The sequence below is a fragment of the Ligilactobacillus sp. LYQ135 genome, assembly GCF_053711055.1.
Genome location: NZ_JBSJYT010000001.1, coordinates 288,358 through 346,028 on the forward strand (window position 1 = coordinate 288,358; position 57,671 = coordinate 346,028).

General features: G+C 33.3%; 48 protein-coding genes and 1 pseudogene (2 of these 49 only partly in view). 12 read left to right on the forward strand and 37 right to left on the reverse strand.

The features are described from left to right. The 7 genes and pseudogenes from ACWCL1_RS01330 to ACWCL1_RS01360 all read right to left on the reverse strand — a co-directional run. Positions 1 to 714, reverse strand: a pseudogene (locus ACWCL1_RS01330) (UbiD family decarboxylase); it reaches 757 nt to the left of the window's first position. 247 nt (positions 715 to 961) lie between these two features. Next, complete coding sequence (locus tag ACWCL1_RS01335; protein ID WP_454545125.1) at positions 962 to 2,425, reverse strand: glycoside hydrolase family 1 protein; 1,464 nt, start codon at positions 2,423 to 2,425, stop codon at positions 962 to 964. 12 nt (positions 2,426 to 2,437) lie between these two features. Further along, positions 2,438 to 4,408, reverse strand: coding sequence for a beta-glucoside-specific PTS transporter subunit IIABC (locus tag ACWCL1_RS01340; RefSeq protein WP_454545126.1), 1,971 nt, complete (start codon positions 4,406 to 4,408; stop codon positions 2,438 to 2,440). Positions 4,409 to 4,529: 121 nt separating this feature from the next. Then, a complete protein-coding gene (locus ACWCL1_RS01345; RefSeq protein WP_454545127.1) occupies positions 4,530 to 5,375 on the reverse strand; it encodes a PRD domain-containing protein in 846 nt (281 codons plus the stop codon). Between the two features lie 171 nt (positions 5,376 to 5,546). Beyond that, positions 5,547 to 6,323: a CPBP family intramembrane glutamic endopeptidase gene (locus tag ACWCL1_RS01350; RefSeq protein WP_454545128.1), complete on the reverse strand. Its 777-nt coding sequence runs from the start codon at positions 6,321 to 6,323 to the stop codon at positions 5,547 to 5,549. Between the two features lie 123 nt (positions 6,324 to 6,446). Next, positions 6,447 to 7,025 carry a sugar O-acetyltransferase gene (locus ACWCL1_RS01355; RefSeq protein WP_454545129.1) on the reverse strand — a complete coding sequence of 193 codons (579 nt, stop codon included), beginning with the start codon at positions 7,023 to 7,025 and terminating at the stop codon, positions 6,447 to 6,449. Positions 7,026 to 7,125: 100 nt separating this feature from the next. Continuing rightward, complete coding sequence (locus ACWCL1_RS01360) at positions 7,126 to 8,502, reverse strand: amino acid permease (RefSeq protein WP_454545130.1); 1,377 nt, start codon at positions 8,500 to 8,502, stop codon at positions 7,126 to 7,128. Positions 8,503 to 8,785: 283 nt separating this feature from the next. On the opposite strand from ACWCL1_RS01360, the gene ACWCL1_RS01365 reads away from it, so the two are divergent. Together ACWCL1_RS01365 and ACWCL1_RS01370 are read left to right on the forward strand one after the other, a co-directional pair. After that, positions 8,786 to 9,352, forward strand: coding sequence for a sugar O-acetyltransferase (locus tag ACWCL1_RS01365; protein WP_454545131.1), 567 nt, complete (start codon positions 8,786 to 8,788; stop codon positions 9,350 to 9,352). A 1,073-nt stretch (positions 9,353 to 10,425) separates the two neighbouring features. Next, positions 10,426 to 10,845, forward strand: coding sequence for a hypothetical protein (locus ACWCL1_RS01370; protein ID WP_454545132.1), 420 nt, complete (start codon positions 10,426 to 10,428; stop codon positions 10,843 to 10,845). 37 nt (positions 10,846 to 10,882) lie between these two features. On the opposite strand, the gene ACWCL1_RS01375 is transcribed toward ACWCL1_RS01370, so the two are convergent. Together ACWCL1_RS01375 and ACWCL1_RS01380 are read right to left on the reverse strand one after the other, a co-directional pair. Then, positions 10,883 to 12,766, reverse strand: a complete 1,884-nt coding sequence (locus ACWCL1_RS01375; protein ID WP_454545133.1) for an acyltransferase family protein — start codon at positions 12,764 to 12,766, stop codon at positions 10,883 to 10,885. Positions 12,767 to 13,063: 297 nt separating this feature from the next. Next, a complete protein-coding gene (locus ACWCL1_RS01380) occupies positions 13,064 to 13,774 on the reverse strand; it encodes an MIP/aquaporin family protein (RefSeq protein WP_454545134.1) in 711 nt (236 codons plus the stop codon). A gap of 195 nt (positions 13,775 to 13,969) precedes the next feature. On the opposite strand from ACWCL1_RS01380, the gene ACWCL1_RS01385 reads away from it, so the two are divergent. After that, positions 13,970 to 14,638, forward strand: a complete 669-nt coding sequence (locus ACWCL1_RS01385; protein ID WP_454545135.1) for a histidine phosphatase family protein — start codon at positions 13,970 to 13,972, stop codon at positions 14,636 to 14,638. 31 nt (positions 14,639 to 14,669) lie between these two features. Here ACWCL1_RS01385 and ACWCL1_RS01390 read toward each other — a convergent pair whose 3' ends face one another. From ACWCL1_RS01390 to ribB, 10 genes are all read right to left on the reverse strand, one after another. Beyond that, complete coding sequence (locus ACWCL1_RS01390) at positions 14,670 to 15,488, reverse strand: Cof-type HAD-IIB family hydrolase (RefSeq protein WP_454545136.1); 819 nt, start codon at positions 15,486 to 15,488, stop codon at positions 14,670 to 14,672. Between the two features lie 107 nt (positions 15,489 to 15,595). Further along, positions 15,596 to 18,133, reverse strand: a complete 2,538-nt coding sequence (locus tag ACWCL1_RS01395; RefSeq protein ID WP_454545137.1) for a M1 family metallopeptidase — start codon at positions 18,131 to 18,133, stop codon at positions 15,596 to 15,598. A gap of 228 nt (positions 18,134 to 18,361) precedes the next feature. Continuing rightward, positions 18,362 to 19,774, reverse strand: a complete 1,413-nt coding sequence (gene sufB, locus ACWCL1_RS01400; RefSeq protein ID WP_454545138.1) for a Fe-S cluster assembly protein SufB — start codon at positions 19,772 to 19,774, stop codon at positions 18,362 to 18,364. Continuing rightward, positions 19,758 to 20,210, reverse strand: a complete 453-nt coding sequence (gene sufU, locus ACWCL1_RS01405; protein WP_454545139.1) for a Fe-S cluster assembly sulfur transfer protein SufU — start codon at positions 20,208 to 20,210, stop codon at positions 19,758 to 19,760. Before sufU ends, sufB begins: the two co-directional genes overlap by 17 nt. Continuing rightward, positions 20,203 to 21,426 (reverse strand): aminotransferase class V-fold PLP-dependent enzyme, encoded by a 1,224-nt coding sequence (locus tag ACWCL1_RS01410; RefSeq protein WP_454545140.1) that lies wholly within the window; start codon positions 21,424 to 21,426, stop codon positions 20,203 to 20,205. The genes sufU and ACWCL1_RS01410 overlap by 8 nt, the downstream gene beginning before the upstream one ends. Next, the gene (gene sufD / locus ACWCL1_RS01415) at positions 21,416 to 22,528 is read right to left on the reverse strand and encodes a Fe-S cluster assembly protein SufD (protein WP_454545141.1); all 1,113 of its coding nucleotides are present in this window, start codon (positions 22,526 to 22,528) and stop codon (positions 21,416 to 21,418) included. The genes ACWCL1_RS01410 and sufD overlap by 11 nt, the downstream gene beginning before the upstream one ends. Continuing rightward, the gene (gene sufC / locus ACWCL1_RS01420; protein WP_454545142.1) at positions 22,518 to 23,276 is read right to left on the reverse strand and encodes a Fe-S cluster assembly ATPase SufC; all 759 of its coding nucleotides are present in this window, start codon (positions 23,274 to 23,276) and stop codon (positions 22,518 to 22,520) included. Before sufC ends, sufD begins: the two co-directional genes overlap by 11 nt. An 11-nt stretch (positions 23,277 to 23,287) precedes the next feature. Further along, positions 23,288 to 23,866 carry an anaerobic ribonucleoside-triphosphate reductase activating protein gene (gene nrdG, locus ACWCL1_RS01425; RefSeq protein WP_454545143.1) on the reverse strand — a complete coding sequence of 193 codons (579 nt, stop codon included), beginning with the start codon at positions 23,864 to 23,866 and terminating at the stop codon, positions 23,288 to 23,290. Beyond that, on the reverse strand, positions 23,856 to 26,072 hold the full coding sequence (gene nrdD / locus ACWCL1_RS01430; RefSeq protein ID WP_454545144.1) for an anaerobic ribonucleoside-triphosphate reductase: 2,217 nt from the start codon (positions 26,070 to 26,072) through the stop codon (positions 23,856 to 23,858). Before nrdD ends, nrdG begins: the two co-directional genes overlap by 11 nt. 807 nt (positions 26,073 to 26,879) lie before the next feature. Beyond that, positions 26,880 to 27,524, reverse strand: a complete 645-nt coding sequence (ribB, locus tag ACWCL1_RS01435) for a 3,4-dihydroxy-2-butanone-4-phosphate synthase (protein ID WP_454545145.1) — start codon at positions 27,522 to 27,524, stop codon at positions 26,880 to 26,882. 1,163 nt (positions 27,525 to 28,687) lie between these two features. Here ribB and ACWCL1_RS01440 point away from each other — a divergent pair. The 5 genes from ACWCL1_RS01440 to ACWCL1_RS01460 all read left to right on the forward strand — a co-directional run bounded on the left by ACWCL1_RS01440 (position 28,688) and on the right by ACWCL1_RS01460 (position 33,501). Beyond that, complete coding sequence (locus tag ACWCL1_RS01440) at positions 28,688 to 29,437, forward strand: class A sortase (protein WP_454545146.1); 750 nt, start codon at positions 28,688 to 28,690, stop codon at positions 29,435 to 29,437. A 359-nt stretch (positions 29,438 to 29,796) separates the two neighbouring features. After that, entirely contained in the window at positions 29,797 to 30,996 is a 1,200-nt protein-coding gene (locus ACWCL1_RS01445; protein ID WP_454545147.1) for a glycosyltransferase, read from the forward strand. Between the two features lie 3 nt (positions 30,997 to 30,999). Then, complete coding sequence (locus ACWCL1_RS01450) at positions 31,000 to 31,287, forward strand: hypothetical protein (RefSeq protein ID WP_454545148.1); 288 nt, start codon at positions 31,000 to 31,002, stop codon at positions 31,285 to 31,287. Continuing rightward, positions 31,274 to 32,173, forward strand: coding sequence for a polysaccharide deacetylase family protein (locus ACWCL1_RS01455; protein WP_454545149.1), 900 nt, complete (start codon positions 31,274 to 31,276; stop codon positions 32,171 to 32,173). The genes ACWCL1_RS01450 and ACWCL1_RS01455 overlap by 14 nt, the downstream gene beginning before the upstream one ends. Beyond that, on the forward strand, positions 32,161 to 33,501 hold the full coding sequence (locus tag ACWCL1_RS01460) for a DUF6056 family protein (protein ID WP_454545150.1): 1,341 nt from the start codon (positions 32,161 to 32,163) through the stop codon (positions 33,499 to 33,501). The genes ACWCL1_RS01455 and ACWCL1_RS01460 overlap by 13 nt, the downstream gene beginning before the upstream one ends. Before the next feature lie 465 nt (positions 33,502 to 33,966). On the opposite strand, the gene ACWCL1_RS01465 is transcribed toward ACWCL1_RS01460, so the two are convergent. The 10 genes from ACWCL1_RS01465 to ACWCL1_RS01510 form a co-directional block, all read right to left on the reverse strand. Then, positions 33,967 to 35,403, reverse strand: a complete 1,437-nt coding sequence (locus ACWCL1_RS01465; RefSeq protein WP_454545151.1) for a 6-phospho-beta-glucosidase — start codon at positions 35,401 to 35,403, stop codon at positions 33,967 to 33,969. 175 nt (positions 35,404 to 35,578) lie between these two features. Further along, the gene (locus ACWCL1_RS01470) at positions 35,579 to 37,261 is read right to left on the reverse strand and encodes an alpha-keto acid decarboxylase family protein (protein WP_454545152.1); all 1,683 of its coding nucleotides are present in this window, start codon (positions 37,259 to 37,261) and stop codon (positions 35,579 to 35,581) included. Between the two features lie 45 nt (positions 37,262 to 37,306). Continuing rightward, positions 37,307 to 38,095 carry an alpha/beta fold hydrolase gene (locus ACWCL1_RS01475; RefSeq protein WP_454545153.1) on the reverse strand — a complete coding sequence of 263 codons (789 nt, stop codon included), beginning with the start codon at positions 38,093 to 38,095 and terminating at the stop codon, positions 37,307 to 37,309. Beyond that, positions 38,079 to 39,497, reverse strand: a complete 1,419-nt coding sequence (gene citG / locus ACWCL1_RS01480; protein WP_454545154.1) for a triphosphoribosyl-dephospho-CoA synthase CitG — start codon at positions 39,495 to 39,497, stop codon at positions 38,079 to 38,081. The genes ACWCL1_RS01475 and citG overlap by 17 nt, the downstream gene beginning before the upstream one ends. Before the next feature lie 11 nt (positions 39,498 to 39,508). Next, on the reverse strand, positions 39,509 to 41,047 hold the full coding sequence (gene citF / locus ACWCL1_RS01485) for a citrate lyase subunit alpha (RefSeq protein WP_454545155.1): 1,539 nt from the start codon (positions 41,045 to 41,047) through the stop codon (positions 39,509 to 39,511). Continuing rightward, a complete protein-coding gene (gene citE, locus ACWCL1_RS01490; protein WP_454545156.1) occupies positions 41,037 to 41,942 on the reverse strand; it encodes a citrate (pro-3S)-lyase subunit beta in 906 nt (301 codons plus the stop codon). Before citE ends, citF begins: the two co-directional genes overlap by 11 nt. A 2-nt stretch (positions 41,943 to 41,944) precedes the next feature. Then, the gene (citD, locus tag ACWCL1_RS01495; protein WP_454545157.1) at positions 41,945 to 42,238 is read right to left on the reverse strand and encodes a citrate lyase acyl carrier protein; all 294 of its coding nucleotides are present in this window, start codon (positions 42,236 to 42,238) and stop codon (positions 41,945 to 41,947) included. Then, positions 42,228 to 43,283, reverse strand: a complete 1,056-nt coding sequence (gene citC / locus ACWCL1_RS01500; protein WP_454545158.1) for a [citrate (pro-3S)-lyase] ligase — start codon at positions 43,281 to 43,283, stop codon at positions 42,228 to 42,230. The genes citD and citC overlap by 11 nt, the downstream gene beginning before the upstream one ends. Before the next feature lie 12 nt (positions 43,284 to 43,295). Further along, positions 43,296 to 44,267, reverse strand: a complete 972-nt coding sequence (locus ACWCL1_RS01505) for an AEC family transporter (protein ID WP_454545159.1) — start codon at positions 44,265 to 44,267, stop codon at positions 43,296 to 43,298. A 30-nt stretch (positions 44,268 to 44,297) separates the two neighbouring features. Beyond that, positions 44,298 to 45,419 carry an NAD(P)-dependent malic enzyme gene (locus ACWCL1_RS01510; RefSeq protein ID WP_454545245.1) on the reverse strand — a complete coding sequence of 374 codons (1,122 nt, stop codon included), beginning with the start codon at positions 45,417 to 45,419 and terminating at the stop codon, positions 44,298 to 44,300. A gap of 204 nt (positions 45,420 to 45,623) precedes the next feature. On the opposite strand from ACWCL1_RS01510, the gene ACWCL1_RS01515 reads away from it, so the two are divergent. Both ACWCL1_RS01515 and ACWCL1_RS01520 read left to right on the forward strand, forming a co-directional pair. Then, complete coding sequence (locus tag ACWCL1_RS01515; RefSeq protein WP_454545160.1) at positions 45,624 to 46,595, forward strand: DMT family transporter; 972 nt, start codon at positions 45,624 to 45,626, stop codon at positions 46,593 to 46,595. Next, a complete protein-coding gene (locus tag ACWCL1_RS01520) occupies positions 46,585 to 48,162 on the forward strand; it encodes a malonate decarboxylase subunit alpha (RefSeq protein WP_454545161.1) in 1,578 nt (525 codons plus the stop codon). Before ACWCL1_RS01515 ends, ACWCL1_RS01520 begins: the two co-directional genes overlap by 11 nt. A 41-nt stretch (positions 48,163 to 48,203) precedes the next feature. Here the strand turns inward: ACWCL1_RS01520 and ACWCL1_RS01525 are convergent, their stop codons facing one another. Then, positions 48,204 to 49,079: an Rgg family transcriptional regulator gene (locus tag ACWCL1_RS01525; protein WP_454545162.1), complete on the reverse strand. Its 876-nt coding sequence runs from the start codon at positions 49,077 to 49,079 to the stop codon at positions 48,204 to 48,206. 194 nt (positions 49,080 to 49,273) lie between these two features. Here ACWCL1_RS01525 and ACWCL1_RS01530 point away from each other — a divergent pair, with 194 nt between their 5' ends. Then, positions 49,274 to 50,860 carry a S8 family serine peptidase gene (locus ACWCL1_RS01530; protein ID WP_454545163.1) on the forward strand — a complete coding sequence of 529 codons (1,587 nt, stop codon included), beginning with the start codon at positions 49,274 to 49,276 and terminating at the stop codon, positions 50,858 to 50,860. Between the two features lie 454 nt (positions 50,861 to 51,314). Here the strand turns inward: ACWCL1_RS01530 and ACWCL1_RS01535 are convergent, their stop codons facing one another. Next, complete coding sequence (locus ACWCL1_RS01535) at positions 51,315 to 51,656, reverse strand: helix-turn-helix domain-containing protein (RefSeq protein ID WP_454545164.1); 342 nt, start codon at positions 51,654 to 51,656, stop codon at positions 51,315 to 51,317. A gap of 54 nt (positions 51,657 to 51,710) precedes the next feature. Continuing rightward, positions 51,711 to 51,851 carry a recombinase family protein gene (locus ACWCL1_RS01540; RefSeq protein ID WP_454545165.1) on the reverse strand — a complete coding sequence of 47 codons (141 nt, stop codon included), beginning with the start codon at positions 51,849 to 51,851 and terminating at the stop codon, positions 51,711 to 51,713. Positions 51,852 to 52,122: 271 nt separating this feature from the next. On the opposite strand from ACWCL1_RS01540, the gene ACWCL1_RS01545 reads away from it, so the two are divergent. Continuing rightward, a complete protein-coding gene (locus ACWCL1_RS01545; RefSeq protein ID WP_454545166.1) occupies positions 52,123 to 52,782 on the forward strand; it encodes a class A sortase in 660 nt (219 codons plus the stop codon). A gap of 130 nt (positions 52,783 to 52,912) precedes the next feature. Here ACWCL1_RS01545 and frc read toward each other — a convergent pair whose 3' ends face one another. The 5 genes from frc to pstA form a co-directional block, all read right to left on the reverse strand. Next, entirely contained in the window at positions 52,913 to 54,259 is a 1,347-nt protein-coding gene (gene frc / locus ACWCL1_RS01550; RefSeq protein ID WP_454545167.1) for a formyl-CoA transferase, read from the reverse strand. Positions 54,260 to 54,446: 187 nt separating this feature from the next. Next, on the reverse strand, positions 54,447 to 55,208 hold the full coding sequence (gene phoU / locus ACWCL1_RS01555) for a phosphate signaling complex protein PhoU (RefSeq protein ID WP_454545168.1): 762 nt from the start codon (positions 55,206 to 55,208) through the stop codon (positions 54,447 to 54,449). Positions 55,209 to 55,250: 42 nt separating this feature from the next. Then, on the reverse strand, positions 55,251 to 56,006 hold the full coding sequence (gene pstB / locus ACWCL1_RS01560; protein WP_454545169.1) for a phosphate ABC transporter ATP-binding protein PstB: 756 nt from the start codon (positions 56,004 to 56,006) through the stop codon (positions 55,251 to 55,253). Between the two features lie 12 nt (positions 56,007 to 56,018). Then, a complete protein-coding gene (gene pstB, locus ACWCL1_RS01565) occupies positions 56,019 to 56,798 on the reverse strand; it encodes a phosphate ABC transporter ATP-binding protein PstB (protein WP_454545170.1) in 780 nt (259 codons plus the stop codon). Positions 56,799 to 56,803: 5 nt separating this feature from the next. After that, on the reverse strand, positions 56,804 to 57,671 hold the 3' portion of the coding sequence (gene pstA / locus ACWCL1_RS01570; RefSeq protein WP_454545171.1) for a phosphate ABC transporter permease PstA. 26 nt of this gene lie beyond the right edge of the window; only the last 868 of its 894 coding nucleotides appear in the window; the start codon falls outside the window, past its right edge; it ends in the stop codon at positions 56,804 to 56,806.

Below are 57,671 nucleotides of genomic sequence, written 5' to 3' on the forward strand. Positions count from 1 at the left end.
GCGCCAGCAACATTTAACTCATTATATCCTAATGGCGTAGTTGGTGGTTCAAATGTACATCCAATTGTAATGGCAGGATCAAGTCCAATGCTAATTGTAATTGGCATTGGTTTATTTAATTTTTCATATTCCTTTTGAAAATGCCCAATATGTCTTCCTCCAGGCATAATGTACATGCCAATTGTATCTTTATCTTCTAACACCATTCGATGAATCGTGACATCACTCATTGTTTTATCAGGATTAGACCCCATTACTACTCCCATTGTAATATATGGTCCTGCATCAAGAGGTGTGTTGGTTGGTGCTGGTAATAATTTACGAATATCAAAATCGGGATCACTTGCTTTATGAACAACCTCTTGTACTGGAGCATTTTCACGTGAAACAATCACTGGAGCAACTGGATGTTCAACTGAATCTTTTAAAAAACGTCCTAAAGTTCGATAATCATGATGTAAAATCTTGCCAACGCGTTTCCGACTGGCTTGAATTCCAATTAATACACGTGAATTTGGAAATCCTTTTACATTGTTAAACATCATTGCCGGACCTTCTTTAGTAGGACGTTCCACCTGCACCAATATAGCGATAGACTCCTGCTAATTCTGCATTAGGGTCAACTGCTTTATTAGTTTCATGATATTGCCCGGGTTCATTTTTTAATTCTCTCAATATTTTTCTTAAATCATATGGATCCTTTGGAAGATTCATAAATATCGCCTCTTTTCATTTATGTTTTATTTTATAACAAATCTTCAATTTTTCTCAAAGGTTAACATCAAAAAAAGGCTATGACGTAAGTCCAGCCTCTATTTTTATATCCGTATAATCATATCCTCAAAACAAACGAATATGTCCGTTTATTCAAAACCTTCCGAATCTTTACTGCGTGATTAGTTCGGATTTTCCTTTACAGTATACCCGTTTCTAGTGTTTTGTCACAACTTCTTGAATTAATTTATTCGTTAATGACGCTTTCGCCATTAGTTTCAATGACTTCTTTATACCAATCAAATGAATCTTTTTTCAATCGTTTCATTGAGCCATGCCCTTCATCATCACGATCAACATAAATCATGCCATAACGCTTAGACATTTGACCTGTTCCTGCTGATACTAAATCAATGCAACCCCATGAAGTATATGCTTCTAAGTCCACTCCATTTTCAATTGCTTTATTCATCGCTTTAATATGTGCTTTCATATAGTCAATGCGATATGGATCATGAATTTTACCATCTTCAACTTTATCAATCGCACCTAGTCCATTTTCAACGACCATCATTGGCAATTCATAACGATCATTCATCATTTCTAAATAGTATTGCAAACCAGTTGGATCATCTGCCCATTCCCATTCAGAATAATGTAAGTATGGATTTTTAGCACCACTTGAGAAGTTGCCACCAACCTTTTCTTCAATTTGATGAGTCGTTACTGTACTTGACATGTAATATGAGAAAGTATACATATCGACTTTTCCGTTTTTCAAAACTTCAAGATCTTCATCCGTAATATCTAATTTAACATCGTGTGCTTGCCATAAACGCTCAGCATAAGTTGGATACTTTCCTTTACATTGAACATCTCCACAATAGAAGATGTCTTCTTCCCAAGTATGTCGATTTAATAAAATGTCCTTTGGATCACATGTAAGAGGATAATTTGTAATCCCACAAATCATGCAACCAACTTTATTTTCAGGATCAATTTCATGAGCTGCTTGCACTGCTTTGGCACTTGCTAAAAATTGATAATGAAGTTTTTGATAAGTATGTTGGTATTGCTCATCTGTAACATGCTCATTTTCCCACTTGAGAAACATTATAGTATTATTAATTTCATTGAAAGTTAACCAATAATGAACTAACCCTTTGTATTCTTTGAAAAGAGTCTTTGCAAATTTCATATATAAATCGACTACTTTCCGATCTTGCCAATCATTATATTTTTCTTCCATTGCAAGTGGATCATCAAAGTGCGAAATTGTTACTAATGGTTCAATGTTATATTTATGCAGTTCTTCTAAAACATCCCGGTAAAAATCTAAACCAGCTTGATTAGGTTGATCTTCTTCACCTGTTGGAAAAATACGTGACCATGAAATTGACATTCGAAACATTTTAAAGCCCATTTCAGCAAAAAGTTTAATGTCTTCTTTGTAATGATGATAAAAATCAATTGCTTCATGGTTAGGGTAATATTCATCTGGTAAAACTGCTCCAACTGCATCTTGCGGAATTGTTAATCCTTTGCCTGTTTTACCGTCTTTAAATTTATATGTTACTTGTCGAGGTGTATTTAAAGTTCCTGCAGTTGTAACATCAATTCGAGTTAAACCACGTCCATCAACATTATATGCCCCTTCGATTTGATTAGCGGCTGTTGCGCCACCCCAGTAAAAATTCTTTGGAAAAGCCATTGTTCATTCCTCCTAATTTAATTGTAATAATTCATCGCCAGCTTTAATGGCACCTTCTTTAACTTGGTTAATTTCGTGATAATTCTTAGAATTAGTTACGACCATTGGAACTGTGGTCTCATAGCCTGCATCTTTAATTGATTGCAAGTCAAATTTGATTAATGATTGTCCACTTGTCACCTTGTCACCTTTTTTAACCAAAGTTTCAAATCCTTTACCTTGAAGTTCAACTGTGTCCATTCCAATGTGAATCAACACTTCAGCACCATCTTTAGTTTTAAGACCAATTGCATGTCCTGTAGGGAAAGTCATTAATACTTCACCATCAGCAGGTGCTACAATCGTATTATCACTTGGTTCAATGGCAGCGCCTTTTCCCATTGCACCAGATGCAAATACTTCATCTTTAATACTTGCTAATGCAACTGCATTTCCACTTACAGGCGCCTTTAATTCAGTTGCTTTGTTATAGTCAATCTTTGTTTGTTGTGGTTGTGCACCTTTTTCTTCATCATCGTCATAAATTTCATCTACAACTGGAGCAGGTGCCGCTGCAGTAGCAACTTCTGGTCCATCAACTGCGTTTTTACCAAATAAAGCTTGTAAAATGAAGCCAAGAATAAATCCAACGATTGAAGCAATTATAACGCCCCAAAATCCCATGGTAATTCCTGTTTTTGGATTAATGAAAGTTGGAAAAGCAAAAATTCCCATTCCTCCCATCATGTAACCCACACCTTTAAACGCACCGATAATTCCACCTGTTACAGCTCCAGCGATACAACTTAAAATAAATGGTTTCTTACGTGGAAGAGTAACTCCATAAATCGCCGGTTCAGTTACTCCAAAAATCCCAGAAACAAATGCTGGAAGAGCAACTGCACGTAATTTTTGATCCTTAGTTTGGAAAACCATTGCTAAAACGACTCCAATTTGGGCAAAACAAACTGCTGTTGAAAGTGGTAAAATTGGCATATATCCCAAGGCAGCTAAATTTGCCATTGCCATTGCAACAATTCCCCAGTGCAATCCAAACATAACGAACACTTGCCAAAAACCGGCTAATAAGACCCCTGCTAAAATTGGACTAAATCCATAAATTGACTTACATACAAACCCAATTGCATTACCTAACCAAGTTGCAATTGGTCCAATTACAATTAAACTTACTGGAACTGCAATTAATAACGTAAAGAATGGAACTAAGAATAGTTTAACTACATCTGGAATAATTTTACGCATCCATTTTTGTACATGACTTGCGAACCATACTGCTAAAATAATTGGAATAACCGATGAAGTATAAGTAGCAGCAATTACTGGAATTCCTAAGAAAGTAGAGTGAATTTCAGATTGCAAAAAGGTTCCTTCAAATAAAGTAAATAGCACATGTTTGCTACTAGCCATTGCAACAATTGATGGGTAACACATCACTGCTCCAATTGTAATTCCGATATATTTATCTAAATTAAATTTCTTAGATGCACTAATTGCTAAAATAATTGGTAAGAAGTAAAAGAACCCATCACCAATTGCATATAAAATTTGATAAGTCCCAGATGATTGAGATATCCATCCTAATGATGCAAACATTGCAGCAAAACCTTTAATCATTCCAGCTGCACATAATGGACCTAAAATTGGTGTAAAAATTCCTGAAATTAAATCAACAAAACGATCCAACATACTCATATTGCTTTTATCTTCGTAATCATCAGGAACTTCGCCACCACCAGAAAAGCCACCGATTTTTAAGAGTTCATCATATACGTCTGCAACATTATTTCCAATGACAACTTGATATTGTCCGCCTGCTTTAACTACTGAAATAACTCCATCAATGTTTTCAATTTCTTTGTCATTTGCTTTCTTTTGATCCCTTAGTTTAAACCGAAGTCGCGTTGTACAATGAACTACACTAATGACATTATCTTTACCACCAATGCCTTTAATAATTTCGTTACATAATTTTTGATAAGCCATGATTTTCTCCTCCTTTGAAAGCAAAAACCCAAGTTTAATTTACATACATGAAAAAAGACCATCTTAATTCATATAGATAAATCAAACTTGGGTTAATGCCTAATCGTATTAGTAACACACCTTAGTTTGTGTGGCGATGAGTAACACGCCAAATATGTAATATTAAATAGACACGATCATCAGGATTTAATTTCCATCCCGTTTTCTCATTTAAAAAAGTATTGATTCGTTCAACCGTTTTGCTTTCTTTCGGATACTTTTCTTCCATCACCGTTAAAAGAGTTGGATCAAGTTCTTGATTTGAACGCTGCTCTCCACTAATATGTTGAATCATGAAAGAACGTAAATGCTCAATAAAGCGATTATAATTAAAAGATTCTTTATCAAGTTCAATGTGATATTCATATTGAACAATTGATACAATCCCTGAGATCAACTGAGTCACTTTTACGGTATCCTGTAATTTTGTGCCATCACCTTCAGCATTTAATAAATGGTAGGTCATAAAGATCTTTTCACTTTGAGGTAACTTTACGTTGGCTTCCTTTTCAATCAACTTAATTACTTGATCAGCAATTTCATATTCTTTTTTGAAAAGGTGTTTTACGCTCCAGCGCACCGTTCCGTCAGGAATATCAATTCCATCTAATGAGCGTTTCAAAGCAAAATCAATATGATCTACAAGAACAAAGTACTGATAATCAGAGAAATGAATTTTACTAATTTCTTCAACCAAATCAACTACCTTAGTAGTAATCTCAATGGCTTGCGGACGAATATTTTCAAACTCATCAATATCAGGTGTTTCCGAATCAGAAGCAATAAACTTACGGACAATTTTAGATTCATCGACCAAATCACCGCAGTGCTTTCCAAAACCAATCCCGTTACCAACGATTACGAACTCTTTCCCCCGCTTATCTTTAACTAATGCTGCATTATTATTAAAACTTTTAAGATATTTCATCACATTTTTCTCCTAATAAAACAAAAAGTCCACGTTTAAAGTGCTCAAAAACTTAAATCAAGTATAACACTTTAAATGTAGACTTATGCCTGATCGAATCAGTAACACGTTCTTTACAATTATTATATTACCGTTCTATGAAAACGCTGTCAATAACTTTTTACATCTTTTTTAAATTTTAAAGTTAGCTTTGATTCGATCCATTTGTCCTTTACGTAAGATTGAAATAATAAAGAATAAAGACATTACCGCACAAATTCCTACAGTAGTCCAATTTCCCTGTGAATTAACAACATTAAATGAGTTAGTTTGAATAAAACCGTAAGTATCAATAAGTCCATGAAAAAGGATCGCTGACAATAATGTTCCAGTCTTTAAGTAAACAATTGCTAAAATTACTCCTATAAAAAATGTATATACTACTTGAATAAGTGTAGCTAATGCAGACTGATGTTGTATATTGATTATATGAATTAATGCAAAGAAAAAGCTACTAATGAGAATGGAAGCCCAAATTTTATGAGTTCCTCTCCATACTTCAATTATCTTGCCTAAAATAATTCCGCGAATAATCAATTCTTCTGATGTCGCAACTGCAAACGCCGTTAAAAAACTAAGTCCTAAGTTATGGGCTTTATGTTCAAAAATAATCATCATAATGCTTGTTAAATAGATTATATAAAAAATATCTGTTAGGTATGATTTAAAAATTCCAGTTAATTTACTATATATTTTAGCTTTAGCATACCAGCGATTTAACAGTAAACTAAAACCTACCATTAAAATTGCCATTGAACCAGTTGCTAATAAAATTCCTTGTGCTGATTTTACTGGAACTTTCATCGCAAGCGGTACCAATCCCCCACAAATATTAGCGACTAAAAATCCAATAAACCAAATCATTGTAATTAAAATTGGTTTACCTAAACTTGAAAATGCATTTTTCATCTAAATACCTCCTTGAAAAATGTCTTTTAAGCTTAGCACACTCTTTTTAAGAGGACTGTAAAATATCCTTATAAGGGAGTAAAAATATCAAAATAAAAAAGATGCGATTATCAATCGCATCTTCTAGTTCAAATTTTCAACTTCCCTACAAGGAACTCCACTGGCAATTTTATTAGCTGAAATATCCTTAGTCACAACACTACCACTTTCAATAATAGTGTTATCACCAATGGTAATTCCAGGTAAAATGGTTACGTCATTGCCAATACTAACATTATCACCAATCGTAATTGGCTGTTCGCTACACCAATGATTAGCTCTTTTTTCAGGATCTAATGCATGATTGGAGGTATACATTCCAACATTACTTCCAATATTAACATTGTCGCCAATGGTGATAACATTACAATCAATCATTTTAACATCATTACCAATAATTAAGTTCTTACCAGAATAAAGATTAAAACCAAATTCAGTAATAAAGTTATACTCAATTTGAGCATTTTCATCCATTTTGCCAAACAATTCTTTTAAAAGATTCAAATCTTGGCTCCGGTTATATTCACGACATATATAAAAGGCATAATTACGGGCTTTTTCAATCAAGGGATCATAATCATAATAAAGTTTACCTGAATTTGTAATTGCTTTAACATGCTCAATTTCTTCTAATGTTAATTTTTGATGCGTATTTAAATCCATCTGCTCACATCCTTTAGTAACATTATAACTAATGGTTTCATGTGAAACAAAAACTAATCAGCTTCTTCATCTACTCTTTCGTCAAATTCATTTAATGGAATCATTGTCTTTTTTTATGGTTACTCCAATACAATGCAGCAATAAATAGTACTGCAATCCAAACCACTGAAACCAACATTGGAATTTCTGTTTGTGGTAAGAAAACAAGTAAACCAAGAAGGGCTACAAAAAATACAATTGAAATCCAATCAGTAAATGGATAACCAGGCATCTTAAATTTAAGTGGCTTAACACTTGCATCTTTTTTGACTGCTTGGCGGTATTTCAAATGACAAATTAAAATCGAAATCCATACAAAAATGAAATTAATTGCCGCTACACTTGCGATAATGTCAAATACTTTATTAGGAATTACATAGTTTAAAATCACTACTACTAATAAAATAAATGAAGAAAAGTGCAATGCATTGTTAGGAACCGCTGATGAACTTAATTTCATAAATCTTTTAGATGCATGTCCAGCTTTTGCCAACGAATAAAGTGAACGACTTGTACTGAAAAGTGCACTATTGGTTGCTGAAATTGTCGCAATGATCACAACAATATTTAAAATTGTAGCAGCTCCAGCAATCCCAGCACCTGAAAAGACTTGGACAAATGGACTTGAAGATGTTGTAATCTTATTCCAAGGATAAACTGTCATAATTGCTAGCATTGAACCAATATAAAATAATCCAATTCGTACTGGTAAACTGTTAATTGACTTAGGAATATCGACCATTGGATCCTTAGTTTCACCTGCAGTCAATCCAACCATTTCAATACCTGCAAAGGCAAAGGCAATCATTTGAAATGATTGAATAAATCCAATTGCTCCTGTTGGAAAGAAGCCATGGTAAGCAAACAAATTTTTGAATGATGCTACTGATGAACCAACTTTAGCATGCGTTGTTACTAAAAATAAACTTACGCCAATCAATGCTAAAATTGCTAAAATTTTTACCATTGAAAGTAAACTTTCTAGTTCACCAAAAACACCAACATCAATCATATTAGCCAATAATAAACAAACTAAAATAACAAGTGGTGGAATCCATTGAGGTAAATGTGGAAACCAGTATTTAAAATAAATTCCAGAAGCAGTTAAATCCGCCATTGCAGAAGCAAGGAAACATCCCCAATACATCCAACCTACAACAAAAGCAAATTTTTCTCCTAAGTACTCTTCCATAAAATCAATAAAGGAATGTTTGCTTAAGTCAGATACTAATAATTCACCTAAAGCTCTCATCATAAAAAATGAGAAGATTCCAAAAACTAAATATGCAAGAATTACTGAAGGTCCTGCGCTTCGAATAGCAGATCCAGAACCTAAAAATAATCCAGTTCCAATTGCTCCACCAATTGCAATCATCATTACATGACGACTTTTTAGCGAGCGCGATAACGTTAATTTCTCATTGTCACTTTCATTCATCAAATCTCTCCTTTTAAGTAGTTACATTAATTCTAAATTACATTTAAATTAAAATCAAATTAGAGATAATCTTATAATCGAAAATGAACGAATATTTGTCGTCTTAAATTCTAATCTATATTTAAAATTTTGGTGTTTTAACAACTTATTATTCTATATTCACTTAAGATGTTTAGTTCATCCAATAATTTTATTATCAAATTCTAATATTCTAACTTTTTTTGCACTCTTTTTTTCGTAGTGCGCTATAATAATTTCAACAAATTATTTTGAGGAGATTTTAATGAGAGATTTAGCTGCCAAAATTAATGCGTTCACTAAAGATTACCAAGTATTTAACAGTCAAACCGATATAATGCATCTTGCTCACCAATATGCACTCACTAAGTGCCATCAATATAATGAAACTGTTAATCAAAACCAAGGCTATCATGAAAAGTTGTTAACATCGTTATTTAAAAAATGTGGTAGTGATTTGTATATTGAACCTAATTTTTATTGCGAATTTGGATTTAATATTGAACTTGGCAATGAGGTTTTTTTGAATCATGATTGTATTTTGCAAGATTTTGCTCCCATTACAATTGGTAATCAGGCTAACATTGCTCCTAAAGTTGGATTTTATACCGCTGCTCCACCTAAAAAAGCTAATCGCAAACAACATGACTTAATTGCACGGCCAATCACACTTGAAAACAATGTATGGATTGGTGGCAATACCGCTATTTTAGGAGGAGTTACAATTGGTAAAAACTCAATCATTGGAGCTGGAAGTGTAGTTACTAATGATATTCCTGCTAATTCTATTGCAGTTGGTAATCCTGCTAAAGTTATTAAAAAATTAGATTAGTGTTTCATGTAAAACAAAATTAAATACATAATAAACAGATTAAGATGGTGCTAGAAAATTTGATCCGATGAAATCTTGTTTTCTATCACTTTTTCTTTGCGTTAAAGTGATAAATGAAGTTGACATGTCATAGGCTTTTTTGACACTTGATATCGCATAATAAAATGGCAACATCATTTGAATATGCAAAACAATTAGACAAATCAATTGCACGTGCCTTTCCCTTTTTAACACATGTCTTTTTAGTGTTGGTGGAATTGGCAAATTAAATTTATATCCTAATATTACATTTATTCCTTTTGAAAATTATTTTCGCGCTGATCATGAACTTGCTTGGCGCAAAAATTCACATTATTTCGCTGCTATTAAAACGTTTATCGATTTTATTAAAGAGCACGTTTAATTTGTTCTTTTAGTTCCATTGCGACTTTATGAACTTTTGGGATATTATTAATTACTAATAGAAACCTTACATATAGCAATCCACACAATCGTCGCTTCGCTATTACCCACTTTAATTTCTTTTTTAGTATGAGCATAAATGAAACTAACTTGAAAATTCCTGTTCTTCTAATGAAAGAGATTCACGTTGATAGAAATCTTCTCAAAAAAGTGATCTGTAAGATGATCTGCAACAAAAATCACTTACATGCTCTAGTAGATTTGATAATAATTTACGAATTTCAGTTCCATAAAGTTTCTTTTGTACATTCTTACTAGATTGAGGATCATTTTGTTTTGGAATAAATTCTTTTGTGGATAAAGCTTGATGCGCTGTCTTCAATGCAGCTTTTGTACGTCCAATGCCACCAATGGAGTCAAGCTATTAAATTACTTCCAAAATTTTTTCTTGAGATACTCCATTTTGTAAGACTTTTCAACGTATTGTGGCAATTGATCAATTAATCCTTGAAATGTAGAAATCACAATTGGCAATAAACTTTGAATTTCTTTTGAAACAGAAGTATCTTTGAAAGCTTTTAAATAATTCTCAAAAATTTGATTAAATTGCTGATCTTTTTTTCTATAGTTATACTCCTTTAGCCCAATTCTTCAAACTTTGGAAGTTTCATTTGGACGTAATTTTTATATTGATTGATTTGCTTGTTCATTTCAGTTTCATCCATTCGCATTATATTTTTCATTACAATATGTATAAATCAAAATATGCTACGCATGCCTATTTAATTATAATGGAAGTCATAATTGTAGTTTCAGTCTCATGGTTAACATTTAAAGTTGTCCACTATTCGAATCAACTTTCCAAAATCATCTTGGTAGGAATCATTAGTGGACTATCAAAAATTTTGTCGGGTTTTCTTCGTTACTTAATTGAAGGTTTAGTGGTCGGCATGCAAGGAAATAAACTAATCGCCATCGCGGTTTTATCCATGCCAGCAAGTGTTGTTACTGGAATTGCAATGTCTGTAACTGTTCCTTTATTTTTTGTAATTTTAAATAAGGTAATGAAAATTGTAGTCGTAACTAATTAAGGTGACAAAAAACTGCGACTTACGTCGCAGTTTTTTACTAATTTTTTGTGTTTTCTAAAATTCCATGTAAGACAAAATCACCATAATATTTAAGTCCATTTTCATTTGGATGGACATTATCTTCATAGAACCAATCAGTTTTTCCATTAGAGTAATTATACCAATCTAATACGTGTAAATTTGAATACTGTTTAGTTGCATTACTCAAAGTATCATTAACTTGGTTTTGCCATGAACGAGTTGGCACATGCACATTCAACCAGTAAACTTGACGTTTGGGTCCAATGATATCCATGATTTGTTTTAAATCATCATCTTTGATTTCCCCATTGGTTCCTAAACTTAAAAGAACATTAGGTGCCAGTTGATTTTTATTTTTCAAATCTTGCAAAATTGCAGGTGCATCTTTAGCCTGACGACCTACTTTAGCATCAATATACATTTGCGGAAATTCCTTTTGCAATGTTTCCGCAGCATCTGCCATTACTGAATCTCCTACACCGGTAAGGGACATTGATTGTGCCACTTTTTGTCCTGCAGCAGTCACTTTACCATTTTTATCAATCAGCTTTGCTTGAGAACTTTGACTTGTTGATGCTTGTGATTTACTTTGATTTTTTAACTTAGCATTATGTTTTTTAACTACTTGTTGATTAGCTGCAATTTTTTGTTGTAGTTGTTCGCCTTGAACAGTTGACTTGTTATTCGCCTTAGGTTGTACAAGTGCGCCATATGAAGCAATTCCAAAAATAATTACTGCACTTGCAACCATAATTTGCATTTTGCGCATTTGCGGATTTCTTTGAAAAATTAACCGCAATTTTTTAAAAGCATTCTTAAAATTAGTACGACGTAACGGATATTCAATGAACCGATATGAAAATTCACTAATCAATAAAATAATTGTGATTTCAATGATTGCATTGATCCATGGATGATCACCAACATTTTTAACTGCAGATTCATAAAAAACCATTACTGGATACTGATAAATATAAATTCCATAACTTCTTTTCCCAATCCAAGTAAATAATTTATTTGTCATCAATCGGTTCAAATCCGCTCCAGGATGAGCTACCGTTGCTACAAAAAACATTGAGATGATTGAAAAAAGTAACATTCCACCCCGATAAACAAATGGATCTTCACCACTCATCGTCATAAACATCACTAAAATTAAGAAAAGTGCACTCACTCCGACTACATCTAAGGTAATTCGATGAGATTTTTCTAAATTCTTTTTTAAACGCACACTTGGCCAAATAAATGCTAGTGCTGCACCTAAAAGAATTGAAAACATCCGCGTATCAGTTCCATAGTATACTCGCGAAGGATCATTTCCTGGGTGATATAATCCTGCCATTAACAATGCCGAAAAAGCTGCAGCTACTAAAACTCCTAACCCAATTTTCTTTTTATCCTTGACTAATTTAAGTGCAAGCAACAACACAATTGGCCAAATAAAGTAAAATTGTCCTTCAATTGAAAGTGACCATAAGTGAGTAAATGGACTAGGCGTTCCAAATTTATCAAAATATGATTGATGATGCATAATTTCATACCAATTATACACATATGTCAAATTGGTCGTAATCACTGCCCGAATATGCGTCAATAAAGAGCGTTGGAACAATGTAATATATGCAGTTGTTGTAAAAATCATTGCTACTAAAGCAGGATAAAGACGATGAATTCTTCTTTGATAAAAGCCTTTAATACTAATGTCATTATTTTGATTCCATTCTTGCAACAATAAATCTGTGATTAAGTATCCTGAAACTACAAAAAAGATGGGAACTCCTAAAAAGCCACCTTGCATACTTGTTGGTAAAAGGTGATAACAAATAACACCGATAACCGCTAAGGCGCGAATGCCATCAAACCCCGTAATATACCGACTACTCTTCAACCTTTTGCTCATCTTAATATACTTCCCTTTTAAAATTTGATACCTCTACAATAGCACGTTCTTCCAGGAATTACATTATCTTTTCTTAATTAAATTTACTTTGATTTACTCACTAATAGTACAAAAAGAAGTTGTGACAAAACACTAGAAACGGGTATGCTGTAAGAAAAAATCCGAACGAATCACGCAGTAAAGATTCGGAGAATTTTGAACTTACAGGCATGCCCGTTTGTTTTGGAACACGATTATACGAATATAGAAATAGAGGCTGGACTTACGTCACAGCCTCTAGACTAATCATTTTAACTATTATTTTGTTAATAAAACATGCAATCCAGCAGCTAAAATACCACCAACAATTGGACCAACCATTGGAACCCATGCATATTTCCAGTTAGCATTTCCTTTATTTGGAACTGGTAAAATTGTATATGCTAACCGTGGACCCCAATCACGTGCTGGGTTTACGGCAAATCCAGTTGTTCCACCTAAAGCCATTCCGATTGCTGTAATAATCAAACCAACAATCAATGGTTTTAAGCCTTGAGTAAAGTTTCCAAGATTTAAAAGTGTAAAGATAAAAATAAATGAAGCAATCATTTCACTTAAAAAGTTGAAAACTGGATTGTTAATTGCAGGTGCAGTTGCAAACACACCAACTGAGTTACCTTCATTTTCACTTCGAGTTGCTTTAAATTGTGGGTAGTATTGCACTAATACAATTGCAGCCCCAACAAATGCACCTAAAAATTCACCTGCTAAGTAAGGTAAAACTTCATTCCATGGGAATAAGCCACAAATTGCTGTTCCTAATGTAATTGCTGGATTAATAAATCCTTCTGAACCAAGTGTTCCAGCTACATATACACCGAATGTAATTCCTAATCCCCATCCAAGTGAGATAAATAACCAGCTTTGACCGCGGTTATATGTGTCTTTTAAATTAACACCTGCCCCAACACCGCAACCAATTGCTGTTAAAATCATTGTTCCAAAGAACTCTGCGATAAATCCTTGCATGATTTACCCTCCCATATTGAAAATAATAAAATTTACAATCTATGTTAAAAGATTGAAAGCATTTTTCACAGCCACTGAAAATTATAACTGTTTATTTTCAAAAATACGAATGATTTTCTTTAATTTTAAAAAAGATTAATATCCCATTCTGAATATATGCTAAAATAGCATTAGCATTTTGAAAGAGGTTATTTTATGAGTTTTACAATTTACTTAGCACGACATGGACAAACTATTTTAAACAAATATCGGCGTTTACAAGGATGGTGCGATTCTCCGCTGACTGATCAAGGAGTCAAAGATGCACAAATTGCTGGTGAACACTTGCAAAATGTCTCTTTTAATGCCGCATATGCTTCTGATACTTTAAGAGCAATTCGCACAGGTGAAGAAATTTTAAAACAAAATCAAAATGATACTCCTAATTTAAAAACAATTCCTTATTTCCGTGAACAAGGATTTGGCTATTTTGAAGGAAGCGATTCTGGTCATACATGGGTAATGGCAGGTGCACCACATGGAGCAAACACCTATTATCAAATTTTAGATCAACATGGAGCAAGTGCAACTCGAGACTTTCTTCATGAAGCTGATCCATTCGGCGATGCAGAAGATGAAAAAACTTTCCAAACACGAATTTCAGAAGGATTTGAATATTTAAAACAACATCATCATAATGGTGAAAATATTTTGCTTGTAAGTCATAGTTTAACAATTCGGACAATTGTTGATCGCTTTGCACCCGAATATGATGCACCTAACAATGGCCCTAAAAATGGTTCAGTTACTAAATTAACAGTTATTGATGATGGTCAAATCTTAGTTGACTACTACAATCATTTTATGGATGGAGAAAAATACTAAAAAATCTGCAGTTAAACTGCAGATTTTTTTATTAGCCAAACATTTTAACTAGCGTTTTTCCAATGCCATCATGATTATTATCATCAAGTGAGATCATATTAGTCGCCTTTTTGATTTCATCACGTGCATTTTTCATTGCTACTGCGGTTCCCGCAACGTTAAACATTGAAAGATCATTTTCTTCATCTCCAAAAGCAATTACATCTTCTAAATCAATTTTTAGCTTTTGAGCAAGTGCTTGCACCGCATTTCCTTTACTTACATTTTTAGGTAAAAATTCAAGGAAAATTGGACCACTGCGGACAATTTGGTACCTATCAAAATATTCAGCTGGAATTTCTTCAATTTTCTTTGAAATCACATCAGGATGGTCAGTCCATAAATACTTTTGAACATTTTCATTTTCCAAAAATTCATAACCAGAAACTTGGTAAAAATTTAGCCGACTGTCTTTGCGATCAACGTCAGCATATACTGACATATCACCATTAACAACATAGGCATTACTTTTACTAGTAACAACTTCGCCATTAACATTTAATTGGCGTGCTAATTGATCCAGTTGAATCGTTTCTTCATCCGTTAAGTAATTTGCAGCAACCGAGTTTAATTTTTCTAGTGAATATACATTTCCCCCATTAAATGCAATTGCATACTGATTTTTTCTGCCCCATAAATCAAGCTCTTTTAAATATGGCTCTAATCCCGTAATAGCACGACCAGAGCAAAGAACAATTTTAAATCCTTCATTACTTAATTTCTTTAGTTCATGTTTAGTTTGAGGCATAATTTCCTTTTGATCATTGATCAAAGTTGCATCAATATCAATTGCAATTAACTTTGTTTTCATAATAAATCCCCTTCCGCTTTGTAAGCGTTTTATAAATTTTATTATATCTAATAAACAAAAAAAGACAAGAAGCATTCATCTTCTTGCCCTTTAAATTTAATAAAGATTTACTTAGCTACATTGTCAATTGCTTTTGCAACCGCATCTTTTTCAGCTTCAACTAAGTTAACTTTACCTTCAATGACTTTAATGTCCATTTGAATTTCACGTGTTAATCCTGGAGTATTAACTTTTGGTTCAAAGAATTGTTTGAATTCTTTATAACGTTCTTGCGTATAGAATGTATTAGCAGTATATGTGATGTAAGTATGGAATTCCATATCACCACCAACAGTCTTAGACATCCAATCCCAGTTATTTCGCATCCAATCCCAAGCTGCTTGTTGGCCATCATTGTTTTGAAGCAAACCAACATACCATTCACGTAAGTCTTGCGGTTTAATTGTATCTGCATTCTTAAATTGATCAAGAAGTTCTTCAATGAAATGCTTATCTGAAGTTGCAGTTAAAGCTGTACAAATATCACGTTGATACATTCCATCACTTGTCTTGCGATATTCATTTAATAAAGTATTATACAAATCTTCATTACCATAGTTAATAACTTCGCTCATCATTACATATGGTCGTACACTTGCAGGAATTGTGGCAATCTCATTTTTATGTGCATTAAACATTTCATGAGCTGCTTTAATTGCCTTTTCGTTTTTAGCATATAATGCTGCTTTTACAATTGTTGGCCGCCCTAATATTGCATCATTATCATCATTGTCTTTAGCTTCAATTCCTAAGCGTTCAAATTTCTTTTCACTTAATTCATTAACAAACTTCTTCAAGTTCTTCTCATCATCAGAACCTGGTTTGACAAACTTCTTCAAATCATCTGCGATAGCAAATAAGGCATCATTTACAATGTATGAAGAACTATTATCAAAGTGACTCATTAATGGAATTAAATCAGCATAAGAAACATCACGTCCTTGTGCTAACAAATGCATGTCTTGTAATAATTCACGTTGACTAATTGAATCTAATTCATCAAGATGAGCTAAAATATCGTCAAGTAAAGTTTGATCATATTTCACAATAAAGTGTGAGTTATTATCAATATTTAAAACAAATGGTTTATTGTCATTTTGATTCTTCAACTCTTCATAATTGCCTAAATCAAGAGTTTTTTCCTTCATAATAGCAGGAACTGTCTTGTAATTACTATTTAAAGGAATTTGCCATTGCCGTCCTTTATCTTGACCTTCACCAATAAAGAATTGCTTTTGTGATAATTGTAAATTACCATCAACAATCTTAGCAGTTACTACTGGATAACCTGGTTGATTCAACCATGATTTCATAATTGAACTTACATCAATACCAGATGCATCACCTAATGCTTTCCATAAATCATCACCAACTGCATTGCCATATTTATGTGCTTCAAAGTAGTTCTTTAAGCCCTTGCGTAAAGCATCGTCACCGATTAATGAGCGGACCATTACAAGCATTCTTGAACCTTTAGCATAAACAATCGCAGCATCAAAAATTGCATCAATATCAGCGGGATCTTCGACTTCAACGTGAACGGGTTGAACTCCATCAATCGCATCCCGATTCAATGCCATTGGAACTTCTTTTTCTTGGAAGACTTCCCACATATGCCATTCAGGATGAATTGCATCACTTGAAACGTATTCCATCATATTGGCAAAACTTTCATTTAGCCATAAATCATCCCACCACTTCATTGTAACTAAATCACCAAACCATTGGTGTGCTAGTTCATGCGTAATATCAGTGGCATTGTGTTGCTTAACACTTAATGAAGCATTTTTTGGATCTAATGTTAAAAAGGCTTCACGATATGTGATCAAGCCCCAATTTTCCATTGCACCAGCAGAAAAGTCTGGTAAGCCCAATTGCCATGAATGTGGCAATGGATATGGAGTTTCATAGTATTTTTCGTAAAATTCAATTGCATTCTTTGCAATGTCTAATGCAAAATCAAGTTCATCTTCCTTGTGAGCTGGAGATGCATATACTCCGATTTTAATTCCATCATCAGTTGTTGTTTGTTTGCTGACCATTTCACCAAAGGCAAAGGCAATCAAGTATGAAGACATGCGCTTGGTCGTTTCAAAATAATGAACATGATTTTCGCATTTCTTTTCTGGCATATTGCCTAAAATTATTTCGCCTGGCTTTTCATCAAATTTAATGGCCATGTCAAACGTTGCTTTAGCTTCCGGCTCGTCAACGCAGGGAAAGGCTTGCCGGGCTGCAGTACTTTCAAATTGAGTTCCAATAATTTGCTTCTTTTTGCCGTTAACTTCATAATATGATGGATAAATTCCCATCATTGTATCAGTTAATTTAGCATTGAACTCAATTTCTAAAGTTGTTTTTCCCGTTTGGTCAAGTTCAATTTGAATGGCTTCAGCGCCTTCATCAACTTGGTATGAAACTGCTTGTCCGTTTGCTTTAACTGATATAATGTTCATATATTTTTCGTTGATCCCAATCTTTGAACTGACCGCTTCCCCTGTTACTGTGACTTTGCCAGAGAAAACTTTTTTTTCGCGATTAATATCTAAGAAAATATCATAATGCTTTGGTTTAAAAAAATTATACAAATGTTCTTTTTTTGTCATTTTTTTCACCCCTGTAATAATAAACCAATTACTTTCCAACCAACTATGTTGAGTATAGGTCATCTGGTTTCATTTTTAAAGTAAAGATAGCTAACTAGAATGCAATTCTTCTATGCCCTGTAAAATTACCTAATTTTATATCAAAAATTGATTTACCACTAAAAAATACATAGCTATAATTGTTAATATTTTTTAATGGGATTCCTTAAACATTCAGCTATTTAAATTTCAACCAATCGAGTCCGTCATTTGATAATCAATTAATCGATTTAACTCAACCGCATATTCCATTGGTAATTGTTTCGTAAAAGGTTCAATAAATCCCATGACAATCATTTCAGTTGCTTTTCTTTCAGATAATCCGCGGCTTGTTAAATAATATAATTGCTCTTCGGATATTTTTGAAACTTTAGCTTCATGTTCAATGGTAACATCACCATTTAAATTTTCATTGTACGGTAATGTGTTACTTGATGATTTATCATCCATGATAATCGTATCGCACTCGATATGGCTAAAAGAACCTTGCGAATTTTTACCAAATCGGACAGTTCCGCGATAATTTGTTTCACCTCCGTCTTTACATAAAGATTTGGAGATAATTGAGGATGAAGTATTCGGAGCATTGTGAATCATCTTTGCTCCGGTATCTAAAATAATGCCGTTACCTTGTAAATCTTTTCCGGCAAATGCAATTGATAACATCGTTCCGCGAGCATTTGCACCATCCAAGTAAACACTCGGATATTTCATCGTCACTTTTGAACCTAAATTACCATCGATCCATTCCATTGTTGCATTTTCCATTGCTCGTGCACGCTTAGTTTCAAGACTGTAAACATTGTCAGACCAATTTTGAATAGTAGTGTAACGACAAGAAGCATTCTTAAGAACGTTTACTTCAACAACGGCTGCATGTAAACTATCTTTAGAATAATTTGGAGCGGTACAGCCCTCCACGTAATTTACGCTTGCGTTTTCATCAACGATAATTAATGTCCGTTCAAATTGTCCAGAGTTACCGGCATTAATTCTAAAATAGCTTTGAATCGGAATCTTGCACTGGACATTTTGAGGAACATAAATAAAGGTTCCTCCTGACCAAACAGCTGAATTTAGTGCTGCTAATTTATTATCTGAAGGTGGAATTAAATTTCCCCAATATTTCCTCGCCAATTCAGGATACTTTTGGATTGCTGAGTCCATATCCGTAAAAATCACACCTTGCTCTTGTAACTCTTTTTGGATATTATGGTAGACCGCTTCAGATTCATATTGAGCTGATGATCCTGCTAAGTATTTGCGTTCAGCTTGCGGAACTCCCAGTTTATCGAATGTTTCTTTGATTTGATCGGGGACGTCTTCCCACTTTCGTGCAACTTTTGAAGTGTCTTTTCGAAAATAATTGATCTTTTCAAAATCTAATCCTGATAAGTCAGGACCAAAATCGGGCATCGGCATTCTTTGATAAGTTTCATAAGCTTTTAAGCGAAAGTCAAGCATCCACTGGGGTTCGTGTTTAATTTTAGAAATCATCTTTATTGTATCCTCTGAAAGCCCCGCTCCGGTCGTATATAATGGAACAACTTTATCTTTAAATCCATAAGGATACTTTTCTCCTAATTTAAGTTCTTGATCCATTTTTTTCTCCTTCAAAGCACGCCTTTAATCCACTCCATGGCAACAAGACACACTTAACACGAATTGGAAATTGAGTAACATTTTTAAACACGCTTGCTTCTCCTAAATCAGCCCAATCTTGCTTGGCTTGTAAATTTGTTACCATCTCAAAAAAAGTTTGAATCGTTTTTTGAGCTGTTGCTATTTGGCAATTTGTAATCAATTCCGTCATCATTGAAGCAGATGCTTTGCATAAAAAGCATCCATCGCCATAAAAAGAAATTTGACGAATACGGTTCTTTTTTACCTTAATGTTTACGATAATATCATCGCCGCAAGTAGAATTAAAAACTCGTTTTTCAGCAGTTTTAGCATTCAACATTCCGTAATTCCGCGGTTTCAATGCGTGTTCAATAATAATCGATTGATATAATTCATTTAATGCTTCATTATCCATAAACTTCAAAAAACTCCCTTGTTTGATCGATTTTTTTTACAAATTCATCAATCTCTTGCTTAGTGTTATAAAAATATACGCTTGCCCGACATGTCCCGGTGATCCCTAATCGTTTCATCAGAGGAATTGCACAATGATGTCCAGTACGGATGGCAACGTTTTGGACATCTAATACCGTTGCAACATCATGCGCATGAACTTTGTTAATGTTAAAAGATACAATTCCGATTCGCGACTGTTGGGGTGATGCATAAATCTGTAACCCTTGAAGTTGCTGCATTTTAGTCAAAAGATAGTCAGTCAATTCCTTTTCGCGATAGTATATATTCTCCATTCCAAGATGTTCTAAATAATCAATTGCTACTCCTAATCCAATTACGCCTGCAATATTAGGTGTCCCGCCTTCAAAGCACCATGGAACTTCGCGCAAAATCATTTCTGATTTAGCAACGTCATCAATCATTCCTCCACCATAGGTTTGCGGTTCTAAATCTTGAAGAAGAGCTTTTCTTCCCCAAAGTACACCGACCCCGGTTGGTCCAAGCATCTTATGTCCGGAAAAGGCAATGAAATCAGCATCCCATTCACGAACATCAAGTGGCATACTAGGAGCGGCCTGAGCCGCGTCAACCAAAATAAGAGCATTTTTTTGATGAGCAATTTTTGAGATTTCCTTAATTGGATTAATTGTTCCTAATACATTGGATACCGCTGCGACTGCTATAAGTCTTGTTTTATTACTAATTTTATCTTTCAAATCAGCAATATCTAACATATAATTACGATCAAAATCAACAAATTTAAGTTTTGCTCCGGTTTTTTTGGCAATCGACTGCCATGGAAGTAAATTACTGTGATGTTCCATAGTCGTAACAATAATTTCATCACCTGCAGATAATTGCTTTAGAAAAAAACCGTTGGCTACCCAATTAATTGCTTCAGTCGTTCCGGCTGTAAAAATTACTTCCCGCTCAGAATCAGCATGAATAAATTTTGCAACCTTTTGACGGACATTTTCATATTGCACCGTAATTCGATCCGCTAATGTATATGCTCCTCGGTGGACATTAACATTTTCATTTTGATAGTAATCATTTAATTTCTGAATGACCGTCTGTGGTTTTTGTGTTGTAGCTGCATTGTCAAGATAAACCATTTTTTGATGATTCGTAAAAAAGGGAAAATCACACCGAACTTTTTCAAAATTACAATTCATCTTGAATCCTCTTTTCAATTTGCTGATATAAAATTTTACGAATTTGTTTTGCTGGAATTTGTTGAATAATCGGGTTTAAAAATGAACAGATCAACATTCGCTGAGCTGTCTGGGATGTCAATCCTCTGCTCATAAGATAATATATTTTATTGACATCAATTTTACCAATGCTTGCCGCGTGGGCTGCCTGAACATCATTTTCATCAATTAGCAAAATTGGATTGGCACCTCCGCTGGCTTGAGGCGACAGCATCAGCAAGCGATTTTCTTGTTGGAGATTTGTTCCATGAGCACCTTTTTTGATCTTACCGATTCCATTAAAAACAATCCGTGCACGCTTTAAAACAATTGCCCGTTGTAACATCTTAGCAACCGTATTAGGCCGTTTACATATCACCTTTGTATTGAATCCTTGAACTTGCCTTTGACTAGCAAGCGTAATAACCTTTAAGTCGCATTGGGCGCCTTTTTCATTTAAAACAACATCACTTTCATTAATGTTGTTTTCGGAATTAAATGCCTCGACATTCCAAAATAATTGCGCATCTTGTTGCACATCGATCCGCTGCTTAAAATATGTAGTTGTATTTTGTAAATTTTGAATAGTACTTAGATGTAATGTTGCATTAGAAGCTACTGCAATTTCTTCAATAATTTTTCCGCTGTTTAATTCCGAATTTAAACTCTCAAAACTTTCAACCACCGATACAGAACTTTCATCATCAACTAGCATTACTAATCGATAATTTAATGACGTTGTTTGACAAACATTGATTTCAAGCGGGGCTGAAAGTGAAATCCCTTTGGGAATATAAATAAATAATCCGCAATCATAATGCTGATAGTTTTCAGCAACCAAATCATTTTCATCACTTGTAATAATCCGCCCCTGAATTTGTTGCGCTAAACTCGTCGGATCGCGCAAAGCTGCACGTAAATTTTGAATAACAATCCCTTTAGATAGCAACTCATTATAATTTTTAACCTCAACTTGGTTAACATTCCCCTTAATTTGCTTACCTGTAAAATTCCAATGTGAAAAATTAACCTTTTCAATTTCAGGTAATTTTCTTTTCTTTTTTTGATGATCTTTACTCAACATTCTCATCAATTCCTTGTTCATTAGTAAATTGGGCATACCCCGTTTTTTCAAGCTCTTTAACTAATTCAAAAGATCCTGTTTGAACGATTCGACCATTTACCATAATATGTACAACATCTGGTTTAATATAATTCAAAAGCCTTTGATAATGCGTAATCATCAATGCACTAAAATGGCTTGAACGCATTTGATTTACTCCTTGAGCTACTAATTTCAATGCGTCAATATCTAATCCTGAATCAATTTCGTCTAAAATTGCTAATTCTGGGTCAAGCATCATCAACTGCAAGATCTCATTGCATTTCTTTTCACCGCCAGAAAAGCCTTCGTTTAATCCCCGATTCAACATCTCTTCTGAAATATTCAAAAATGATGCGGTGGTTCTCAATTTTCGAATAAATTCCAAGACATTAATTTTTCCTTTCCGTGCGCCAACTGCTTCTTTGATAAAGTCGCTATTTTTAACCCCTGGAATTTCAACTGGGTATTGCATTGCCAGAAAAATTCCATGGCGAGCGCGCTTATCAATCGGCCAATTATTAATTGGAATATCATCGATTAAAATTTCACCATTTATAATCTGATAATGAGAATTTCCCATAATGGTTTCTGAGAGGGTTGATTTACCAGTACCATTAGGTCCCATAATCGCATGGATTTCACCAGCATTAATTTCTAAATTAACGCCTTTCAGAATTCGTTTGCCCTCAACTTCAACTTCCAAATTTTTAACTTTTAACTTTTTCATTATTTCCCCCGTTATTTGACTAATTTTGACCAAATATGAATTTGATTATCCTCTAATGATTTTTGAACATCAATAATTCGTTGATTCGAACTACCGCGAAACTGTAATGTTAAATCCTTTTGACTTTCAAGAAAACGCCCATCAACTAATATATCAATCAAAGACAACAGCTCTAATTTGTCCATTGATTCTTTCATTAATTCTTCCCATGTATAGCCAGTCCATGACCATATGTCTTTTTGATTGCCAAATGCTTTTCGAATTCGTTTAGCTAATCGTAAAGTAACCTGTGTATTTAAAAAAGGTTCACCGCCTAAAAAAGTAATCCCTTGAACGTAAGGTTGCGCTAAATCTTTGATAATTTGATCTTCTAAATCTTGATCATATACCTGACCGTAATGGAAACTTTGAGCAGCTTTGTTATAGCAACCAGGACACATAAATTTGCATCCGCTGACGTATAAACTGCAACGAACTCCTTCACCATCAACCATGTTAAATGGTTTATAATCTGCAATTCGCATTTCACTCAAATCACTTGCCAGCCATTCCTGCGGTTGCGGATTGTTTGGTAATCTTTTAGTTTTCATTTTGTTCCTCCTCTAAAAGACTCTTTCGATCGCTTTGCATGTTAATCGCATGATCGGCAACTTCTTTGGCCATTGAATCGGTCATATTTTTATGCCGGGCGGCAATTTCTTGATGCCTTCCATGGATCATTGGTCGTTGAAGAGGATTGCCTAAATAGCCGCATGTTCGTTTAACACAGTCACATGTTTGAGGATCATGATTTCCGCATTTAGGACATTGGAACCCTCTGGCAGTTGCTTCAAATTCGCCTTCAAATCCGCATTTATAACATTTATCAATTGGCGTATTCGTTCCTAAATAGCCGATTTTATCGTATGACCAATCCCAAACGGCTTCCAGTGCTTTCGGATTTTGCTTTAAATTTGGATACTCGCAATAATGAATGAATCCAGCAGTCGCGTAATGCGGATAATCCATTTCAAATGTTAATTTTTCAAATGGACTTGGATGCTTGCGTACGTCATAGTGAAAACTATTTGTATAATATTCTTTATCAGTAACATCTTTTACTTTGCCAAATCTTTTAATATCTAACTGACAAAAACGATCAGTGAGTGATTCACTTGGGGTTGAATATACACTAAAATGATATCCATACTGTTGAGCCCATTTTTGACAATGTTCATTTAAAGTTCGCACAACTTTGACCGTAAAATCATGGGCTTCTTGATTATGTTCCCAATTCGGACCAAAAAAGACGGTTCCAACTTCATATAATCCAATATAGCCTAATGAAACGGTAGCACGATCATGATTATAAAATTTGTCAACACTTTCATTGGGTTTAGCTTTCATCCCGAATGCTCCATATTGATATAAAATTGGTGCGTTTTGTGGTTTAGCATCATTGACAATGCGATGAATTCGAAATAACAATGCATCTCTAGCTAATTGCAATCGTTCTTCTAAAATTTCCCAAAACAATTCCTGATCGCCCTTTGATTCAAGGGCAATTCGAGGAAGATTTAAAGTGACAACCCCCATATTTGCTCGACCGTCATTTACTTCTTTTCCGTTTTCATCGACCCATTTAGGTAAGAAAGACCGGCACCCCATCGGAGATTTAAAGTTTCCAGTAATGTCAACAATTGTTTTATAGTTTAAAATATCTGGATACATACGTTTTGAAGCACATTCAATTGCTAATTGTTTAATATCATAATTAGGATCTTCAGGCGCATAATTGATTCCTTTTTTGATTGCTAATAACAATTTAGGGAAAATTGCTGTTCGATGATTCTTACCTAAACCATCAATTCTAACCTGAAGAATGGCCTTTTGAATTTCTCGACAGATCCATGAAGTTCCTAATCCAAAGCCCACCGAAGTAAATGGCGTTTGTCCATTTGTTGTAAACAAAGTATTAATTTCATATTCAAGCGCCTGCATTGAGTCGTAAATGTCTTTAATTGTCCGTTTTTTAGCAAATTTTTCAGCTTGTTCATGTGAATTTATCAATTCCTGAGCCTCAGTAAGATGCTTCTGATAATTTTTTGCTGCATATGGTTCTAATAATGTATCGATATGATCAACCGTGCATCCACCATATTGTTGACTTGATACACTTGCAATCACTTGGGTGATTTGCGCAACGGCCGTTTGAATTGATTTAGGTTCCTCAACTTCAGCATTCCCCATTTTAAATCCGTCACGAAACATTGTTTCAAAATCAATCAAACAGCAATTGCTGTATGCTTCAAGTGGTGAATAATCCAAATCGTGAAAATGAATGTCTCCCTTTAAATGTGCCTTTGCAATATGTTCTGGCATCATTGTAAGTCCTTTAGTTTTTCCAATCGTCCCTGCAATCAAATCTCGCCGAGTACTAAATAATTTACTATCTTTATTGGCATTTTCGTGAACCAAGCGTGCATCTTCGCCAATTAATCGATTTAACCGTTTAATTGGATCGATTTGTTCTTTGAATTCAACTTCCCGCTGATGTTTATAAGCCAAATATTGGTCAACGGCATTTTGATGATTAAATTCAGTTAATACATTTAAGAATATCTTTTCAACTTCAGCCGATAATATTTTTTCTAAATTAGTAATTTTTGATGAAAAGCGTTCTTCAAGCTGTTCTTTGGAATCTTCAAGCCCTAATTTTTCAATCAAAAAATCAATTTTATAAAACTCAAACGGCATTTCATAGCCATCCCTTTTTACACACTTTTTTGGTAATTTAAATTGTTTGATCATTTTCATTCGCTTTCCCTCCTTGACTGAAATTTTACCACATGTATACCACATATTGTATATAAATTTTTTATTAACCCCATATATAGAAGGCGAAATTGACTACCATGACAAGCTGTTCGATCAATTTTTTTGATTTTATTGATCTTTTTGAAAAAAATTAAAAAAAGAGACTATGACAAACGTCAAGTCTCTTGTATATTTTTTATTTATCTATTGTAAACCCTAAGTTATGCTTCTTGCTCAAGATTTCTAATTTCACAAAAAAAAGTCTTTTCAAAGATAGTATAAGAATAATAACATGATTACATAAATAAAAAATAAATATAATAGTATATATACAGAACTCATGAATAACAGATAATAAATCCAATAGCTGCCCAAGCATTAATCCATACCTGTTTCTTTATTACTACTAACAAATACCATTAAAGTATACAAGACAACCAAGAAAATTGCTCCCATAACACAAATCTCTAATCCATTAAGCAAATCAATTAACTACATTAATAGTGTCATTCCAATCATGAGAAAGCTAATTATAATTTAAATTCACAAACAGTATTATGAAGAACATGAGATGTAATAAACGAAATAAATGTGTCCTAGCAATTTTATTGTCCTTTTAATGTCCCCATTTTATTTGAAAGTTTAATGAATTAAAATATGCCAAATCAACTGTTTTAACTACTCTTTGTTGATCAAAGATCGGCTTATAACAGCTAATATGCATTCATATTTAAGTTCAATTCTACAAAGTTTTAGAAAATACCATCTCATTACGATTTAATTTTCTTATTAAAGATTATAAATAAGCTACTCTGCCAATTTCGCAGCATATTCAATATCATGATCATCAAGATATTTTTCAATTTGACCAATTGTAATCATCGGAATTTGATACTTTTCAGCTAATTTATGTAGTGAATCACGTCGTGCCATCTTTCCATCTTCATTTAAGATTTCAATAATAACAGCTACTGGTTCTTCTCCAGCAATGTAAGCCAAATCAACAGCTGCTTCTGTATGTCCATTTCGCTCTCTAATTCCTTTATCTTGTGAAATAAGTGGTTGAATATGTCCTGGATGATTAAATTGATCTGGTCTAGATTGGGGGTCAGCAATCTTTCTTATGGTAGCTGCACGATCATATGCAGATACTCCCGTAGTTACTCCAGTTGATTCAAATGTTGCATCAGTCGTGACCATGAAAGGTGTCTCATTAGGATCTGAACTGTTTTCTACCATTACATTAAATCCTAGTCTTTTAGCTATTTTCGAACTAATTGGCACACACATTAATCCATTAGCAATCTTCAACATTTTATATACAATCTCTGGTGTTATTTGATTGCCAAAAGCAACTAAATCACCCTCATTTTCTCTTGATTCATTATCTGCTAAGATAATAAATTTTCCTTCTTTCAAAAATTGAATAGCACTTTCAACAGTATTTTCCATTTCTTTACAACTCCTCTCTATATTTTAAATTTTAACATACATTTAGCAAAACCAAAGCGCAAATTATATACTTTTAACAAAGCAAACGCTATAAAAGATTCTAAATATATATAAAAAAACAAAAAACACGAACTATAGTTATTAAAAGATCCTATAAAAATTAATCGTTTTTATAGCAATCCATTGTGACTTAAGTTCTAATTATTAAGTATAAAAATAAACTAAAATTGTACAATAAGTATTTGTTTAATAGATTCTCAAAAATGAATATATAATTAAACCACTTAGTTTATCTATTTTCCATGTCCTCATACAATAAATTTATTTAGCACTAAAAAATTAAACAATATTGGTATAAAAAGTATTTATTACCCATTCACTAACCAATAATATGCACAACTAAAGAAAGAGAAATAATAATTGAAAATTTCAAAACAAGGGGAGGATCATTATATATAACATCCTTTCCACGCGAAAACTTATAAAGGATAGCTGATAAAAAATTTGAAAAGAAAATAAACTGAAAATCTATCCTAATTATAAAAAGACCGCTATCATAAAGAAATATGACACAATTACAGTTGAGAATTTAAAGATATCTTCTAATATAGTTAAAAATCATCATCTATAAAGTTGAACATCAAACATGATATGAATTTGACAATTTAAGTCAAAGCCAATATTAGCAAAGCAAAAATAAACTTGTTATAATTGTCAACGTTTTCATAATCGTGTATAAATACCGCACAAAATATCTTAAGCAACAGGTTAACATCTATGTAGATGCCAATTAGGCTAGAACTATCCTTGGCAAAATAGACTGACCACTATTTTCAAACATATGATAACAATGTTCTTAATGATTTATTAGTATTGGTGTAGCTCATAAAGCTGTAAGTTGTAAATTTATAAAAAATAAAATATGCCTCATTTTTACTTGTTCTTCCAAAAATTTTGATATAATATCAAAAGTGATTAACATTTTGTTAAAAAATTAATAAATATATAATGTTTTTTCGCTTTCACTAGTCGATTTTATAGAATATCCTATATAATATATAGGAAAAACAATTTTAAATTTAAAATAAAAGAAGCATTGTGTCTTCAAAATATCAAGATTTTTGACAAGTGCTTTTCTCATTTGAGGATAATTACTAAAAACTATGAAGAAGAAAATAATTTACTGGATCAAAAAAATATTTTTAATCTGCACTTTCATGGTTGGAATTGTTTTTATCTTCAATCGCCCAATTACCAATTATTTAATCGAAGATTTTCATCCTGTTATTTTTCGTACCGGTGAAGCTAAGCAAAAAAAAGCTCCGTATAAATGGGATGATGTTAAACCTATAAATCTCTTTACAGTGATCAAAGCCCGGTTATTTCATCCAGAAATTCAAGTTGTGGGTGGAATTTACAACGAAAAATTAGGACTAAACGTACCAATTTCAAATGGTGTTGATAGCACCATTTATTCTTTGTGTGCCGGAACATTGCATCCTGACGAACAGATGGGAAAAGGTAATTATGCGATTGCTGCACATAATGTTCCAACAAGTAAAGATGCACTTTTTTCACCGTTATATGAAAAAGCCAAAGTCGGCGATGTATTATATGTAACTGACTTCAATAAGGTTTATAGTTATAAAATATATTCAAAATCAACAATTTCTGAACATGACCAAGGGATCTTAACTCCTTCAAAGGAACCTAAGCTAACCTTGATTACTTGTGAAGATACAAATAATTCAAAACGAGTAGTTTTCCAGGCAAAACTAACTAAAACAAGTTCATATAATAATATATCTAATTCAACCCGAGCATTTTTAAGCGAAAAATATGCAGTCAAAGATTCTCGGTGGGATACTATTCATTTAAGAATGTTCAATTTTAGTAATAAAAATGAACATTGAGAAGCTATGTTTAATGAATAAATTAGACGTAGCTTTTTTTATTTGTTCTATTATATTAAATAAACAATTTATAAGTTATTTATTCATCTTTAACGATAATTTTTATTTTTTATATAAATTATCCAAAATAACTATTAACAATTCTGCTTTATTTTGTATAATCATATAAAACAGTTCTTTATAATATATTTTTCTAACTATATTTAATTTTTTGTAAAATCTATTAAAATATTGTTCAATAACACACATATTGCGTCAAAATTTAAATATTTCGTTAATTTTTTTAAAGACTTTTTGCAAGAAGTTTAATTTTTCTTTACTATTTATTCAGTGAGTAAAGATTAGGGAGGGAATTTTTTATGATTGGTGCATTTGAAATGTACTATCCAGTAGTAATGTCGTTTATTTGGATAATTGGAACACTTTTCTTCCAATATACTGAGCATCGTATTAAAAAACATGGACATACTCTTGAAGATCCGCCTGCTGTCGATGTTTTCGTTGCTTGTTATAACGAAGAAGATACAATTGCTGAAACTGTTGATTCATTGGAACAACAAACTTATTCAAATATGCAAATCGTTTTAATTGACGATAAAAGTTCTGATAATACCTTACAAATTTTATACCAATTAAAACAAAAATATGAAAACATTACTGTTATTGCTCAAAAGCAAAATCAAGGTAAAGCAATGGCTTTAAATACTGCCATGAAACAAAGTAAAGCAAAATACATTTTATGTACCGATGCAGATGCTACATTTGAACCTGAAGCATTACTTCATTTAGTAGAAACTTGTGAACGGGATCCAAAATATGCTGCCGTAACGGGAAGACCATTAATTAAAAACGTTACAAATATTATTACTGCTTTGCAATTCCTTGAATATCTTACAAATATTGATTTTATTAAACGTTCACAATCGTTTTTTACAAGTCGTTTATACACAGTTTCTGGAGTATTAACTTTATTTAGAACTTCTGCTGTGCGTGATGTTGGTGGTTGGGATCAACAAGCCATGACTGAAGATATCGATGTTACTTGGCGTTTATATGAAAAAGGATATTTAGTTAAATACCAACCACAATCAATTTGTTATATCTATGGTCCTGGAACTGTACGCGGATTTGTTCATCAACGGATTCGGTGGGCTCGTGGTGGAATTGAAGTTTTCACTAAACACTTTAAGAAGATTCCACAAATGGCTTGGAATCAACGACTTTTAGCAGTTGACATGTCTGCTAGTTACTTTTGGATCTTTTCAGTATCTTTTTCATTTGTAATTATTTTTTTCCAATATATATTTGAAAAAAATCTGACTTTAAATATTGATATTATGATCACCTACTATTTGATTACACTAGTATTTTATACAATCGCAAGAATCCTTAACTATGGTGATTCCCGGATTAAATATCCATTTAAAATCATGCTTTGTTTGCCTCTTTTCTTCTATTTTTACTGGTTGAACAACATTATCGTCACCTTTGTTGGTTTTTATCATGTATTTGATACTATGCAATTTGCCGCATGGGGTGATTCAGATCGGGGGTTGTAATTCATGCAGAAATTCAAAAAAGGCATATTATATCTTGTAGATTATATTGTTTTACTTTTTGGTAATTTTTTACAAATCGGGATATTTTTAATTCTTTTTATGTTTCTATCACATAACTACCGCGAAAACTTTATTGCCTTATATGTAGTTTTCAACTGTAATAAGTTATCAATCCAAAGTAATTTAGATGTTCTTTTAACATCTCTGACAGTTGTTTTACTACTTGCATTTAGTCGATTGCTTTGGGTGAACTGGCATAAAAAACAAATGAAATCAGGTGATCATCATTAAATTTATTAAAAAATTTTGGCATGCGATTTTCTGGTGCATTTGTATTATTGCCATTATTTGTGGCGGAGTTTACGAATACCATAAAGGACTTGCCTATCAAAAAACAGAAAAAACAATTGACACTGCTAGAATTCCAAAAGATCAACTTCATCAAAATGGAATCATTGTTTTATGTTATCACCGTGTAACTAAAAATAGTAAAGTTGAAAAACTTTCTAAAGAATTATCAAACAACAATCAGATTCATTCTTATCAAGTAACTTTAAAGCAATTTAAACAACAAATTAAATTTTTCAAAAAGCATAACGTTGAAATTATCTCTGCTCAACGTGCAGTTGAAATGGTTAAAGATCATGAACCCATTGATAAACAATATGCTGTTTTGACATTTGATGATTTCGATAATACAACTTATTACAATGCTTATCCTTACTTGGTTAAAAATCATATTCCATTTACTGCCTTTATAGTTACTGGAATGACTAATAACTATGATGGTGGAACTGCATTAGCTACATGGAGTGAAATTAAGAAAATGGCTAAAAATCCATATGTTTCATTTGGACTCCATACTAATGATATGCACTATCAAGTAGATAACCATGGGGTATTGACACTTAGTGCAAACTACAATGCCTTTAAAAAAGACTATCATAAATCACAAAAGAAACTCCATGCAGAAATTGGACGCTACAGTAATATCTTTGCTTATCCATATGGAGAATATACTCCTAAAGTTCAAGAGTTTTTAGTTAAAGAAGGAATTACAACTTTCTCATTAGAAAATGGAACAATTACTAATGATACTAACCTAGAACAACCATTACCGCGTGTAATGATCAGTCCCGGAACATGGAAAGGAGCAGTTGAAAAATGGGTACGGTAACCTTCAAACAAAAAAGTAAAAAAGTGATTGGTTACATTGCACTTATTATTGTTTTTTTAATTGGTAGTTACTATATTTTCCAATTAAATAACTTAGTTGGATATACTGGTAGAGATTATGCCAATTACTTCATTTATCAAAGTGAGTGGCCTAATGATACAACTAAAGCCGTTTCTTCAATTTGGAACTGGATTGTATCTGTTGCTAATCACACTAAAATTTGGGATGGACTCTTTGTTAGTCAGGGATTAGCACAACTTTTTATGCAAATTCCTAAAGGGATCTTTAATATCATTAATACCCTTGTCTTTGTTATTTTAGCAGCCTTAGTAGCAGCCTTTGCAACTAAGAAAGGACTTAAACCTCTATACTTACTTTTTGCATTTATTGCATTGTTTTTATTCACCCCTTTCTTCGGTGAAAATATTTTATGGGTGAATGGTGCTGCTCATGGTTTATGGCCAATTACACTAACCCTTTTATTTTTATTACCAATTCGCCATAACTATGATCCCAAAAAGCACCGTGGTTGGTTTATTGTTGCAATGACTATTTTAGGATTTCTAGTTGGCGCAAGTAGTCAAATGAGTCCCGCAATTTCATGGACAGTTTACTTGTACTTCCGCCTTGAAAAATCCCCTAATCCCATCAAAGATTATGAATATCCTGGCTTTGTCGGTATGGTTTTAGGTTCGATCATTATGCTTATGAATACACCTAATGAATTAAGTTTTAATTTATTAAGTACTTTTAAAACACTTTGGCAATCAAGTGGTATTATGATCATTCTCCTTGGAATTTTATTATTAGGCTGTTTAGTTGGAAAACTATCATTTAAAACTCATGATATTCATAGTGACACTGCGGCATTTTATATGATGCTTAATGTCGTTGGATTAACGTTATTACTAAATATTTTGGATGAAGATGTTACTGCTGCAAACATCTTATTCAGTTCGGTTTTCTTAATCATTACAACTTTGATTTTAATGAACAAATTAAAAGACATTAAATTACATGCGATTGGCTATGGCATTGGTTTAATTTTAACAGCTGGATTACTTGTCATTAGCATTCCACAATACCAAAATGCCCATGCTTCACTTGAAAAAAGTAATGGCTGTTTCTCAAAACAAGTAACTTTAATCAAAGAAGCACGTGACAAACATAAAAAAAACGTTACAGTTCCGTCAATGATTGCTAATAAGTCAGTATATTCGCCATACTATAATGCTGCTTATTTGAAGAAAGGCAAAAATCCAAAAATTATTTGGGGAAATGCCTGGATGGCAAAATACTTTGGCTTAGAAGAAATTAAAGTTAAATAAATTCTTGCTCTGGGATGAAGAATATTTACATTAGAATGATTTTTATGAAAATAAAGACTGGCCTCCTGTGCCAAGAAATTAATTGTCCTGTAAATGAAAAAACAATACTATTATCATGTATTTGTAGTTTAGATTTATGGAACTAATGTTAAACCTGGTGATTTTGTAATTGCCCCATTTATCCTGTACCCCCCACTAAACGTTTTTCTTTAAAGCATATTCAAAATGCGTACAAAGCAATTAATAAGCATGAAGCAATTAAATTATTATTAGTACTTGACTAAAAAATAATCAAAGACTGTGGCCTAAATTCGTCATAGTCTTTTTATTTTGTTTCACATGAAACAACAAGGTGTAACAAATGAAAGCGCAAAAAACTCGCAACAGCTTAATGCTATTACGAGTCAAAACTAAAATTAATTTAAGTGCTCAACTTTTTAAGATATTTTCTTTATAGTAGCTTTATTAACCTAAATCTTCACCATTTGATTCAATTACTTTCTTATACCAGTAGAAAGAATCTTTCTTCTTACGAGCTAATGTCCCTTCTCCTTGGTCATTTTTATCAACGTAAATGAAACCATAACGTTTGTCCATTTGACCAGTTCCAGCTGAAACAAGATCAATGCAACCCCATGGAGTGTACCCCATTAAGTCTACTCCATCTAAAGTAACTGCTTTTTCCATTTGTTCAATGTGTTCACGTAAGTATTCAATTCGATATGGATCATGAATAGAACCATCTGCTTCGACTTTATCAAGGGCTCCCATTCCGTTTTCAACAATGAATAATGGTTTGTGATAACGATCTGTTAGGAAATTTAAACCATACCGTAAACCTTTAGGATCAATTGACCACCCCCATTCAGTTGTCTTTAAGTATTCATTTTGAACAGTTGCGTTATTAATGTCACGTAAATCATCAATCTTAATGTCTTTAGCTGAAACATTACGTGATGAATAGTAACTAAAGCCAATGTAATCAACTGTACCTTCTTTTAAGATTACTCGATCTTCTTCAGTAACATCTGGACGATAACCATTACGTTCAATATAAGCTTCAATTGCTTTTGGATATTCACCCCAACATTGAACATCAGAGAACCATGAACGCAATTGATTTGCTCGCATTGCAAGTAAAATATCATCTGGATCAGATGTATTGGGATAGTATGGTGTATATGCAATCATGCAACCAATCTTAAAGTCTGGATTGATCTTTTTACCTTCTTTAACTGCTAAAGCACTAGCAACTAATTCATAGTGTGCTGCTTGGAACATTGCAGCTTCTGGATTTTCTTGTTCATTGACAAAATAACCCGAATTAGTCATTGTTAAGAAAGGATTTTTATATTCACTTTGATTATTAATTTCATTAAAAGTCATCCAATATTTAACTTTATCTTTGTAGCGATTAAAACATGTTTTAGCAAATTTCACAAAGAAATCAATGGTCTTACGGTTAGTGAAACCACCATATTTTTCAACTAAATAATATGGCATTTCAAAGTGAGAAAGGGTAATTATTGGTTCGATGCCATACTTATGACATTCATCAAATAAATCGTCATAAAATTTCAAACCTGCTTCATTTGGTTGTTCTTCATCTCCATTAGGAAAAATCCGAGTCCATGCAATTGATGTTCTAAAGCATTTAAAGCCCATTTCTGCAAATAACTTAATATCTTCTTTATAGTGATGATAAAAGTCAATGGCATCATGATTAGGATAATTTTTTCCTGGCAATACACTATGAGTAATTTCACGTGGTTTAGTGTTGCTACCAACTGTCATTACATCAGCAACACTTGCTCCTTTGCCACCTTCTTGCCAAGCTCCTTCTAATTGATGAGCAGCAACCGCACCGCCCCATAAGAAATCTTTAGGCATCTTCATTCCCATAATAATTCCTCCAATAACGAATTTTAATGTTAAGCGCTTACATTTAGCGCTAAAAAATATGTGATTTAATATGACTACAATATTAGTTTAGCGTATTTCTTTTATTTTTTAAAGAGAATTTTTTTTCAAACAAAAAAGAGACATACTCTGTCTCTTTCTTTGCTTTATTTATCTTCTATTCTTCTTCACCATAAAAATGTGATTTATCAATTAAGCTCATTGATTTACCAATTTTTTTCACTAATTCTGGTGCATCTAAGGCTTTAGTTTTAATGATTACAAAGTGCGCTTTGCTTCGATCAGCCGCAATTTTATCCATAATATCAAGCATTGCGGCTTTATCAGTAGCTACATTTACATCCATTGAATCTTCGCTGATTCCTAAAGCACTTGGAATTTTCGTATAGTCCCATGCAGCAATTTCATTATAGCGTGCATGTGGTCCATGAATTACCCGTTCAATTGTATAACCATCATTATCAATAAGAAAAATGATTGGTTTTAAGTGATGACGTTGAATTAAGCTGAGTTCTTGAATTGTCATTTGAGCTGAACCATCACCAATTGATAAAATATGCCGGCCATTTGGATCTGCAATTTGACTTCCTAAAACAGCAGGCAAAGTATATCCAATCGATCCCCAAAGTGGTTGCGCTTCAAAGTCAATTCCCTTCTTTAAATTCATAAATGATAACCCATATTGAGACGTTCCCGTTTCAGTATAAATTGTATCATTAGGTTGCATAAAGTTCTTAAATGCATACATATACTGAGCAAGGTTCAATTCTTTATCATCATTATCATGGTACTTAACATCTGGTTTTACATTTTGTAATCCAGTACTGTCAAAATCAAAAACATATTCTTTGGCTGCTACATCTTTGATCAAGTTATTAATATTTACGCCCCGACTTTTTACTCCAAAGTAATCAGTACTATCAGAATTTAATACTACAGTATGATCTTGAGTAAAGCATTGAGTAAAACTGCCGGTATTAACGTCGATCAATTTACTTCCAAAAATAATTACTAAATCACTTTGATCAACATAGTTTAATACCCGTTTATCACCATAGTTAGGATAATATGTGCCAATAAAATATGGATTTTCTTCGTTAATTGATGACTTACCAAGCAACATTGTAGCTACTGGAATATGCATTTTATTGATTAATTTTTCAAATGCTGCTTTTGCTCTAAAAGTCATAATTTCATTTCCAGCCAAAATTACTGGACGTTTAGCTTTGCGCAATTCATCAACAAGCCGTTGTGCTACTCGTTTTGTATGGTCTGTATTTTGCACCGTCAAATTCAATGGTGCACTGGGAGCTTTAATTTTACTATGAGCCACATCTAACGGTAATGAAATATAAACTGGTCGTCTTTTAATCATTGCAATAGTTAAAACCCGATCTATTTCAGCACCAGCATTTTCAAATCCTAAAAGTGCCTGTGCCTCGGTAAATTGTTTATATGCTTGATATGAACGTTTAAAATTTCCAGTGGCATCGGTATGATGCATTAATCTTTTATTTTCTTGTACTTTTGTAGTTGGTGCACCCGTAATTGCAATTACTGGAATGTGTTCCGCAAAACTACCAGCAATTCCATTTAATGCACTTAATTCTCCAACATCAAAAGTCGTAATTAAAGCTCCCACACCTTTTTTACGAGCATATCCATCAGCAGCATAAGCCGCATTTAATTCATTACAATCACCAATCCAATTAACATGTTCACTTGCTTCAACATCATCTAAAAATGATAAATTATAATCTCCTGGAACACCGAAAATATTATCTACACCAATTTCATGTAATCTTTGAATTAAATAATCAATTACTGTAATTTTTTTCATCAATAAAACCTCCCCGTTATTTGTTTAAAAACCTACTTTCCTTTTCTAGCTTAGTGTTGTAATAAATTTCAAAACTGTTTGATTAAATTCTGCTGGTTGCTCTGCCATTACACAATGCCCACTTTGATCAATTGCAATATGCTTTAAATACTTCGGATTTTGTTTAACCATTACATTTGCCCACTTTCCATTATAAAACGGACTTTGATTAGCTGTTACTAATAAGACTGGTAAGGTTGCATTAATTAAGTTTTGACGCCAATCTTCATGGACATGCCCATAAAGTAATTTTTGATTACCTTCCCAATTAAATGGAAATTGAGCACATGCATTTTTTACTGCTTGCCGACATTTAGGAGCAACTCCATGCAACGTTTCACGTACTTTACCTAGTTGTGCTAGTTTTTCTTTGTAATTAATTCGCGTAGCATTCATAAAACCATATGGAAAATCAGGAGTGCCAATCATTTTAGGTGACTCATCAACTGCCACTGCTGCTTTGATCATTGATGCATACTTTCCAATAAATCCATAAACTACGGCCGCTCCCATTGAATGACCAATTAAAATTGGTTGGTCTAACTTTAAACCAATAATTAATTCTTTTAGATCACGAATTAAAACATTAAAATCGGTCAAATTTGGATCAAATTGAGATGCACCATGATTACGCTGATCATATGTAATAACCTGATAACCATGATTTACAAAAAAATCAATTTGCATTGTCCAAATTTCTTGATAGCCACTATATCCATGAATAAAAACTAATGGCTGTCCCTTTCCATATTTATGATAATTTAATCGCATCTTATCACTAGTTTGAAAGTCCATTTGCAAACCTTCTTTCTACATTTGCAATAAAAATTGTGAGAATCAATAAATCGGCACTTCCTCCTAAACTTAGATGACGTTTACTAAAGTTTGCTTGCATCTGCATTAAAAAATCACGGCCTTTTTCGGTTACAGTTGCTCCTAAATCAAAAAAGTGATCAATTTGTTGATTCTTCCACTCAATAATTTGAGGCGACTGAGCTCGTTTAATTAACGTTGAGTCATTCGTATGGCGTGCTAAGTCCATTAGTGTCACAATATATTGATCATTTTGTGGCAAATTTTGGGTGATGTGATATGTTTTTAATCCATGCTCAAAAACTGCATGATAGCCACTTGCAGCCTCTGCACGCACACCTCCTAAATGATACTTTTGGTACTGCTTTTCGCCCGCAGTATGTGCATTGGTATTATCTTGTAAGTCATTTTTTACTAAATTTTGAAGCATTTGTTGAATAATTTGTTGTAATCTTTGCGTCGCTAAATTATTTTCATGAATTGCAATTCCACAAGCTGTTTCCATTACACCAAGTGAAAAAACAACTCCTTTATGGGTATTTATCCCATTAGTTACTTTAAACATATCACTTTCAGCTACTTTGCCAATTCTTCTAATTTCATCAAAAAGTTCCTCAAATTTATTTCCTGTATAACTTAATCCAATTTGTGCACACTCAAATAAATATGACTCTAAACTAAGCGCACTTTTAACAAACAGAAAATGATCCATATCCGGATGAGCTCCATTTTCAAGTGGATCAACTAAACCTGGCTTAGGCCATGTCATTACTTCATCAAGCATCGCTTGTACCCCTAATTGAGCTAAAAGTTGCGCTTTTTGATCATTTTTTAAAATCTTTAGTGTTTCACTAATTAATTGACTAACTTTTTGTTGTAACTGTTTAACAGAATGTTTGCGAGCTCGTCCACATTCCTTTGCGGGACGACTACATATTAGGCATTTTCTTTGTTCTTGATCAATTTGAGCACGCGAAATTGGCCTAATTTGATTTTCACTTTGAACAAAGACATCAATATCAAATAAACGTCTTGCTGTAGTTGAATCTTCAAAGCAAGTCGTTAAATGTTTCACGTGAAAACTTTCATCATCAAGACCGTAAAATCTTTCAGGACCGGTGATTTTATCTAAATAATCACCATAAACACTATATAAAATTCCCTGCTGTTGTAGTTTTTGTTCAAATTGCTTTAATTCAAGTTTAAAAAATTGGCTGATTTGTCCATTATTTTTTATTGGACCGGGAATATTAAGTTTCACGCTTACAATCGTTTTATCACAATGTTTTTTTGCCAATTGTGTTTGCATGCTTGCACGCCAATCACGATTATCTAAAACATCTTTGATATCACAATTTTTACCTTGTTCAAAAATCATTTGCATAATCTTTCCTCTTAGTCTTTAATTTCTTTAACTTCATCAATGATTGTGCCATCACGATATTCAATCATTGCAACCGTCTTATCTGTATGTTGAAGAGGTTCAGGTTTGCCTACAATTTGCTCTGCTTTTTGTTGTAATTCTTCAATTGTCATTAATGGAATACTTGAAACCTTCTTAAACGTTTCAATTAAATCTTTTCTCTTTGGATTAACGGCTACACCCACTTCAGTTACAAGCACATCAATAGAATCACCAGGTGTAATAATCGTTCCGACTTTAGGAACAACCGTTGCGATTCTACCGCGAGTTAGTGGTGCTGAAATAATCGTCATTTTGGCAGTCGCAGCATCTTGATGTCCTCCAATAGCTCCCCTTAAGTTTCCATTAGAACCAACCATTACATTGACATTAAAATCAGTATCAATTTCTAGCGCTGATAAGATGCAAACATCTAGCTGATCAACCATGGCACCTTTATTATCTGCGTCTGCATACCAGGAAGCATCAATTTCTTGTTGATTACGGTTGTTTTTCATTGAATCAGCCGCGCCTTTGTCAAAATCTTGGACATCCATTAATTTATTAACTAAACCTTCATTCAATAAATTAACGATTGGTGTTGTAATTCCTCCAAGAGCAAAGGATGCTTTAATGTTATTTTTTAACATTGACTCCCGTAAGAAGCGCGTTACTGCTAACGCAGCTCCGCCTGAACCAGTTTGAAATGAAAATCCATTTTTAAAATATGGTGAATGAGTAATTACATTATTAACCATTTTGGCAATTTTTAAATCTTTGGGATTTTTAGTAAAGCGGGTTGCACCTGAACCAATCCGATCTGGATCACCAACTTGATCAACTTTCACCACATAATCAACCTGTGTTTGATTGATTGAAGCCGGTGTATTAGGATAATCAACTACATTATCTGTTAATAAGACAACTTTATTAGCATATTTTGCATCAATCAGTGCATAACCCAACGATCCAAATGCTGCATCTCCGGTCATTCCATTGGCATTTCCAAGTCGATCAGAATTAGGAACTCCTAAAAAAGCAACATCAATCTTAGTTTCACCATTTTCAATGGCACGTGCCCGGCTTCCATGTGAACGTAAAATTACTGGATCCTTTAAAATTCCATGTGAAACAGCTTCACCTAAAGTTCCCCGTATTCCCGAAGATTGAATGTGAGTAACAGTTCCTGCATTAATTGCTTCAATTACCTTTTCATTCATTACATTTGTCAGTGATGAAGGTGCCAATGTCAAACCTTTAATTCCTTGTTTAATAATCTCATTCATTACTAAATTGAAAATGAAGTCTCCTTCACGCAAATGATGGTGAAAAGAAATCGTCATCCCATCTTTAACATTTTCACGCACTACATCTGCTAATGAATTCGTTAACTTATCATTTCCCCTTGAAACTCTTACTTTAGGTGCAACCCGTTGAACTGTAGGATGACCAATTTTAGTCGTTTCAAATGGCTTATAGTGGTGTTCTTTCATCAAATCATCAGACAACTGTCTTCCTAGACTATTCTTCAATGTACTCACCTTCCTCATTTAATAAATGTGATGCCTTTGCTAACTTAAGTGTGCGTTGTGCTCTTAATACAACTGGACGATCAACCATTTGACCATTCATTGAAATTACTCCTGATCCTTTAGCATGAGCAGCTTTAATGGCTGCTTCAACATCCAATGCATCTTCGATTTCAGCACGCGTAGGCTCATAAATCTTATTTACAATATCAATTTGACGTGGATTAATTAATGATTTTCCATCAAAACCAAGTTCATGAATATGTTCAACTTCTTTTTTAAAACCAACTTCGTCATTCATATCAGTAAATACAGTATCAAACGCTGCAATTCCTGCAACTCGGGCAGCATTTAAAATCATATTACGCGCAAATTCAAGTTCAGCTCCATCGGGATAACGATGCGTTTTTAGATCCGTTGTATAGTCTTCAGCTGAAAGCGCCATTCCAATCATTCGTTCACTTGATTGAGCAATTTCTAAAGTATTCATCACACCCTTAGCACTCTCTATTGCTGCCATAACGTGAGTAGAACGTTCTTTACGCCCAAAGAGATGTTCCGCTTCTTGAATTACTTCAACCAATTGATGAATCATTTCTGCAGATTCAGTTTTGGGGAGGCGAATTACATCAACTCCCGCTTTTACCATTGCAAATACATCTGGTCTAAAATATGGTGATTCAATGTCATTAACCCGTACTACTAACTCAGCATTACCATAATCTTGAGTAGTAAGAGCTTCGTAAACTAACATTCTAGCAGCGTCTTTTTCAGCTAATGAAACTGAATCTTCTAAATCAAACATGATTGAATCTGCTCCATAAATTCCTGCATCGCGAATCATTGCAGCATTATTTCCCGGGACAAACATCATTGTTCGCCGTAACCGTTCTTCCATAACTAAAGCACCTCCCAATTAGGTTCATTACTTGTACCTAATGCCCGTTGAATCGCAGTCATTGTCCGTGCTTTAATAATGCAATCTAAAGCACCTTTATCAACTGCTTTAACATGAACATTTTCAATTTCATATGCTTTTAGTGTATCTGTGATCACTTTTTTAATCTGGTTTCCATATAACTTTGCTACAGTAGAATCTAAGTCAATTTCAATCCCATTTGTTCCTTGGCTAAGAGTAATTTGAATATCAGAAGATTCTACTGTTCCTGCCAGCGCAGTTTGCTTAATTTCCATATTCATTCTTCCTTTCTTTTGCTCGGTGTTTTAATTCACTCCAATTTTTTTGAATAAAATCAAAAGTGGTTGAGGGAACCAAAGTTTGAATAACAGCTAACTGATCAGTTAAAATTGCATGGCGAACCTTAGTTGCTGTAATAATTTGTTGATCCTGATTAAGTGCTCGCTTAATGATTTTCACCTTAATTTCTGGAGGTAAAACTTTTGATAATTCTTCGTTATATACATCTGTTGTTTTTGAAAAAGGCTCACTTCCTAAATAACGTGCAGTAATATTTAATGGTTTTGCAATTTTATTTTTAAAAAGCGTTGCATCTAACTTAGCCTGATATCTTCCCACATTTTGATCATCTTTCAAAAAATATGCTGGAAAAGTTGCATAGCTAACCATATATTCCTTTCCAGGAACTACAATTACATTTTTTAAATCAGCAGTACCTTGTTTGACTAGTTCAAAACGTTCATCAAATGTAAATAAAGAAACATTTTGACTAACAACAAACACGTATACCCAATCATTTTCTTGACTAGCTTTTTCAATCAAATAACGGTGTCCTTTTGTAAATGGATTAGCATTTGCAACAATTGCTGCAATTTTTTGGGTTTCTTGATTTTTAACGTGAGGTAAATCACTTACATACGTTGACACATTTGGTACTCCGTTTTCTAAAACTGCTCCCGTATCAACTTTTGCAAGTAATTTAAATCCTACATACTCAAAACTTTTTATATATTTAGGTTTAGTGAAAACAAATAAGTGAAATTTTTTTTGAATGGCTGCTTGATTAACTAAGTAGCTAATCACTTGATTGAACATTGCTCCATTTTCTTGATGATTAGGATCAACTGCCACGTATTTTAAAATATTTCCTGCAATTGAACCCGTTGCAACTATATTACGCGAAGAATCTTTCCATACAAAAGTTTGTTCTATCGCATCAATTTCTTGGGGAGCAAAACCACTAATTCCTTGTTTTTCAAGAAAAGCTCTCCATTTTTGTGCATCTCTTTTTTGATGAATATCAATTTGATTAACTTGCATCTTTTAACCTCTTTAAATAAAATTCATGATCATCATAATAATTGGAACTACAATAACAAATAATACTGAAGTAGCTGCAATTAAATCCGTTGCAAATTCAACGTCACAGTGATATTGATCTGCTAAAATTGGTAAAACTGCAAGTGAAGGAGTTGCTGCTTGAATAATCAATGTTTTATGAAACATTGGTGTAATTGAAACTCCTGCATGAATTCCACATGCAATAATTAGAAACATAATGATTGGTGAAACAATAAAACGTCCTATTAAAGAAATGTTGAGACTCTTAGTAAATCGAATATTAGAAATCCCAAAGTCACGTAACATAATTCCAATGTACATTAAGGATAGTGGCGTTACTAACCCACCAATATCTGAAAGCGTCCGTGTAATAAATGATGGTAATTGAGTAGCTGCATTTGGCATCCAAATTAAAAATGGTAATGCAATAATAAATCCCCAAATTGGTGCTGGTAAAAAGTGCTTCCAATCAATTTTGACACTGTTCTTCTTAGTAGTTGGATCATCTGCTGCAATTACCCATACTCCAAGTGTCCAAATAATGATGGTATTTACAATATAGTAAACCAATAGATATGGAATTGAGACGTTCCCAAATAAAGCAACATTTAATGGAAGTCCAATAAAAACAGTATTAGCGCCATTAATTCCTGTCATCATCAATCCACGTTGCCCTTTTGGAATTTTAAAAATATGAACTGCAGCCCAACTAATTAAATATCCAATAAAAATTGATAAAATTGTATAAATTAACCCTTTTGACAAACTTTTTAACTGATCTAAATGGAAACGCTGCAACATGGACATAAAAATGGCACATGGCAATGCAATTTTCATAATTAATTGAGATAATCCTTTAGAAAAGCGGTCACTAAACCACCCTTTGGCCCGACAAAAATATCCAACTGCCATCATAATCACAATTGATAGAACACTTTGAATAGAAGTCCAAAACACACTCATTGTCGTCATCTCCTCTTTTAATTGACCATGCTATTTTGCAAACTCTTCAATTGTTGTCGTTACTTTATTAACAACACCATCATCAAAAACCCCTGGAACAAATTTTTCTGGTGTTGGATTAGTAATCATTGTACTTAATCCGTGGGCAATTGCAATTTCTAATTTTGGAGTAACCTTATTAATTTTAGTTTTCAAAAGGCCTTTATATAACCCTGGAAATACTAAAACATTATTTACTTGGTTAGGATATTGACTTGAACCAGTTGCCATAATTTTTACACCAGCAGATTGAGCAATTTGTGGATCAATTTCTGGTTGCGGATTTGCTAATGCAAAAATAATTGGATTAGAAGCCATTTTCTTAACTTGAGTTGCACTTAAAATATTCCCTACTGATAAACCAATAAAAACATCTTGATCTTCAATGGCATCATCTAAACTATTGAAATGTTGTTGAACTGTACTTTGACTGGCTAATTTACGTTGATATGAATTATAATTTGGATCATTTGAAGTGATTGGTCCTTTTTTATCAACTAGTGTAATCTTTCTTATTCCTGCTTCCATTAATAACTTAGCAGTGGCATAACCAGAAGCACCTACTCCATTAACTAGTACTTTTAACTCTTGAAGTGATTTTCCTGCCACTTTAGCTGCATTAATTAAGGCTGCCAAAACAACAATTGCTGTTCCTTCTTGATCATCATGATAAACGGGAATATCAACTACTTGTGATAATTTTTCTTCAAGTTCAAAACAGCGCGGAGCCTTAATATCTTCCAAATGAAAACCAGCAAACGATGTTGAAATATTTTTTAACGTTTCAACAAGTTCATCTACTGGAACTTGATTTAATGCAAGAGGAACCGCGTCAACTCCAGCAAAATCCTTGTATAATAAGGCCTTACCTTCAATAATTGGTAATCCGCCTGCTTGGCCAATATTTCCTAATCCTAAAACAGCTGATCCGTCAGTTACGATTGCGATTAACTTACCACTCATCGTATATTTATCTTTTGCTGCCGGGTCTTTTTCAATTAACTTAGCAATTTCTGCAACACCAGGAGTGTAAGCTTTTCCTAGTTGTGCTTTATTAGTAACATCAAACCGTGCTTTTAAACTTAATACACCTGGATTTTTACCACCGTGCATTTCTAAAATTTCATCATTTTCCGACAATTTAATCAGCTCCTTTCATCACCGTTTTATCATATTATGCAAAAAGATTAAAGCACTTACATTTAAATATTGCGAATTAATTTAAATAATTATTTGCTTGCAAATTTAAAATCTTCATGCTAAATTAGTTAACTATTAAGGGAGGATTAAGTTAACTAATAAAGGAGGAATTGATTTATGAAAAATAAATTATCGTATTTATGTATTTGTATTACTGCATTTGTGTTTAGTTTAATGGAAATTACTTTAAAAATTTCTAGTCGCTCAACTGTTGGCTTAAATGGAATTCAAATTAGTTTTTGGCGTTTTTTTATCGCCACGGTTTGTTTTGCCCCATTTATTATTAATCAAATTCGCAAACATCACATTAAATTTACACTAAAAGATTGGCAGTTTTTCTTTACAACTGGTTTTGTTTTCATTGTTTTTTGCATGTCACTTTATCAAATTTCATGCAAACTAGAACCAGCAGCAATTGCTGCAATTATTTTTAGTTGTAATCCTGTTTTTGTCCTGCTTTTCTCAAAAATCATCTTAAAAAAACATTTTTTCTCTCAAGAAATTGGACTTTTATTACTTTCATTAACTGGATTAGCATTTATCTTAAATCCGTTTTCCCAACTTCAAGTCTTAAACTGGCAAGGAATCATTATCTCCCTTTTATCCTCTGCCTCATTTGGTTTATATACTGTTCTTTCAAAAAAATATCTTCTTTCAAATCGTTCAAGTGGTTTCATTGTTTCAGGCATGAGCTTTATTTGTGGGTTAATTGAACTGCTGTTATTCATTGGAGGATCTCATCTTTTGCTTGTAAGTACTTTCTTTGAACAAATCCCAAGTTTAAACATCTTAGCATCTATTCCCATTTTTCATGGAATTACTTCTCAAAATATTGGGCTTTTGCTATTTATTGGAATTATTATTACTGCAATTGGATATGGTTGTTATTTTTATGCAGTTGAACATGTTGGATCATTTATAGCTTCAAGTGCTTTTTTCATCAAATCAATCTTATCACCAATTTTTGCAGTAATTATTTTACATGAACAGCTTCACCTTACTGCCATTATTGGCAGTATTTTGATCGTTAGTGGCTTATCATTGCCATTTATTAGTACTAGAAAGCAGGTTGACTCAAATGAAGAATAGATTAAACATCAAAAAACAAAAATTAGCAACAATTGCTGCTACCAAAAAACAAAAATTTATCTCTAATACTCAAATTACATCTGTTTTAGAGCAAGTTATTCATCCTTATGACCGGCTTGTAATTGAAGGTGATAATCAAAAACAAGCATCATTTTTAGTTAATGCCTTAAATCAAGTTTCAAATAAGGTTGTTAATCACCTTTCACTTGTAATTCCAAGTGTTGAATTAAAAGCAGAACTTGATCTTTTTGAAAATGGTATTGCGAGTTCACTTGATTTTGCATTTGCTGGTCCTCAAAGTGCCTATCTTGCTGAATTAATTAATCAAAAACAACTTACTGTAAACAACATTCACACATATTTAGAATTATATGGTCGCTTATTTGTCGATTTAATTCCCGACGTAGCTTTAATTATTGGGATGCAAGCAGATCTTCAAGGCAATCTTTATTTAGCTGAAAATACAGAAGAAACGCCAATTTTAGTTGAAGCGACTGCTACTAAATTTGGAATTGTAATTGCTCAAGTTAATGAAATTGTAGACCAACTCCCACGAATTGATATTCCTGCTGATCAAGTTGATTTAATTGTTACAAGTGATCATCCTGAACAACCTTATCCTTTATTCACTAAGGATCCGCAAAATATCACCCATGAACAAATTTTAGCTGCAATGCTTGCCATTAAAGGAATTTATGGTAAGTATAAAGTTAAAACTTTAAACCACGGAATCGGATATAATACAGCCGCAATTGAATTGATTCTTCCAACATATGGAAGTCAATTAGGATTAAAGCATCAAATTGCAACTAATTGGGTTAATAATCCCACTCCAACCTTAATTCCTGCCATTGAAGCTGGATGGATTGAATCGATTTATTGTTTTGGTGGCGAAGCAGGAATGGAAAAATACATTGCTGCTCATCCTGAGATTTTTGCAGTCGACCACCATTTTAATTTAAAATCCAACCGCGTTTTTGCCCAAATCGCAGGACAATATGCCATTGATATGTTTGTTGGTTCTACATTACAAATCGACCATTTGGGAAATGCATCTACAATTACTACTAACCGTTTGAGTGGATTTGGTGGTGCGCCTAACATGGGATCTAATCCACATGGAAGACGCCATTTAACACCGCCTTATCAAAAACTTGGGAATCGTAAATTAGTAGTGCAATTAGCTAATAGTCGGCGGTGGAATCATGAGCCTGTTTTTGTTGAAAATTTAGATGCCATGAAAATAACAAATAATGTTAATGTTGATCCCATCATGATTTATTCTCATGATACTACCCATATTGTAACTGAAAATGGAATTGCTAATTTATATAAAACAACTAGTCCAACCGAGAAAAAAATGGCAATCGAAGCAATTGCAGGCAATACTTCAATTGGAAATTTATGCTCATCAGCCCAACGACGTAATTTACAAACTCAAGGTTTAATTACTACGTTAGAAGACTTAAACATTCATTCTGAACAAGCAACTTCAAGTCTTTTAGCGGCCCGTTCAATCAATGATTTAATTAAATGTTCTAAAGGATTATATCAACCTAAACACTAGTTAATAAAAAGCTGAGACTGTAGGTAGTCTCAGCTTTTTTACTAATCTAATTTATATTTTTTAGTAGTGTAATTTAAAAATTTATCAAATAAGTCTGCATATTGCTTTGCATCTAATAATTCAAAAATATTCAATGCTTTTTTGACCTGTTTGATTCCTTCCTGCTTTTTTTGAATTAACTGAACAAGCCCATTAAAATATAGTCTCAAATTTTTTTCAAAAAGCATGTCACTTTCAAGTTTAAAGTGATTCATTTTAATTAATGTCTCAACAATGTCATTTAAAGTTCCCTTCGAAATATAAATCATCATAATATTTACTAACACCCGAAAACTTTCACTTCCATAAACTCGCATATTTTGATATCGTTCAAGATTACGAACCACCCGTTTACTAAAGGTTTTAATTTGTTCAATATCAAAAATAAAAATGCAATTATTAAATAATGCTAATTCATAATGCGTCCAAATTTCACAAGTTGATAAGTAATTAATAATTGTTTTCTTAGCAACTTCATCATAAGACTCATGTTGCAAGCGATTGATTGTTAATTTTAATGCACACTTTACATGTTCTAATTCTTGGTTGTCCACTTCCATTTGTTGTCTTGTCTTTACTTGCTCCAAATATTCTTTTAATTTAGCAACATCATCTTTTACAACTGCTTCACGAATACTTAACATCAAGTTTTGAATAACATCAGGTTGATATCCGTCATCAATATATTTAAATTCATCAAAACTAATATGTAAATTTTCAAGAAGGCTAATAAAATTGTTAACCGATGTTTGTGCCTCACCTGAAATGAAGCGAACATACGTCGATGAACTCATAATTCCATTAATTAACTTGTTAACCTTAATATTTTTGGCTTTACGCATTGAAGAAATTGTTTCCCCATAATTTTTCACACTCACTTTGTAAACCTCCTTTTTGGTTTTAAGTAAACAATATACGTAAAAGGGCAGTTCTTATCTATTAAGGATACATAATAACTCTTAAAAGTTAAAGCCCTTTATTGTAAAGATGGAAAGGAGGTGGCAACAATGTTATGGATTTTGTTGCTTTAAAGCCACTTAAAAAATAAAAAAGGAAGAAAGGGGAAGGATTTATGAAAAAATTCACGCTTGTTAATATTATTTCATCAACCATTTTATGTTCTTCGTTATTTATGACGGTTCCGGTTTCAAAAGTCAAAGCTGTCTCTCCCAATAATGATAATGTAAAGGTTAAAAAAACTGATGAACAGCAAAATATCCCTAATAAAACCAGTACTTTTGTCATTACGAAGGATAATACCAAAAAAAATTTCGATCAAACTTTGAATTATATCAAAGAACAAGGCATTGAAGTTAAATCTTCAATTCCAGAGATCGGCTGGATCGAAACAGCCCGAACAACGCCAACACAAACAGAAAAAATCGAGAAAAATACAAAATCAGATGTCCAAACGCCGTCAAAGTCAGCCAATGATTCATATAAACCGACTGCAATCTCACCAATTGACGGCGACAATCCTGTAAATAAATATTTCTGGAAGACCCAATGGAACATGCAGATGATCTCTAAAGACCCTAATAATTTTATTAAAGACCGTAATTCGCATGTAAGCATTGGTATTATTGATTCTGGAATATCAGATGATTACCGTAATTCACTTGGTGCTAAAATTCGCCATGCCCAGAATTTTGTTCCTCGTGGCGGTTATAATAATCAGGAAGTCGATGAAACCGGCAATCCCAATGACACTTCAGATCGGCGCGGTCATGGGACTGCTGTAACTAGTTTAATTATGGGAACTGGCGAAATGGCTGGAGTAAATCCCAATGTAACTCTCGATGAGTATCGAGTTTTCTCAAGAGAAGGCGGAGAATCAACGTGGGTATTAAAAGCTCTTATCCAGGCTATTAATAATGGAGATGACATTATTAATATGAGCTTAGGCCGATATGGTTTATTAACTGGCGGATATGGTGGTTTTGATGGTAATAATGATTCAGCTGAATATCAAGCATGGATTCGCGCTGTTGATTACGCAACTAAAAAAGGAAGTGTAGTAGTTGTCGCTGCTGGTAATGAAGGATTGAATTTAGATGACTCCCAAGCTATCACTAATTATATCAATCGTAAAACTCCCGGGATCAATGCCCGTGGTCAAGGAGTAAGTTTACCAGGAAACGTTCCAGGAATCGTACAGGTCGCATCAATTGGTTCATCTGGACAGCGTTCTGATTTTTCATGCTATTCCATAAATTCTGTATATGCTCCTGGTGGTGATACTCGCAAAACAGGTATGCAAAATCCAATTAGAAAATATCTTCCTAGTGAGTGGATTTTAACTTGCGGAGGACAAGGAAACTATAGTTATAGCTGTGGTACCTCATTTTCTGCTCCTGAAGTATCTGGAATGATTGCTCATGAAATTGCAGCTCATAATCTATATAAACAACCCGATAAGATTAAAGCAAAATTGCAGCAATCACTTCAAACGAATAAGTATGGACTCCCATGCGTCATCTTAGACCCGTTAGTTGATACTTCAACAGGTACTACTAGTTCTGCTAATTCGTCAAGTATAAATAATAGTTCTTCAAGTAAATCATCTGCAGTTAGTTCTTCTCAAAGAACAATCAGTGCCATTTCATCTTCTTTAGAAGATTCATGGTGGCAATTTAATAACGAGCAGATAAAAAAATAAAAAGCTTAGTAACATTTTCTAAACTTTTCCTAAAAATATTGACTATTCAAATACAAGTCTAACTTGTGTTCATAGTGGATTCTTTATTCAGAATTCATTGTTCTTCTAATCTAGTAGCCCTCACGTTATCATTGCCAACGCAACCTTTGATGAACGTGAGGGTTTTTTACTCAATTTTGCCAATTTTTAAATAAGGACTTCCTTACTTGCAATTATTACTTAACATGTTAGAGTTTTCTATGGTTAATAAGGGTATACCCTATTTGGACTAGCAATATTTACTGATGAAGGTACCTTGATACCTAATATCACTAATGCGCTGATACAAATAACAACTGAAAACTTAATATTATTAAGGGCAGAGAGCCAATTATAAGTTTTCATATTATCCTTTCTAACATCTTAAAATGTTATTTCCACATTTAATTCTAATAAACTTATGTAGAAAATCAAGCTAAATTTGACTACGCTTGAGTATATTGTAAACCGTTTGCTTAGAAATCCCTAATGTACTGGCAATTCTAGATTTAGGCACTTCATTTTTGAACATCTCTAAAACCTTAAAATAGATTTCACGATATTTTTTATGTGGTGAATCCGGTCGATACTGAATTTTTTTACCAGAATATTTTCCAGCTAATTTAGCCTGTTCGATTCCTTGACGTTGTCTTTCACGTAACATTTTACGTTCCTGCTCAGCATCGTATTTTTTTATTTCTAACAATAAATTGGTTAGCAATCGTTTAAGATTCTTATCCTTTACGCCTTCAAATGAAGGTAAGTCTAAAATATTCAAAAATGCTCCTCTCACAATAATTTGGTTTACAATGCGTGTAATATCGGTCTCTCCCTAACCTAACTGAGGCCTTCGCATATCCTTACCCGAAATTTTTTCTTGATAAATACGTTCTACTCCAACCTTATTCAACTTAGCAATTTGACGTGCTAAGTTTTGATCGGCTGTAAAAACTCTTGCATATCCTATTTTCATTTCTCAACAACCTTTTCAAAAATTGTTGTCTAAATAGGGTAGAGACTTATCATCCTGTTGATCCAAGTTTGGATACTAAATCTACTGTAAGGATTTACGTACAAAAACTTGCGGTCAAACAACGATAGGTAAGTATACACTAGTCGCTCAAAATTTTCCACGCGTTGGAGAATTAAAACTTCCGAGAGGCAAGAAAATTATTGGAATATTGTGCATTAGTATTGCCGCACTTTTATGCCTCATTTTATTTAAATTATAAGGAGTGAGGAATATGAAGGGGTTAAAAAGAATTTTTACCTTTTTCTCTTATGCAATTGGACTAGGATTAATTTTTAACGTTCCACTTTCAAATTATTTGATTGAATCTTATCATCCTAAAATTGAAACTTTAAAATCATATGCCGTTCCTTATAGCTGGGATAGTGTGCATTTAATTAATCTTTTCAGCATCATTAAAGCACGCTTTGTTCATCCTCAAATTCACGTAATTGGTGCGATTTATAATCAACAAATGGATCTTAATGCTCCAATTGCACTAGGAGTGGATGATACAATTTACTCTTTATGTGCTAGTACACTTATTCCAAATGAACAAATGGGCAAAGGTAACTTTATTCTTGGAGCACATAATGTGCACTCTAGTTCTAAAGTACTATTTTCTCCGCTTTATCGGCATGGCAGTATTGGTGATGAAGTTTATGTAACTGATTTTAAAACTGTTTACACTTATAAAATCATTGATATTAAAAGCATTTCACAATATGATTTATCAACCTTATCCCAAACTAAAAAACCAATGCTTACACTAATTACTTGCGACAAAACTGATCAAAAACGAATCGTTTTTAAAGGCGCTTTAATTAGCAAAAATAGTTTTAACCGTCTTTCCCCCACGGTTAAAAAGTATTTATCCCAAAAATTTGAATATTAATTAACCATATTCAATAAATTATGTGAAATGAGTTTCCCAATACTTACGTTATCTATAGATAAATTTAAATCAGCCATAATTTCATCATCAAAAAAGGTTGCGATAAAATCGCAACCTTTTTATTTTCTATTTATTCGCCTTTAATTACTTGACGACGTGGATTCTTTGGTTTTTGTGCAGGAATTATTGTACCATTATCCTCTAATTCCTTAATTTGATCTTCACTATAACCTAAACCACTTAGAATTTCATTATTGTTTTCACCTAAATCAGGAGCACGTTTATAATCTGGAACATAGTTACCTAACTTAAATGGCATTCCTAATGTCTTGTATTTACCACGGTTACCGCCTTCATCAATGGTTACAATCGTTCCATCTGAATTTAATTCAGGGTCATTTTCAATTTCATACCAGTCAAGAATTGGGCCTACTGGAATTCCTGCCTTACCTAATTTTTCAGTTAACTCATATTTATCATATTGTTTTGTATATGATTCAATTAATGGATAAAGTTCTTCTTTGTGTAATTGACGGTGTTGCCAATCTTTAAAGCGTTCATCATTAATCCATTCTGGATGTCCCATTGTATTTGCAATTGCTTCCCAACTCTTATTAGAGTTTTGAATAACAATATATACATAAGCATTTGGATCGGTTTCCCAACCTTTAGCTTTGTATGTCCATCCAATAACTTCTCCACCTTCAGTATTTTCTGCACGTGGAATTGCCTTACCCCACTTGAAGTTTGGATATACAGCGTAATGTGGCAATGCACCTAAGTTATCTAACATAACTTGGTCACGCAACTTGATTCGACATAAATCCAAAACCGCATTTTGCATTGATTGGTAAACAAATGTACCTTCACCAGTATGTTCACGTTGAAGTAATGCAGCTAAAATTCCAATTGTTAAGTGCATTCCTGAGTTAGTATCACCCAAAGCACCAGCTGATTGAGTTGGAACATTATACTTTCCGTCATTCCAACCAGTTGCTGAAGCTGCCCCACCAGCTGATTGAGCAACCGGTTCATAAGCCTTAACATTTTCAAACCGAGAACCTTGGTTAAATCCTTTCAAAGAAGCCATGATCAAACGTGGATTTAATTTATGAACATCATCCCAACCAAATCCTGCGCGATCAGCAGCACCCGGTCTAACGTTTTCAACAAAGACATCTGCTTTCTTAAGCAAGTCTGTCATGATCTTCTTTCCTTGTTCACTTTTAATATTTAATGTCAATGATTTCTTATTAGCATTTAATTGGAGGTAATACATTCCCCAAGAATCTTGAATATCAAGTAATTGATTACGTGTTGGATCACCGCCTGTATCAGGCCGTTCAATTTTAATTACTTCTGCACCTAGCCATGCTAATAATTGTGTACATGAAGGACCTGATTGTACTTGTGTCCAGTCAACGACTTTGATGCCCTTTAAAGGAGCATACGTTGATTTATCTTCTTCTGTAGCCATGATCTGATTCCCCTTTATAGTATTTTTAATAATCAGTTAAATACTAAAATAAGTACTTGCCTTGATTACACCTTCATTCTAGCACTCCTGTCTGCAATTAAAATCAATTTGCATTGAGGTATAATATAAGCATTTAAATAAATGCAATCAAAAAGACTGCAACTTACATTGCAGTCTCATTTCTTAATTAGAATTCTTTACCTTGTTCTTTTGCCATTCTTTTCTTTTTACGTTCATGACGTACAATGGCTTCTTGTTCTTCAACTTTTAAATATTCTTCACGGTGTAACTTACCAGGGTTTAATTCATTTAATTTACCTGTTTGATCATAAATGACCCATTCGCATAAGTTAACGATATGATCACCGATTCGTTCAAGCATTCGAATTACCATCAAATAACTTGTTGTCGCAACTGCAGTAGCAGTTTCACGCTTCATGATTTCAATTAATAATTGATAAATTTTATAATACTGATCATCAATTTCAGTATCTGATTGTGCGAGTTTTCTTGCTTCATTTGCATCACTGCGAATAGAGGCATCAAGTGAACGTTCAAGCATGCTTCGAATGTCAGCTGTCATATCTGAAATCATGTTTTCAACTTCTGGAATTCGATTATTACCCTTTAAACGAATCGTTTCCCGGGCAATAATAATGGCATGATCACCAATTCGTTCTAAATCAGAACTTGCCTTTAAAATACTAATGATTTTACGAAAATCACGAGCAACAGGTTGTTGTAAAGCAATCAAATTTAATGCTCTTTCTTCTAGCGAAATTTCATTATTATTGATCGTTTCATCGCGAGCAATAATTTGTTCTGCTAATTTTTGATCATGATCTACAAATGATTTTGTAGCCTGATAAATTTGCTCACTAATATCAATTCCCATTTCATTAAAGCGGCCGTTTAACTTTTTCATTTCATCACGGAAAATTTCTTTCATATCTTCTCATCCTTCCTTAGTTGAGTACTATTATTATACCAATTAACCAAAGCGTCCGTTCAAGTAATCATTTGTTAATTTTTCTTTAGGATTTAAGAACATATTACGTGTTTTACTATATTCCACTAAGTCACCATTTAAGAAAAATGCAGTATTATCTGAAATTCTTGAAGCTTGTTGCATGTTATGAGTAACAATAATAATAGTATAGTCTTTTTTCAATTCTACCAGCATTTCTTCAATTTTTGAATTTGAAACCGGATCAAGCGCACTTGTAGGTTCATCCATTAAAATAATTTCAGGTTGAACTGCTAAAACCCGAGCAATACAAATCCGTTGTTGTTGGCCTCCAGAAAATGCAAGTGCATCCTTTTTTAAATTGTCCTTAACTTCATCCCAAACAGCTGCTTTTTTCAAGCTTTCTTCTACAATATCATCAATATCACTTTTATTTTTAATTCCTTTAAGTTTTAAGCCAAAAGCAATATTATCATAAACTGATAATGGGAATGGATTAGGTTGTTGGAATACCATTCCAACTCGTTTTCGTAACTTTACAACATCAACTTTAGGACTATAGATATCTTCACCATCTAGCTTGAAACTGCCAGTAATTGTAACATTATCTAATAAATCATTCATTCGATTTAAGCAACGTAAATAAGTTGATTTTCCGCAACCAGATGGTCCGATCAAAGCGGTAATTTCTTTTTCATTAAATGCTAAGTCAAAGCCATGTAATGCTTCTTTTTTACCATAGTAAAGGTGGACATTTTCAGTTGTTAAAATCTTCTTCATGTTTTTGCCTTCCTATCCAAAGTTTCCTGAAACATAATCTTCTGTTAATTTAACATGTGGCGTTGTAAAGATATTTTTGGTTTTATCAAACTCAATAATTTGTCCCATGTTGAAAAATGCAGTGTAGTCACTACTTCTTGAAGCTTGCTCCATGTTGTGCGTTACGATGATAATTGTATATTTCTTTTTCAACTCTTGAAGTGTAGCTTCAACTTTACGAGTTGAAATTGGATCTAGTCCACTTGTTGGTTCATCTAGTAATAAAATATCCGGTTCCATTGCAATTGAGCGTGCAATGCATACCCGTTGTTGTTGGCCCCCTGACAGTGCCTTCGCATTTTTATCTAATGAATCACTTACTTCATCCCATAAAGCAACTGCTTTTAAACTTTCTTCGACTTTTTTGTCTAAAATTGCCTTATCCTTTATCCCATTATATTTCAATGCATATGTGATATTTTCACGAATAGATTTATAAAAGGGATTTGGATGTTGGAATACCATTCCAATATGTTTGCGTAATTCATAGATATTAATATTGTCGTTATTAATATCTAATCCGCGGTACATGATTTTACCTTCAACCCTTGCAATGTCGTCATTCATTCGATTCAATGATCTCAAAAAGGTTGATTTACCACATCCGGAAGGTCCAATCAAAGCGGTGATTTTATGCCGCGGAAACTGAATGGTTCCATTTGAAAATGCCATTTTTTCACCATAAAAAACTTTTAGATCCTGAGTTGATAATGCAACTTCATCTGTTATTTCTCTAATCCATGTGTCTGTCATATATCTCAATCCTTATCTGTTGCAGTAAGCTTACGATAAACAAAATTACCTAACCAACGTGCACCGAAATTGAAAATTAAAATTACAATAATCAATACAGCTGCTGATCCACTTGATACTTGTTGTGCATCAGGCAAAATTGATTCAGTATTAACTTTCCAAATATGCACTGCTAATGTTTCTGCAGGGCGGAAAATGTTTAATGGGCTAGTTTCTGAAAATGGATTCCAGTTAGCATAATTAATTACTGAATTACTTTGTCCTGCTGTGTAAATTAAAGCAGCAGCCTCACCAAAAATTCGCCCAGCACTTAAAATTACCCCTGTTAAAATTTCTGGTAATGCACATGGAAAGACAATGCCCATAATCGTCTTCCATTTCGAAATCCCTAAAGATACACCCGCTTCGCGTTGATCACGAGGAACTGAACGAAATGCATCTTCAATACTTCGAGTTAAAAGTGGTAAATTGAAGAATGTTAATGTAATTGCACCGGAAATAATTGAAAATCCGATTTGAAACTTAATAACAAAAATCAAATAACCAAACAAACCAACTACAATTGAAGGCAATGAACTTAATAACTCAATGACCGTGCGCAAAAAGTTTGTAAACCAGTTGTCCTTAGCATATTCAGCTAAGTAAATTCCTACACCAAGAGCAATTGGGAAGGAAATTAAAGTTGTTAAGATCAAAATATAAACGGAGTTAAAAATTTGATCACGAATTCCTCCACCTGCTTCAAACGATTCACTTACACTTGTTAAGAAGTGCCACGACATATTTGGCAATCCAGTTACAAGAATATAACCAATTAAAAAGATTAAAAGTAAAATCAATAAGCCAACAACGCCATAAATGACTTTCTTAGCA

Excerpts from the sequence above, each read along its gene's own strand:
- citC (WP_454545158.1), bottom strand. The coding sequence starts at position 43,283 with ATGCAAGTTAATCAAATTGATATTCATCAAAAAAGAGATGCACAAAAA.
- ACWCL1_RS01505 (WP_454545159.1), bottom strand. The coding sequence starts at position 44,267 with ATGAGTGTGTTTTGGACTTCTATTCAAAGTGTTCTATCAATTGTGATT.
- ACWCL1_RS01545 (WP_454545166.1), top strand. The coding sequence starts at position 52,123 with ATGAAGGGGTTAAAAAGAATTTTTACCTTTTTCTCTTATGCAATTGGA.
- ACWCL1_RS01540 (WP_454545165.1), bottom strand. The coding sequence starts at position 51,851 with ATGAAAATAGGATATGCAAGAGTTTTTACAGCCGATCAAAACTTAGCA.
- ACWCL1_RS01360 (WP_454545130.1), bottom strand. The coding sequence starts at position 8,502 with ATGAATGAAAGTGACAATGAGAAATTAACGTTATCGCGCTCGCTAAAA.
- pstB (WP_454545169.1), bottom strand. The coding sequence starts at position 56,006 with ATGAAGAAGATTTTAACAACTGAAAATGTCCACCTTTACTATGGTAAA.
- ACWCL1_RS01475 (WP_454545153.1), bottom strand. The coding sequence starts at position 38,095 with ATGGACTTTCAAACTAGTGATAAGATGCGATTAAATTATCATAAATAT.
- ACWCL1_RS01345 (WP_454545127.1), bottom strand. The coding sequence starts at position 5,375 with ATGAAATATCTTAAAAGTTTTAATAATAATGCAGCATTAGTTAAAGAT.
- ACWCL1_RS01350 (WP_454545128.1), bottom strand. The coding sequence starts at position 6,323 with ATGAAAAATGCATTTTCAAGTTTAGGTAAACCAATTTTAATTACAATG.
- ACWCL1_RS01470 (WP_454545152.1), bottom strand. The coding sequence starts at position 37,261 with ATGAAAAAAATTACAGTAATTGATTATTTAATTCAAAGATTACATGAA.
- citE (WP_454545156.1), bottom strand. The coding sequence starts at position 41,942 with ATGGAAGAACGGTTACGGCGAACAATGATGTTTGTCCCGGGAAATAAT.
- ACWCL1_RS01385 (WP_454545135.1), top strand. The coding sequence starts at position 13,970 with ATGAGTTTTACAATTTACTTAGCACGACATGGACAAACTATTTTAAAC.
- ACWCL1_RS01460 (WP_454545150.1), top strand. The coding sequence starts at position 32,161 with ATGGGTACGGTAACCTTCAAACAAAAAAGTAAAAAAGTGATTGGTTAC.
- ACWCL1_RS01445 (WP_454545147.1), top strand. The coding sequence starts at position 29,797 with ATGATTGGTGCATTTGAAATGTACTATCCAGTAGTAATGTCGTTTATT.
- ACWCL1_RS01510 (WP_454545245.1), bottom strand. The coding sequence starts at position 45,419 with ATGCACGGTGGTAAAAATCCAGGTGTATTAAGTTTAAAAGCACGGTTT.
- frc (WP_454545167.1), bottom strand. The coding sequence starts at position 54,259 with ATGGCTACAGAAGAAGATAAATCAACGTATGCTCCTTTAAAGGGCATC.
- ACWCL1_RS01380 (WP_454545134.1), bottom strand. The coding sequence starts at position 13,774 with ATGCAAGGATTTATCGCAGAGTTCTTTGGAACAATGATTTTAACAGCA.
- ACWCL1_RS01520 (WP_454545161.1), top strand. The coding sequence starts at position 46,585 with ATGAAGAATAGATTAAACATCAAAAAACAAAAATTAGCAACAATTGCT.
- citG (WP_454545154.1), bottom strand. The coding sequence starts at position 39,497 with ATGCAAATGATTTTTGAACAAGGTAAAAATTGTGATATCAAAGATGTT.
- ACWCL1_RS01375 (WP_454545133.1), bottom strand. The coding sequence starts at position 12,766 with ATGAGCAAAAGGTTGAAGAGTAGTCGGTATATTACGGGGTTTGATGGC.
- nrdD (WP_454545144.1), bottom strand. The coding sequence starts at position 26,072 with ATGAAAATGATCAAACAATTTAAATTACCAAAAAAGTGTGTAAAAAGG.
- ACWCL1_RS01395 (WP_454545137.1), bottom strand. The coding sequence starts at position 18,133 with ATGACAAAAAAAGAACATTTGTATAATTTTTTTAAACCAAAGCATTAT.
- nrdG (WP_454545143.1), bottom strand. The coding sequence starts at position 23,866 with ATGAAAACTAAAAGATTACCAAACAATCCGCAACCGCAGGAATGGCTG.
- ACWCL1_RS01530 (WP_454545163.1), top strand. The coding sequence starts at position 49,274 with ATGAAAAAATTCACGCTTGTTAATATTATTTCATCAACCATTTTATGT.
- phoU (WP_454545168.1), bottom strand. The coding sequence starts at position 55,208 with ATGAAAGAAATTTTCCGTGATGAAATGAAAAAGTTAAACGGCCGCTTT.
- ACWCL1_RS01340 (WP_454545126.1), bottom strand. The coding sequence starts at position 4,408 with ATGGCTTATCAAAAATTATGTAACGAAATTATTAAAGGCATTGGTGGT.
- ACWCL1_RS01465 (WP_454545151.1), bottom strand. The coding sequence starts at position 35,403 with ATGGGAATGAAGATGCCTAAAGATTTCTTATGGGGCGGTGCGGTTGCT.
- sufB (WP_454545138.1), bottom strand. The coding sequence starts at position 19,774 with ATGGATCAAGAACTTAAATTAGGAGAAAAGTATCCTTATGGATTTAAA.
- ACWCL1_RS01335 (WP_454545125.1), bottom strand. The coding sequence starts at position 2,425 with ATGGCTTTTCCAAAGAATTTTTACTGGGGTGGCGCAACAGCCGCTAAT.
- pstB (WP_454545170.1), bottom strand. The coding sequence starts at position 56,798 with ATGACAGACACATGGATTAGAGAAATAACAGATGAAGTTGCATTATCA.
- ACWCL1_RS01365 (WP_454545131.1), top strand. The coding sequence starts at position 8,786 with ATGAGAGATTTAGCTGCCAAAATTAATGCGTTCACTAAAGATTACCAA.
- citD (WP_454545157.1), bottom strand. The coding sequence starts at position 42,238 with ATGGAAATTAAGCAAACTGCGCTGGCAGGAACAGTAGAATCTTCTGAT.
- sufD (WP_454545141.1), bottom strand. The coding sequence starts at position 22,528 with ATGTTGAGTAAAGATCATCAAAAAAAGAAAAGAAAATTACCTGAAATT.
- sufC (WP_454545142.1), bottom strand. The coding sequence starts at position 23,276 with ATGAAAAAGTTAAAAGTTAAAAATTTGGAAGTTGAAGTTGAGGGCAAA.
- ACWCL1_RS01410 (WP_454545140.1), bottom strand. The coding sequence starts at position 21,426 with ATGAATTGTAATTTTGAAAAAGTTCGGTGTGATTTTCCCTTTTTTACG.
- ACWCL1_RS01450 (WP_454545148.1), top strand. The coding sequence starts at position 31,000 with ATGCAGAAATTCAAAAAAGGCATATTATATCTTGTAGATTATATTGTT.
- ACWCL1_RS01390 (WP_454545136.1), bottom strand. The coding sequence starts at position 15,488 with ATGAAAACAAAGTTAATTGCAATTGATATTGATGCAACTTTGATCAAT.
- ribB (WP_454545145.1), bottom strand. The coding sequence starts at position 27,524 with ATGGAAAATACTGTTGAAAGTGCTATTCAATTTTTGAAAGAAGGAAAA.
- ACWCL1_RS01515 (WP_454545160.1), top strand. The coding sequence starts at position 45,624 with ATGAAAAATAAATTATCGTATTTATGTATTTGTATTACTGCATTTGTG.
- ACWCL1_RS01355 (WP_454545129.1), bottom strand. The coding sequence starts at position 7,025 with ATGGATTTAAATACGCATCAAAAATTAACATTAGAAGAAATTGAGCAT.
- ACWCL1_RS01440 (WP_454545146.1), top strand. The coding sequence starts at position 28,688 with ATGAAGAAGAAAATAATTTACTGGATCAAAAAAATATTTTTAATCTGC.
- sufU (WP_454545139.1), bottom strand. The coding sequence starts at position 20,210 with ATGGATAATGAAGCATTAAATGAATTATATCAATCGATTATTATTGAA.